The following is a 45,739-nucleotide window of genomic DNA, read 5'->3' on the forward strand; positions in this document are numbered from 1 at the left end:
TTGAGATCGGAATAATTTAATGAAATTATTTTTATTTTTCAGTATTTGCTGTTTTTATCTGTATAGTTACACAGAAATAATTTTTTATCTAGTTAAAAAATTCATTTATGAATAATCCTCAAGAATCAGTTGATCATTCTAAAAGCAATGATTACAGGACAATTGAGCAAACGATGGAAAAGCTTTCAGGCGGGACAAGAAGACTTGCAGCTCAACTTACAACTTCCGCAAGTTTGGACTCTTTGTGGAATGTTTTAACAGACTATGATCGACTAAATCTTTACATACCAAATTTACTTTCAAGCAAAAAAATATATCAAAAGAACAATAATGTTCACCTTAAACAAGTTGGGGCTCAGGATTTTCTTGGGATGAAATTTTCAGCTGAAGTAACTATTGATTTATTTGAAGATAAAGAGCTTGGCCTTTTAAAATTCAATTTGATTAAAGGTGATTTCAGAAAATTTGAAGGAAGTTGGAAAATTCAGAATATTAAAGATACTTCAAAAAATTCATTAATTTACGATCTAACTGTTCAAGGTTTTCAGTGGATGCCTATAGGCATGATAGAGAAGAGGCTAAAAAAAGATCTTTCAGAAAATTTAATAGCTGTCGATAGACAAGCAAAAATCTCAATAAATTAGTTTAAATTTTTAATCGATAGCCCCAAGGGGATTCGAACCCCTGTCGCCTCCGTGAAAGGGAGGTGTCCTAGGCCTCTAGACGATGGGGCCAGGAATTTAGCATAACAGCTTAATTAAAAATTAAGAGTAAGACTAGCCTTTCGTCAAGTATTGTTGCTCTTTGTTTTGTCCTTGCCACACAGGGACGGTGAAATGGAAGCATGAACCTTCGCCTATTTCAGATACAACCCATATTCTTCCTCCATGTACTTGCACTATTCTCCTGCAAACAGATAACCCTATCCCAAATCCTGAAGTTCCTTCAGAAGTCTGTGGGAGCCTAACTCTATCAAGAAAAATTCTTTTTTGTTCACTTAAAGGGATACCAGCGCCTTTGTCACAAATTGTTATTTCTACCCATTGATTAGTTTTGTGTATCATTGTAATTTTTATAGATCCAGAGTCTTCAGAAAATTTAACAGCATTTTCAATTAAATTTAAAAACACTTGCCTCATTCTTCTTTGATCTGCAAATACACTTGGCAAATCAGATGGGATATCAGTATCAATCTGAATATTCCTTAATCTCCAGAATTTTTCTAGTTCGAGTATCACTTCAGCACTAATATTGCCTAAATCGATTTTCTGAGGATTGAATAGAGCTTCCCACTTTGTTGTTCCAACTTCTAAAAGGTCTTGAGATAAGAGTTCAATCTCTTCTAATCGTCTTTTTATCACTTCTTGCAATTTTGAAATATCTATTTGGCCAAGTTTTTGACTTTGAACAGCCAGAGTAGCTGCAGTCAATGGAGTTCTTAATTCATGCGCGACCATTCTTAATAATCTTTCTTGAGATTCTATTCTTTTTGTTAGGGTTTCATTCTCTTGTCTTAAAACAAGAAGTTCGTCTTCTAGAAGAAATTCTTTTTGAGTTCTTATTGAATCGATTTTGGATGGTTGCAAGTTAATGCCTAGATTTTTTGTTAAACCTTCCTGTGTCCATCTTGGTAACCATTTCTGCAGCTGAGAGAAAATATTACTTCCTGCAAATATTTGCTTTGGAGATGGGCAAACCTTTATTAGAGCAGGAATTGCGACTAATCTATGTAATTCCAGTAATTCCGGCTGTTCAGTGGGCTCAGAAATCTGAAGAGATATCTGAAATTTACAATCATCTGACTCTAAATAAGCTATCACCGACTTGATATCACTACTAGAAAGTTGATTTCTAGCTGCCACCAGTATCAGTTTTAACTCTTTTTTATCATTCAAATGATTTGCCCTGAAGTGTTGAAAAGCTGTTAATCCTTATGAACACATTAAGATATTATTTTTTATTCTACTAATAAGCTATGAAATAAATAAGACTTATTTATATATGGTTGTTATTAATCAAAATAAAAATCCAAATTTTGGAGAAAATAATTCTCCAGAAATTTGTTTAAATAGCAATTTAAAAAGATGGTTTTCGAGAAATATTGGTTCGTGGAAATCTAATAGAACTTATTTTCTTGATGAAACACAAAAAACTTATAATTTATGCATGAATATAAATATTCAAGCTCTCGAGAATAGGTCCGAGTGGGAGTCACACTACAAATTCACATGGTACCCAGAAAAAAATTATGAATTTTTCTTGGAAAATCCACAATATAAAGAACGAGGAGAAATGCATGCATTCTTAAGAGGACACCAACTTATGAGGGAAAATTTTTATTTAAGTAATGATGAAGGGATTTCAAATATTAGGCAAGTCGATGAACATGAAATGATTTTTGAATCTTCTTATAAAGATTGGCATATTATTGAACATACAAGACTTGTAGATTTGGACAATTATAGATTTCGGGTAATATATTCATGGAACAAAAATAAGCTTAAAATAGTAGAGAATCATCATGAAATTAAAATTATTAAGTAAGAATTCTTGTAAATTATAAAGTAAAAATAAAAGTGTTATCTTAATTATTAGATTTATATGTTTATGGACACTATTTTTCAATCAAAAAAGTTCTTAAATTTATTAAATATTTCTTTACTTTTTTACCTAGCCATCTGTGAAATAAATATTTTCAACAAAAGATTACATGCAAATACAAAACCTCAAGCTTCTCAGCAAGATGTCTTCTTGTATAAACAAATGGGTGCGTCTTATCTCTGCAAATCTATTAATGACAAAATAGATTTTGACTTCAACAAAGCTCTTGCAGTTTCAACATATACATTCGCAGAAGTTATTTTCTCAAAGCATGGTAATTTAATTCAAGAAGCCGGCAAAGAAAAATTAACTCCGGAAAAAGTACTTTATATCGGGGAGATTGAGATTCTTAACAGCGCAATAAAAATTTGTCCTAAACAAATACCTAATGATGTTAAGAAAAGTTTTCAAGAAACTCTCAAGAAATTAAAAAAACAAACAAATAAAAAGAGATGATTTCAGATAATTATCTAAACATTGAGCTGACTGAACTCTCTTCATGAATTCTCCAAATAGCTTCACCTAACATATTTGCAACTGATAGAACCTTTAACTGAGGAAAACTATCTTTAATTATAACGGGTATACTGTTAGTAACTATTACTTGCTCAAATAAATCTTTAGTACTTAATCTTTCATAAGATGGCGGAGAAAATACAGCATGTGAAGCGCAAGCAAATATTCTTTTAGCACCTTCTTGTTTTAATAGATTCGCTCCAGAACAAATTGTACCTCCAGTATCAATCATATCGTCTATTAGAATAGCTGTCTTACCTTTAACTTCTCCAATTACAGTTAAACTTTCAGCGACATTATGAGCTGCTCTTCTTTTATCAATTATTGCTAAAGGGGCATCTTTCATTTGTTTAGCAAATGCTCTTGCTCTAGCAACTCCCCCAACATCAGGAGAGACAACAACAACTTCCTTTAAATTTAAAGTTTCTAAATAGTCAATCAAAACCGGTGAGCCATAAATATGATCGCATGGAATGTCAAAATAACCTTGTATTTGAGCTGAATGCAAATCCATAGCAAGTACTCTATCGACCCCAGATTTTTCTAGCAAATTAGCAGTAAGTTTTGCAGTTATGGACTCTCTCCCTGAAGTCTTTCTATCTGCCCTTGCATATCCAAAATAAGGGATCACGGCCGTTATTTGCCTAGCAGATGCCCTCTTACAAGCATCAACCATAATCATCAGCTCCATTAAACTATCGTTTACTGGAGCGCATGTAGGCTGTATTAAGAATACATCGCAGCCTCTTATAGATTGCTGAATTTGAACATAAAGTTCTCCATCAGCAAATCTCTTAGATATTAAAGGTACATTTTCAATCCCTAAGTATGATGCAATTTCTTCAGCTAATTTAGGATTCGTTGTTCCGCTTACCAGCCTTAATCTACTATTAGTAAGATTTAAGTTCGATTCTTTATTCTGCACTGCCGTGATAAAACTTGTCACGAAATTAGCACTATAAAACTATATCCTTATCGTAGTCGTTTATGTGAATTTCGCAAAAGATAATGACTAGATCTTTTCAAAATTCACATCTTTTAAACAAAACGTCAAATTTAGTCAATGAACATCAGAATTTTTTTTAAATTCGTCTAAAAAACAATAAAATTATTATTTGTCAATTAATAAAAATTTGTATATGTTTAGATTTGGAGAATTAAAAACAATTTAATTGTAAAGATTCAAAATATAATTTAAACATGTCTCTTCAAAAAGTTCTTCCAAATAAATCATTAGGCGTACTTATGCATCCTTCATGTATACCAGGAGGTAGATTATGTGGCACTTTTGGTAGAGGAGCTAAAGAATGGATAAAAAAGCTTCATAAGCATGGGATCGAATACTGGCAATTTTTACCTCTTACACCAACCGACTCTACAGGCTCTCCATATAGTTCACCTTCAAGTTTTGCATTAAACCCATGGTTTCTCGATATAGATTATTTAATCGATAAAGGTTTTATCTTCATTTCTAATGTAGAAGAATTAGGAAAGACAAATCAGAATGAGAATCATTTTGATTTTGATCTTGCTGATGAATTAACAAACAAATTAGGTCAACTCCTTTTAAAAGGCTGGGGGTCACAATCTGAAGAGAGAAAAATAGATTTTCATAAATGGATTAGAAAGAATTCTTGGGTTGAAGATTATGCAACATTTATTGTTATTAGGGAGGAATTTAATATGTTGCCTTGGTGGCAATGGCCTAAAGAATTTAAAATAAAAAATAAAGAATTTCTAAAATCATGGATTAATACAAAAAGTGAAAAGGTACTTATTAAAAAATTAATACAGTGGCATTTAGATGAGCAATGGAGTGCTATCAAGAAATTTGCAAAATCATATAATGTCAAGTTAATTGGAGATCTGCCCTTTTATGTTTCTAGGGATAGCGCAGATGTATGGAGTAATAAATCACTTTTTTCAATTTTTAAAAATGGAGATTTAATCTTTCAAAGTGGTGTACCTCCTGATTACTTTTCTTCAACAGGACAATTATGGGGAACTCCAACTTACTTTTGGTCTAAACATAAGAGTACTAATTTCGATTGGTGGAGAAAAAGATTTAAGAGGCAATTTGAACTTGTGGACTTGTTGAGATTAGATCATTTCAGAGGTTTAGCTGGATACTGGAGAGTTAATGGCAATTCTAAAACAGCAATTTCGGGTAGATGGATAAACTCCCCAGGAAGAACACTATTAAATAAACTAAAAATTGATTTAGGGACTGACTTCCTACCAATAATCGCGGAGGATCTAGGAGTAATAACACCTGACGTAGAAAAATTAAGGAAGAATTTTGAACTTCCAGGAATGAAAATATTACAGTTCGCTTTTGATGGAAACGAAGATAACCCATATTTACCTAACAATATTGAAGGAGAAAATTGGGTTGTTTATACAGGTACCCATGACAACTCTACTAGTATCACATGGTGGGAATGTTTAGAAAATAACGTCAAACAACGAATAAAAGATGAATATAAATTCTCCGAAAATCCTTCATGGAGTTTAATAAAAATTGGCATGGATACAAAGGCCAATCTCTTTATCGCTCCAATCCAAGATATTTTGTCTCTAGATGACTCAAGTAGATTAAACATTCCAGGGACTACAAAAAATAACTGGAAATGGAAGTTAAATAGACCCCTTGTAGAAATAGAAGACAACATAAAGAGATTTAGTGATCTTGGAAATAGTTTGGGGAGGACTAAGAGATAGGGACTTTTTGAAGTTTATTTATCAATGATTTTGTTTTCAATATTTTGAATCTCTATAACATTTACATTCAAAATAAAATATCTCTTCAATATAAACACAGTTAGAATTAATATAAAAAAATACAAAAGGCTTCCCTGCCAAGTATTTATAATATCAAATTTGTTGAGAATAAAATCATTGTTTTCTTTCTTAGAAGTTTCTCTTTCTCTAATTGCTAATTTTTCTAATGTATTTTTTTTTAATCCTAAGCATTCCTCTAATTTGATTAATATTGATCTTATAAATGGATACTTTGGTCTAATATTTTTTTTATTGTTTTCAATAGAAATTATCGTTTGTTCAGGAATTTTTGAAATATTTGACAATTCTTGAATTGTTATATTTTTTTGAATTCTTGCTTCTTTTACTAATCTTGCGATTTCTCCATACTGATCAACTAATGCATGATTTACTTCGTTATCAATAACAGATTGTTTTTTAAATAAAAAAAGATTTTTAATAATATTCATTCCATATCTCCAATTTCATTAATTATTTGACTAATCACTTTCAAAAGTAAGTAATATATTTAATTTTAATCCTTTTAAATTTATAAGTAAATTTATTGGAAGCGAATAAAAACTAAACTGGAGAAATAATTTTTTGAACTGCACTTTTTGCAATATTCAAAGGGCTAAATGTATCTCTAATTAAACTTAAAAGTTTTTTTGCATCAGTTAATTCAAATTTGTCATCTTTTATAAGGCTTAATAGAAGATTCTTCCGAACTTCTGATCCTTTATTACTGACAATTAACTTTAATCCAGCATTTGCGACCGGGATGAGGTCTGAATTAATATTTTCAGAATCTTTAAATAATATATTTAATAAACTTTTTACCTTTTCTATTTGAATTCGACCTTTTTTATCAAAAACAACTTCTAAAAGAATTTCTAGAATCTCCTCAGAATTATCAGTAAGTAATTTTTTAGCTATATAAGGATATGCAATTTTTAAAATTTTAAATTCAGGATCTAGTCTTAGTGCTAAACCCTCTTGACTAACAACTGCTCTTATTATTAGTGCAAACCTACTAGGCACTCTAAATGGATATGAGTACATAAGTTTTGAAAATTTATCAGTTACATTTTTAAGATTAAAATTTCCGACTTCAGCTCCAAAAGATCCACCTAAAACTTCTTTTAATGGTTCAACAAGTTTTTGAAGATCTTGTTCTTTAGTTAAAAAACCTAATTTCTGAAAATCTTTTGCGAGCAGATAATATTCATCATTTATTATGTGAACAATAGCCTTAATGAGAGTGAGTCTATCCGAATTTGTAATTGTATCCATCATTCCGAAATCTACATAAGCTAAATTTCCATAATCTGCATTTCCACCTTTAAGTGCAAACATATTCCCAGGGTGTGGGTCAGCATGAAAATATCCATATTCAAATAATTGCTGAAGACCACTGATCACACAAGTTTTTATAAAAGATGAAGGTACTAAGTTATTTTCCTCCAATAAAACTCTGTCTCTTAACTTGACTCCATCAATCCAAGAGGTTGTAATAATTCTCTTTGATGAAAACTGTTTTTCTAATTTAGGGATAAACACATTTGGGTTATCTTTGAATAAATTTGCAAACTTTAAAGCATTTTCACCCTCTTTTTCATAGTCAATTTCATCAAAAAGTGCCTTGCCGAATTCATCTATTATTTCTCCAATTCCAACACCAATATTTAATGGTAGAAATGGCGACAAAAAAGTTGTTAAAAACCTCAATATTACAACATCTCTTCTTATAAGAAAGTACAAATTTGGTCTTTGAACTTTTACAGCTACATAAGTATTATTTTTTGTTTTTGTTTTGTAAACCTGACCTAAGCTTGCTGAGGCAATAGGACTCTCAGGAAACTCATCAAATAATTCATTAGGTGGTGCTCCAAGTTCCTCTTCAATAATTTTCAAAGCAATTTTGTGATCAAATGCTGGAAGATTATCCTGTAAGTTGGTAAGTTCTGTCAGCCAATCTTGTCTAAGAAGATCCGGTCTAGTTGAAAGAGCCTGACCTAATTTTATAAAACAAGGTCCTAAATCTGTTATTACATCAAAAAGATATTTTGAGAGATTTTTTTGTACATTTTTATTTTTACTGTTACCTTGAAAAAGTATTCTTAAAAAAAGAAAAACAAAAGTTAAAAGGATATATAAAACTCTTGGGATAAAAATCCATGGTCTCAAAATCAACCAGATTAAGTCACCTTTTGCTGAGTATTGCGAATAAGACCTTGTCATTAAAGTTAAAAAATATCGAAGAAGGGTTCTCAATTAGTCCATTCTATATATGTCAATAATACTTTATGAGCATTTCTTCTTTTCTAACTAAAAAGTTTTTAAAGTCACTTTTCTTTCCCGCTCATAACAGAGGTGCAGCTTTACCCAAGAAATTAGTGAAATTATTAAAAAAACAACCTGGGTATTGGGACTTACCAGAATTACCAGAGATAGGGACACCTCTATCCCAAAGTGGGTTAATTGCCAAAACTCAAAGAGAATTCTCTGAGAAATTTGGTACGAAAGGATGTTTTTTTGGAGTTAATGGAGCGTCTGGGTTAATACAATCAGCTGTAATTGCAATGGCAAATCCTGGTGAAAGTATCCTGATGCCTAGGAATGTCCATATAAGTGTTATAAAAATCTGTGCGATGCAGAACATACAACCAATATTCTTTGACCTAGATTTTTCATCAGAAAACGGCCATTACAAACCAATCACAAAAAGCTGGTTGAAAAATGTATTTAAAAAAGTAAATTTTAATGAAAAAAAAATTGTAGGTGTAATTCTTGTAAGTCCCTCTTATCAGGGCTACGCAGGAAATTTAGGGCCTTTAATAGATCTTTGTCATCAAAAAAATTTACCTGTTTTGGTTGATGAAGCCCATGGTTCTTATTTCCTTTTTTGTCAAGACCTTAACCTCCCGAAATCCGCTTTAATATCAAACGCTGATTTGGTCGTTCACTCATTGCATAAGTCGCTAAATGGTTTAACTCAAACTGCTGCACTCTGGTACAAAGGGAATCTAGTAAATGAGCAAAATTTAATTAAGAGTATAAATTTGCTGCAAACTACTAGTCCAAGCTCCTTATTACTTTCTTCTTGTGAAGAGTCTATTAAAGACTGGCTTGATAAAAAAAGTTTATCAAAATATCAAAAAAGAATTTTAGAGGGAAGAAGAATCTACAAAAAATTAATCCAAAAGAATATTCCTCTCATAGAAACCCAAGACCCCTTAAAAATAGTATTGAATACCTCTAAGGTTGGAATTGATGGTTTCACTGCTGATAAATTTTTTTGTAAAAATGGTCTTATTGCTGAATTACCAGAAATGATGACTCTAACTTTTTGCTTAGGATTTTCGAATCAAAAAGATTTTCTTAAAATATTTGTAAATTTGTGGAATAAATTACTATTAAATACAAAAAAATTAGACACTCTTAAAGTAATCCAATCACCCTTTAATTTAGTTGAAGAACCCGAAATTCAAATTGGAATTGCTTGGAGAAGTGAGACTCGGAGTATTCCTTTTTCGCAATCATTAAATAAAATATCTGGAGATATTATTTGTCCTTATCCTCCTGGAATACCTCTACTAGTTCCTGGAGAAAAAATTGATATCGATAGATTTAATTGGATAAATAATCAAAGTTTATTCAACAACGATCTGTTAAATTTTAATATAAGAGTCATAAAAACATAGAAATTAGATATGAGATTGAGAAGCGGATTACTTATAGGAATATTTGGTTTAATTGTTGTTTTGTTAGGGGGATGGTTTTTTACATTTGCAACAGCATTGCTCACTTATTTAGCATTATTAGAATTTTTCAGGATGGCTGAATTTAAAGGAATAAAACCAGCCACTAAAACCACATTATTTTCATCTTTCGTTATTATAATTTCTACTTATCTTGAAACCATAGGTTTGATTGAAGGAGAAATATCAAATTCAATTTTGCCCATCTGTTCAGTTGCATTATGCACTTGGTTACTTTTGCAACCAAAGCCTGGAACAATTTCAGATATTGCAGCTTCTATTTTTGGTTTATTCTATTTAGGTTTTTTACCTAGTTACTGGATTAAATTAAGGGGATTAGAGTCAGTGATAATAAGTTCAAATCAAGGTTTTATTTCGTTTGAAAACTTATCTAATACTTCAGGTCTTCATTTAACTTTAACCTCTTGTTTTTTAATTGTAGCTAGTGATATTGGATCTTATTTCGTTGGCAAGTCATTTGGTAAAAAATCTCTTTCTCCAATATCCCCGAGCAAAACAATAGAAGGTTTAATTGGAGGAATATCCTGTTCAATTTTATTAGCAATATTTTTCGCATTTTTACTTAATTGGGAATATCCATTATTAGTTGGAATTTTATATGGAGTATTAATTTCTCTTATGGCATTAGTTGGAGATTTAATTGAATCAATGATGAAAAGAGATGCGAAAATTAAAGATTCGGGAACTTTTTTACCAGGTCATGGAGGCATTCTTGACAGAATTGATAGCTACATTTTTACTCCATCTGTTTTGTATTACATCTTCATAATTCTCAAGTATCTAAATTAATTATGAAATTTCTTATTCCAAAAAATAATCTTGAATAATTTTGCTAGATAATGATGGGAAATCTACATGAGGTAGATGACCACAATTTTGCAACCCTATAAAATTTAATTTATCAATATTTCTTATATTTTTAATCTCTTTTTTTCCAAGAATGCGATCATTTTCTCCACATACTGCTTTGATTGGGATGTTTTGAATATATTTCTGTGTTCCAGCGAACCCTCCACTTTTTGCAAATGATGCAAGTGAATTCCTCCATCCTTTACAACCTAAATGAATTGAAGCAATTTGCTCTTCCATTTCACCAACACATTCATCCGGAAAAGCAAATGCTTGCCTACAAAGACTTTTTCTGACCTGCTGCAATCCTAGAAATGATGCTCCTATTTGATTAAGAGGGAAAGGTATACTCTTAGGTTCTCCAAACAATCCGGCGGGAGATAAAAGGATAATTTTATCAACAGAATCAGGGATCTCAAAAGAAAGTTTTAAAGCTGTTGAGCCTCCCATAGAAGCACCAATAATTTTTAGATTCTTTGTTATTTGTAAGGTTTTAAGAAGATCAATTAAATATGAAATAATTTTAGAGGGATTGTATTCATTTGTTGCACACCTAGGACTAAAACCAAACCCTAATAGATCAGGGATTATAACTTGGAAATTTCTTTTTAATGATTGATATATTCTTCTAAACTCTAAAAAACTACTGTCAAAGCCATGAAGGAGAAGTATAGGTTGACCTTTTCCTCCCATAACTACAGGGAATTTCAAAGAGTTCCAGTTCTCATTTAGTTTGATCCACTGAACATCGTTTGCCAAATAAAGACCTAAAGGGTCTAATAAAGAATTTTTGGCACTATCAAAAAAATCAACATTTAAATCACTAAGTTGTTCGAAATGTGTTTTATTCAAAAGAATGATTATATTTTAATTTTTTGTTGTTCAAAATTTACAATGACGTCTACGATATCCTGTTTGTGAATTTCAAAAGGCAAAAAGTGAATCTCAGAATTATCTCGACAAGTAAAATCAGCAATTTTCTCCAAATTATTATTTTCGAAAACATTTATTCCAAGTTGTGCAATAGTAGTTGGCAAATTCAAAGCTTTCATAAGTGACAACAATTGTTTAATTGATTGATCAGCTAATTTATTATTATTTTTCATTTCTTCTAGTCTTAATTGCAATAATAATCCAACCCCAACAATCTCACCATGTAAGAATTTTTTCGGGGTAATTATCTGAGTAATTGCATTGTGAATAGCATGTGCTGCTGCAGTCCTACACTTTTCTCCCCCAATACCACCTACTAATCCTGCTGTAAGGCCACAAGCTTCTACAGTATTTCGCCAAGAAGGATTATTTTCAGATTGACTCTTAAATGCCTTATCTCCTTCTATTAATAGTTGATCTCTTAAAACTCTTGATATCTGAATAGCTTGCTGAACAAGGCCATCATCTATTGTTGAACTTGTTATTGAAGATTCATACCATTTTGCCAAGGCATCTGCTATTCCACTAGCAAGTGTTCTTGGTGGGGCCGTTTGAATAAATCTATGATCGTATACTAGAACTTTTGGACAAGATCTTAATGCAACGTCCTTTATAAATTGGCCATTTTTTGAATAAATATTTGATAAAGCTGTCCAACCTGCGCATGTAGAGGCACTAAGAGGAACTGTAATACAAGGGATTTCGAGACACTCTGCTATATATTTGCCACAATCAAGAACTTTACCCCCTCCAGCTGCAATAACAGAATCGTGATTATTATTTAAGATGATTTTCTTAACTTTTGAAATATCTTCATCACAACAATCAAATTGTAAATTAGCAGAATTAACATTAAGGTTTTGATTTTTTAAATCTCTAAAAATTTTACTTCTTAGATAGTTGGTACAAATGCTTTTACCTAAAACTAAGGGGCTCTTAGTTAACTTAATAATTTGAGGTAAAGCTTTTTCCCAAGCATCATTCCCCCTATAAATAATTTCTGGAGAGATTGATTGCATATTTTAGTTAATTTCTAATAATTAGCACTTGCTAATTCCTGAGGAGATTCTTCAGAAGAAATATTAATAGTAACTTTTTTATTATCATCCACATCCACTAGAGCCTTATCTCCATCTTTTATTCTTCCCGATAGAACCTCCTCCGCCAAACTATCTTCTAATAAACGCATTACAGCTCTTCTAAGGGGTCTTGCCCCATATGCAGGATTATAACCTTCTTCAACAAGTCTCTCTTTGAAAGCATCCGTAACATTTAATTTGATACCTTTATCTTGCAATCGTGCAAACACTTCTTTCAACATAATTTCTGCAATTTCTTTAACCTCATTCTTAGTTAGTTGCCTGAACACAATTATTTCATCAAGTCTATTTAAAAATTCAGGTCTAAAGTATTGTTTTAGTTCTTCATTAACTAAAGATTTGATTCTATTGTACTGACTATCTTCAACAGAATCACCAGAAAATTCAAATCCTAAGCCGCCTCCACCTTTCTCAATCACCTTAGAACCAATATTGGAAGTCATTATCAGCAAAGTATTTTTAAAATCAACGGTTCTACCTTTGGAGTCAGTTAATCTACCGTCCTCAAGAAGTTGCAATAACAAATTGAATACATCTGGATGAGCCTTTTCAACTTCATCAAATAAAACGACTGTATATGGACGTCTTCTAACCGCCTCTGTAAGCTGGCCTCCTTCATTAAAACCAACATACCCAGGAGGAGAACCTATAAGTTTACTTACTGTATGTCTTTCCATAAATTCTGACATATCTAATCTAATCATGGCTTCTTCGCTACCGAAAAAATATGATGCGAGTGATTTAGTTAATTCAGTTTTACCAACACCAGTAGGGCCTGAAAAAATAAAACTTGCTATTGGCCTATTTGGATTTTTTAATCCAACTCTTGCTCTTCTAATAGCTCTAGAAACAGCCTTTACAGCTTCGTCTTGTCCTATAAGTCTTTGGTGAAGAGTTTCTTCCATATTAAGGAGCTTGACTGATTCAGTTTCTGTTAACTTTTGAACAGGTACGCCAGTCCAAGAGGCAACAATATGTGCTACGTCCTCTTCACAAACCAAAGGGTTTTGTAAAAGTTTTGAATCATTTTTAACAGAGTTAGTATCAATATCAGGTTGATCTTCAGCTGTAGATTCTTTTCTATTATCTAGAACCTCCTTTATTTTTGAGGACAATTCCATCTCTTTTTCTCTTAATAAACCTGCTTGATCAAAATTTTGATCTCTTACAGATTCCTCCTTCTGTTTTTGGATTTGTCTTAATTCTTTATCAATTTGTTTAGCTTCAGGAGGAAGTTTAGAATTCATTAAGCGAACTCTACTTCCTGCTTCATCAATAAGATCTATGGCCTTATCTGGTAAGAATCTATCAGATATATAACGATCACCTAAATGAGCTGCAGCCTCAAGTGCGTCATCAGTAATTTTTAGGCGGTGATGTTGTTCATAACGTTCTCTAAGGCCTTTTAAGATTTCGATTGTATCTTCAATAGATGGCTCCCCTACCATTACAGGTTGGAATCTTCTTTCTAGGGCAGCGTCTCTTTCAATATGTTTTCTGTATTCATCGAGAGTCGTTGCTCCGATACATTGAAGTTCTCCTCTGGCTAATGCTGGTTTGAGAATGTTTGCTGCGTCTATAGCACCTTCAGCAGCTCCGGCGCCAATTAAAGTATGTACTTCATCTATAACTAGTATTACGTTACCTGCAGATTTAATTTCCTCCATAATTTTTTTTAATCTTTCTTCAAATTCACCTCTATATTTTGTTCCAGCGACCAAAAGTCCTATGTCCAAAGTTAAAACTCTTTTATCTTCAAGTATGTCTGGGATGTCTCCAGTCTGTATTCTTTGAGCTAAGCCTTCTGCAATAGCTGTTTTACCTACACCAGGTTCACCAATAAGAACAGGATTATTTTTTGTCCTCCTTCCTAATATTTGAACTACGCGATCTATTTCTTCATGGCGACCAACAACTGGATCAAGTTTAGACTCACTTGCAAGCTTTGTTAGATTAGTTCCAAATTCATCAAGAGTAGCAGTTTTCAAATTACCCTTGTTTGGATTTGCACCACTGCCAACTTCAGCTGTTTCACCTAACATTCTTATAACCTGCGTTCTTACTTTGGTGAGGTCAATACTTAGATTTTCAAGAACTCTTGCAGCTACTCCTTCTCCCTCTCGTATTAGACCCAACAATAAATGTTCAGTACCTATATAGTTATGTCCTAATTGGCGAGCTTCTTCAAGAGACAACTCTAAAACTCTTTTAGCTCTTGGAGTGAAAGGTATCTCTACTGCTACAAATCCTGAACCTCTACCAATTATCTTTTCAACTTCAATTCTAGAATCTTTTAAATTTACTCCTAAGGATTTAAGGACTTTAGCTGCGACACCAGTTCCTTCACCAATTAATCCTAATAGAATTTGTTCTGTCCCAACAAAATTATGACCCAGTCTTCTAGCTTCCTCTTGGGCTAGCATTATGACTTTGATTGCCTTTTCTGTGAATCTTTCAAACATTAGAAGACTAAAACCTTACTAATAACCTACCAGTAATATGTCAATTTTGTGTTCAGAATGAGCTTTTATGAAGACCTAAAAGTATATTTTATTGAATAAAAATTTACTTTTTTTGGTGATATAGCAATAAATTATAGTATTTTCAAGCATTCTGGTTATCCGCACAATTAAATTTATAAATTATTTTGTTGTTAATTTTTTTTCTTTTAAAAGTGCATCTGAACCATCTTTATAATAATTTCTTCTTACTCCAACAGTAAAAAAATCAAAGCGATTATAAAATCTTTCAGCAGTAATATTTTTCTTAGAGACTTCCAATAGTAATCTATTTATATTTAATTCTTCACATAATTTTATTAAATAGTTCATTAAAGAAGTACCCAAACCTTTATTCCTAAATTTCTTATTAACTGCAAAATAATTTATTTGAGCCTCATCAAGTACTACTTGAAGAACACATATTCCAATTATTAAATTTTCAAGTGCTAACCCAAAAACTTTTACGCCATCTTTTTTGAATTCGTTGACCCACTGCTCTTTACTCCATAACGAAATCGTATTTGAATCTAATTCACAACATAAATCAATGTCTTTCTCATATATTTGTTTAATGGATATCATTTTATAGTAGCCAATTAATTAAAAGCTATAATTAAAGTCATTATAAAATATGACATCTTTAGCAAAACCCTATTTAGATTTTTCTATGGAAGAAAAAGAATCCTTTTTAAAACAAAAGATTGACGTCAAAAGTCCTAATAGAAATATAATACCGATAACTACATCCTTTGGAAGTGATGGTAAATTATCAGTTGGTGGATGTTCTATTGAAGAATTAGTTAAACAATATGATTCGCCTCTTTATATTTTAGACGAGATCACATTAAGAAATTCTTGTAGAGCTTATAAAAATGCGCTTGAAAAATATTATCCTGGAGAATCGTTACCAATATATGCATCAAAAGCAAATAGTTCTATATTTATGAGTAACCTTGTTGCCTCGGAAGGTTTAGGACTTGATGCGGTTTCGGAAGGTGAACTATTAACTGCTCTTAAAGGTGGAGTCCCAAATGAGAAAATTGTTTTTCACGGAAATAATAAATCAGACAAAGAAATTGAGTTTGCAGTCAAAAACAACATTAAAGTTATTGTAGATAATGATTATGACTTAGAAAGGTTGGAGGAACTTTCAAATTCATTTAATCATGACATAGAAATCATGATTCGCTTTACTCCAGGGATAGAATGCCATACACATGAATACATAAGAACAGGATCATTTGATAGCAAGTTCGGTTTCGGGATTGAATATTTAAGTATTTTATTTGCCAAAATCAGTAATTCCAAACACTTAAAATTAACGGGATTACATGCTCATATTGGTTCGCAAATTTTTGAACTAGACCCTCACAAAGATCTAGGAGAAATAATGGTGAATGTTATAATTGATGCCAAAAAATTTGGCCACGATATTAAAAAATTGAATGTTGGTGGGGGGCTAGGTATTAAATATACAGAAAATGATGATCCACCTTCAATTGATGAATGGGTAAAAACAATTTCCACTTCAGTTGTTAAAGCTTGCAAAAAAAATAATTTAGATTTACCTACATTAATGTGCGAACCTGGACGGTCTATTGTATCTACAGCGGGAATAACAATTTATAAAATTGGGGCGTTTAAAGAAATTCCTGGGATCAGAACATATTTATCTGTTGATGGCGGGATGAGTGACAATCCAAGACCAATAACATATCAATCAAATTATTCTGCATGTTTGGTACATAATCCGTTTAATTTAAATTCAAAAAATAAATATACTATTGCTGGTAAGCACTGCGAATCAGGAGATGTATTATTTAAGGAGATAGAACTAGCAGATTGCAAAACAGGAGATTTAATATGTGTTTTTGGTACAGGGGCATACAATAACTCGATGAGTTCGAACTACAACAGAATTCCAAGGCCGGCTGCTCTCTTAGTTTCTGAAGGTGAAGCAGAGATTATTCAAAAAAGAGAAAGTTCATTTGACCTTTTAAAATATGATGTTTTACCTGATCGCTTTATTAAACAAAATTAGGTACATTTAAATTAATTTTGTTTTTGATGTGAATTTTTGGGGGATTATAAATTTAAAACTTTTATTAGATGTCTTATTTGCTATTGGTTTCGGACTTTTATTATTTTCTAGAGTAAAAGAACAGAGGACATTATGGCTTTTAAGAGGATATTTGTTTTTAGTATCATCAGCATGGTTTATTCAAAGATATGCATATCTCCCGTTAACATCAAAATTAATTGATGCTGTAGTCCTAGCTTGCTCTCTATCCTTAGCGATCCTTTGGCAAGGAGAGCTAAGAAGACTAATGGAATTATTAGGTACTGGTAGGCTAGCTGTAATTCTCGGAAATCCGCCAAAGGAATTTAGAGCAACTTCAACTACTATTACGCAGTTAGTTGATACTGCAGGTAAACTCTCCCAAAACAGGAGAGGAGCACTAATAGTGGTCGATATAGGAAGTGATTTAAGGCCTGAGGACTTTTTATATTCAGGAACAAATATTGAAGCACAATTGTCGACTGAACTTTTAATAAATCTTTTTGCAACAGATACACCGTTACATGATGGAGCTGTTCTTGTTAAAGGCAACAAAATAATATCTGCTGGAGTAATACTTCCTCTCTCGAGGCAAGGAATTAGCAGATACGGTACAAGGCATTTAGCTGCATTAGGAATTACAGAAAGATTTGATAGGTGTATTTGTATCGTTGTTTCTGAGGAGACAGGCACTTTATCATTAGCAAACCAAGGAAAACTTGAAAGACCAATTACAAGCAGTAGATTACAAGAACTTCTAGTTAATTTGATAGGAAATCAAAGCTCTATGGGAACAAGTAAATCACCTTTAAGTAAAAATGCCATATCCCAAAAGACAAACTCGAGTGATATTATTAGCAGTGATATTAATGAAAAAGAGACCAATAAATCTGAAAGTTTTACAAACATAAAGGAATAACAAATGAGTTTAGAAAAAATAATTTACAAGAAAAATAATGACTTATCTAAGAAAATAGATAAGCAAAAAGTTCCAGAACATGTAGCAATAATTATGGACGGGAATGGGAGATGGGCTACTAAAAAAGGGTTACCGCGATCATTTGGTCATAACAAGGGGGTTAGTGTATTAAAAGAAATTATAAAAGTATCAAAAAAATTAGGTTGTAAAGTTCTTACTGTTTATGCATTCTCAACTGAAAATTGGACAAGACCAACAAAAGAAGTTGATTTCCTTATAAATCTCTTTACCGAAGTTTTGAAAAACGAAATTGAAGAGATTCATCAAGAATTAATTAAAATAAAATTTATCGGAGATTTAACACCTTTTCCAGAGAATTTAAAAAAAATAATCTTTAGTTCAGAATCTCTAACTAAAAACAACAAAAATTTCTTATTAAATATTTGTGTCAACTACGGAGGTAGGCAAGAAATAGTAAAAGTTGCACAAAAGTTAGCACTTAAATCCATTTCTGGAGAAATAAAGCCTAGCGAAGTGAACGAGGAGTTATTTAACTCAGAGCTCCTTACCCAGGGGATCAATGATCCTGAATTATTAATTAGAACTAGTGGTGAAAAAAGGATTAGTAATTTTCTTTTATGGCAATTAGCATATTCTGAAATTTATATATCCGAAGTACTATGGCCTGATTTTAATGAGAATGAATTTCTTAAAGCAATAATTGATTACCAATCAAGAAATAGACGTTTCGGCGGTATAGAATCATTACCAAATCAATCTTTTAAAGATTCTTACTTTTCTCCATAAATTAATATGATTAAATCGTACAGCGATATATCAGGCGAAATAAGATTTGATTGGCAAAGAGAAGAAATTTCTGAAATTTTAAATATGCCCTTAATCGATTTAATGTGGAAATCACAGATAATTCACAGAAAATTTAATGCATACAGAGTACAACTAGCATCGCTCTACAGCGTAAAAACTGGCGGTTGCCAAGAAGATTGTTCATATTGCAGCCAATCAATATATAGTTCTAGCGAGATTAAAAGTCATCCACAATATGAAGTTAAAGAAGTTTTAGAAAGAGCTCAAATCGCGAAGAAGGAAGGTGCGGAAAGATTCTGCATGGGATGGGCTTGGAGAGAAATTAGAGACGGTAAATCTTTTAACTCAATGCTTGAAATGGTCAAGGGTGTAAGGAAACTAGGGATGGAGGCATGCGTAACTGCAGGAATGCTTACTGAAGAACAAGCATCTAGACTTGCCGAAGCTGGTTTAACCGCATACAATCACAACCTTGATACGAGTCCCGAGCATTATAAAAATATTATTACCACTAGAACTTATCAAGACAGACTAGATACTATTAAAAGAGTAAGAGATGCAGGAATAAATGTTTGCTGTGGAGGGATAATAGGTTTGGGTGAAACTAATGGCGATAGAGCATCTCTTTTGGAAGTTCTTTCAAACATGAATCCGCACCCTGAAAGTGTTCCTATAAATTCATTAGTTGCTATTGAAGGTACTGGTTTAGAAGATAATCAAGAAATTGATTCTATTGAAATGATAAGGATGATAGCTACAGCAAGAATTCTTATGCCTAAAAGTAAAATCAGATTAAGTGCAGGAAGAGAAAAACTTTCAAAAGAAGCCCAAATTTTATGTTTTCAATGTGGGGCAAATTCAATTTTTTATGGAGATGAGTTACTCACAACTTCAAATCCATCTTTTCAATCAGATAGAAAACTTCTTAAAGAGGTTGGAGTATCATTTAACAAAGATTTTGAAAATTGTATAAAAACATTATCTTCTTTATGAAAGGCAAAGATTATAAAATAGTTTCTCTTTATTCTTTCTTCCAATTTCAAGAAAACTTAATTCTTGATCTCAAAAATAAATTATTAGAAATCGAAAATAAAAACGATCTTACAGGTTTATTGATTTTTGCAAGTGAAGGTATTAATGGAACTATTTGTGCTGAGAAAGATGTAATTGATATTGTTATCGATTTACTTAACAAATATACAGATCATAGAAGTTTGAATATGAAGGTAAACTTTTCAAAAAAGAAAGTCTTCAAAAAATTAAAAATAAAAATCAAGAAAGAAATTGTAACCATGGGCATTAATGGAATAAACCCTTCGCAAGATAATGGGACTTATATTGAATCAGCTGATTGGAATAAATTAATTAAAAATCAAAATACAATAGTCATTGATACTAGAAATCATTATGAGGTCTCTATAGGAACATTTCAGAATTCTATAAACCCAAATACGAGAAACTTTAGCGAATTCCCCAGGTGGGTAGATGATCATTTAGATAGTCATTTAGAAAATAAAGAATCTACAAATATAGCAATGTTTTGTACCGGCGGTATCAGATGTGAGAAAGCTACTAGTTTGCTGAGAAAGAAAGGTTATAAAAATATTTATCATCTACAAGGGGGTATCCTTCAATATCTTGATGATATACCAAAAGAAGAAAACTTATTTGAAGGTGAATGTTATGTTTTTGATAAAAGAGTTGCTTTAGATCAAGAATTAGAAAAAGGCTCCTACTCGATTTGTCATGCATGTGGAATGCCAATTTCAATTCAAGATCAAAAAAGAAAAGAATATAGAAAGGGTATCCAATGTCATTTCTGCATAGATCAATTCAGTGATTATGACAGAAAAAGGTTTGAAGAAAGACAAAAACAGATCGATAGATTAAAAATTGAGAATCATAAAATTTATCAGAACTAATTTTCCAAAATTATGAAAGTTGAAGAATTAGAAAAATTAGCAGGTAACATTGGATTATTAATTAAAATTCAAGTTAGAGAAACTCTCGGATTATGTTTCTTTAGAATCGTTATAGCAGAACAGAAAGATAACATCATTAAGATTTGGGCCGAGATGAAAGGTTGGACTTATTTGAATAAACAAGGTATTCAGCTTGATACATTAAGAATCCTTAGTAAAGCTCCTGCTTTTGTTTCGGAATTAATATGGGCAACAACTATGGCTTGGGCTATTGAAAAAAAATCAAGCAACAAAGCAAGACTTTTAGCTATTTTTGATAGTGAAGGATACAGTAAAAAACTTGTGAGATATTTCAAGTTAATAGGCTTCAAAATTGTTAAAGAAGTTGGTTCTAGCCCAGTAGATCTTTTATTAAGATTGGTTTGGGGAGGTGCAGGTACACTTATGAGTGGGGAATGTATTTCCATATTGAAAAAACTTGAAAAGAAACTTTCTTTAATTGAAGAAAATTAACCCGCATGATAACTACTTCTAACTAAGGGGCCAGAAGATACTTTCTTGAATCCTAATTCCTTAGAGAAGCGATATAAATATTCAAATTCTGATGGATCCCAATATTTTTTAACTGCCAAATGATTGAATGAGGGTCTTAAATATTGGCCAATTGTAATTTGATCACAATCTATTTTTTTAAGATCACAAATTGTATTTTTTATTTCATCCAACGTTTCTCCAAGGCCTAACATAATGCCTGATTTAGTTTGAATATGAGGAGCAAAATCTTTTGACTTTTTTAGTAAACTAAGGGATTTTTTGTAATTTGCACCTCTCCTAACTTCTTTTTGCAGTCTTTCAACAGTTTCAAGGTTATGATTAAAGCATATTGGATCTTTTTCTAAAATCATCTTCAATCTCTCAGTCTGAAGGTTATTAGTTTCTTCAAAATTTTTGCCCCCACCCCATAAATCAGGAGTTAAAACTTCTATTTTTATTGTTGAATCAATTTTTCTAATCTCATCAATTGTAGAAGTAAACAAATTTGCACCATGATCAGGGAGATCGTCTCTAGCTACAGATGTCAAAACAACATATTTCAAATCTAGTACTTTTACTGCTTCAGCAACTTGAGTACATTCATCAATATTGATAGAACTAGGTCTACCTTTATTCACCTGACAAAAAGCACAAGAACGAGAACATATAGATCCACCCAGTAAGAAGGTAGCTGTTCCTGAGGCATAACATTCTGCTCTATTGGGACATCTCGCTTCTTCACAAATAGTATGAATATTTGATTTTTTGATGAGTGCTTGTATTTTTTCAAACTCAGAAGCTTTACTAATAGGAAATTTTATCCAGGAGGGAAGTCTTAAGATTGTTTCTTTCTTGATTAGATTATTGTTTCTCATTGTCTAATTTAGTTTTGTTCTTCCTTCTAAGGCTCTGGCAAGGGTAACTTCATCCACATATTCAAGTTCACTGCCCATTGGGAGGCCATATGCAATTCTCGTAACTTTTGTAAAAGGTGCTAACAATTTTCCAATATAAAGACTTGTTGTATCTCCCTCAACACTGGGAGTTAATGCCAATATAATTTCATCTATTTCAGACTTACTAACTCGTTCTACTAAGCTCCTTATTTCTAAGAGTTCAGGGCCAACAGAATCCATTGGAGATATTAAACCACCAATAACATGGTAGACACCTTTAAATTCTCGAGCACGTTCCAAAGCAAGCAAATCTTTGGTTTCTGCTACTACGCAGATTAGTTTTTGATTTCTTTCAGTATTTCTACAAATTTCGCATTCATCTTCTGAAGTCAAATTGAAGCATTTTTTACAACGACCAACATTACTATGAGCTTCTAACAGAGCCTTTGAAAAATCCCTTATTGTGCTTTCAGGTTGTTTTAAAATAAACAAAGCTAACCTTTGAGCTGTTCTAGGACCAATCCCTGGGAATTTCTCAAAATGACCAATTAATTTTGAAAGCGGTTTGGTATAAGTAATCAAAATTAAACTATTTCTAGAAATAATTTAGACGCAAAATCCTGAATTGCCATAATTGTTTGCTTTTAATGTCTTATTATGTTTTTAGTTAGTAATTTCAAACAAAATGAAAAATATTAAATTTAACCCTTTCAAATATTTATTTTTGATTTTTTTGTGTTTAACATTGAGTTCTTGTAGTGGCGGACTAAATGCAGGATTAGAAGCTTATCAAAGTCCAGATGGAAGATATGCCTTTTTGTATCCAACAGGATGGACTAGAGTAAAAGTCGATGGAGGTCCTGAAATTATTTATCATGATCTAATAAATAGCAATGAGACCTTAAGTTTAGTTATTTCTGATGTAAATAAAGAAGTCCAATTAGAGCAATTAGGAAGCCCGAGTGAAGTAGGTCAAACATTAATTGATAAAGTCATTGCTCCCGAAGGTTCGGGTAGAGAGGTAAAACTTATAAATACCAATAAGAGGGAGGCATCCAATCATATTTTCTATGATTTAGAGTATGAATTAAATTTAAATGAACAGGCCAGACACGAATTAGCTACCGTCGTAATTGATAGAGGAACACTTTACACTTTCGCTGTAGGAACAAATGAAGAGAGATGGAGTAAAGTTGACGGTATGTTTAGTAATGTAATTGAATCATTTAACTTTTTAATATAGTTTAGAAATTCTATACTAGATTCCTACTTGAACATTCCATAAATCAGCATATATTTTGTTCTGATCTAATAGTCTTTCATGTTTTCCGCTCTCAACTATTTTACCTTTATCAATAACAACAATATTATCCGCATTTTTTATAGTGCTTAATCTATGAGCTATTACTATAGTAGTTCTTTCTTTTGTAATCTTAGATATTGATTTTTGAATTAAAGCCTCTGTTTCATTATCAACTGAGGCTGTAGCTTCATCTAAAATTAATATTGGTGCATCCTTTAAAACAGCTCTCGCCAAGGCGATTCTTTGACGTTGTCCGCCTGAGAGCCTTTGGCCCCTTTCCCCCACTATAGTTTTATAACCATATGGTAATTGTTCAATAAATTTATGAGCTTCTGCAATCTTTGAAGCTTGGATGATATCTTTAAGACTTGGGTTGACTGAGCCATAAGCAATATTTTCTTGTACACTTCCATGAAATAAATAGGTTTCTTGACTTACTAAAGAAATACACTTTCTTAAATCCCTCAAATTTATTTCTTTAATAGAAATGCCATCCAAGGTTATTGACCCATTATTACTATCATAAATCCTAAGAAGTAATTTTATTATTGTACTTTTCCCAGAACCTGTTAAACCAACAATTCCTAATGTTGAGTTATTTTCAATTTTGAAATTTATATTTTTTAAAGTTAAATCTCTTCCAGGATAATTAAAATTTACATTATTAAAAATAATTTCTCCTTTGATATCTTTAGATTCAATTTTTATTTTCCCATCTTTTATTTTTATAGGCGTATCTATGAGATCAATTACTCTATCTATTGAAGCCATAGATCTCTGAAAATCATCTAAAACATGACCCAAAGTAGTTAAAGGCCATAATAGTCTTTGTGTTATAAACACTAAAAAACTATAAGTTCCTACATCAAGGGTCTTATTCCAAGTTTGGAAACCTCCAATTAATAGAATTGCTATAAAAGCAAATAAGATTGCAAATCTTATAAGAGGGATGAAAGCAGAGGATAATTTTATTGCAGCCTTATTACTTCTTTGATAATCGAGACTTTCTTTATTTATTCTCTTTAGTTCCCATTTTTCTTTAGTAAAACTTTTTATGGTTAGAATTCCGCTTAAATTATTATTAAGTCTTGATGCCAATAGTCCAGCTTTATTTCTGACATCTCTATATTTTGGAGCAAGCTTCCTTTGAAATTTAATTGATCCTAATAATATAATTGGAATAGGGAAAAAAGCAAATAAAGCGATTTTTGGAGCGACAAAAATCATAGTGGCCCCAATTATTAAGACAGTTATAAATAACTGAATAATCTGATTAGCCCCTTGGTCTAGAAATCTCTCGAGTTGATTTATATCATCGTTCAAAATAGATAATAGCCTTCCAGTATTATCATTCTCAAAAAAATCCATATCTAATTCCTGGATATGCTCATAAGCTTTTATTCTTAGTTTATGTTGCGATAGCTGAGCCAAATTTCTCCATAAAATCGAATATAAATATTCAAAGGAGGATTCACCAGACCAAACTATTCCTGAAGCAAATGCAAGAAAAATCAATTGTGCAGGAACTTCTTTTATTCCAAAACCAGCAATCCATGAATTCTGTTCCTTAACAACGATATCCACCGCAAGACCAATTATTACGGGGGGAGCTAAGTCTAATATTTTATTAATTATGGAACTAAGAAAAGCAAAAAATAGTAACCTTCTTTCTTCAATCAGATTTAAATAAAGTCTAATTATTGGATTTTGATTATTCTTAGACCTCATAAAAATAATAATTAAATTTTTCTATTATGATTTAAATTTTCTTTAGTTTCTAATTTACATTTTGTTTTTGAATCTAGATGACTTGCAGTTTTCATAAATTCTTCGTAGTAACAGTCACAAGTTTCATTCGCAATTTCTTCACTATATATCATTTTTGCTTTCATCATTTCCTCTTTGACACTCTGAAGACAAAATAATTTTATGATTGAATTTTGTTTCGTTTGAGCTAAATAATAACTATTTAAAGAGTTGAATAGTATTATCAGATTCACAAAAATAAAGAATTTATATTTGCTGGTTTTCATTCTCTATCCCTAGTTTCTGACTTTAATTTTTTTTAATTTATTTTTAGTTTCTCTATGCAGATCTCTGGGTAAATCTACCAAACTGTAATCATTAAAAATCTGTATCTTTCCTATAGATCTACCATTTATATTAGTTGAATTACAGATTGAGGATATAATATTTGCGACTCTAACCCCATCAAATTTACCAAAGTTAAATTTGTAGGTTTCAAAAGAATCATTTTGATAATTATTTCTTCTATTTGAATTTCTCATACGATTATTAATATTTCTATTTGATCTATTTCGATCAGTATTATTTTGTTTATTAATCCAAGAATCATCTTCATTAACAAAAAATGATTTATTACCTATTACTAAATTAATCGCCGCCATTGCAATATTTGAGTCATCCATGGAGTATTTTTCTTTTAAATTATCTAGTACATCAATAATCAAAGCTTTATTTTCTTCATTTTCATCTTTAGCTAAAGAACTCTCATTAACATTATCTATAAGTTTCTCCATCCTTTTTTCATTAATTATTTTATTACTTGGTATATTAATTTCTTCAATCTTGGTTCTTGTTGAGTTTTCTAAGTTTCTTAGAAAATGTTTTTCTCTTTGATTAACAAATAAAATTGCTTCTCCTGATCTACCTGCCCTTCCAGTTCTTCCAATTCTATGAGTATATGTTTCCTTGTCAAAAGGGAAATCGTAATTAACAACAAGTTTTATCCTCTCAACATCTAATCCTCTAGCTGCGACATCAGTTGCAACAAGGATATTAATAAATCCTTTTTTTAATCTATCTACAGTATTTTCTCTTTGATTTTGAGGTATATCTCCATTAAGTACTGCGACAGTATGACCTGAATTCTCTAAAGCTTCAGCTATTGAAGTAGTAAGTAGTTTTGTTCTCACAAAAATAATTACTCCCTCGTTATTAAGTTCTAATATTCTTTTTAAAGCATCTAACTTATGATGCCTTTGTACATATAGAAATTTTTGCGAAATTAATTGAGTTTCTTTTTTGACACTTTTGATTAATATTTCGGCGGGATTATTTAGATATTTTTTTGCTATATTTCTTATCTCACTAGGCATTGTTGCTGAAAACAATACCATCTGCTTATTTTCCGGAAGTTGATCTATTATCCATTCAATATCTTCAAGAAAACCCATATTTAACATTTCATCTGCCTCATCTAAAACAAGGCAATTTATTTCTTTAATTTTAAAAGTACCCTGCCTTATATGATCCATTATTCGGCCTGGGGTCCCAACTACTACGTCAACTTTTCTTTTTAATGCAGAAATTTGGTTTCGATAGTCGGTACCTCCATATATTGCAACCGTCTTGAAATTACTAGATTCAGAACTATAACTTTTAAAAGATTCTGCCACTTGAGTTGCTAATTCTCTTGTAGGAGTCATAACTAAAACCTTGGCATTTAATTCTTTATTATCTGCAAGTTTTTCTATTAATGGTAATGCGAAAGCTGCAGTCTTTCCTGTTCCTGTTTGTGCTTGGCCTAGTAAATCCCTGCCCAACATTAGTTCTGGAATTGCAGCTTTTTGGATGGGAGTTGGATTTTTATATCCTTTATTTCTTAACGAATTTAAGATCGATTGATTAAACCCAAAATCGAGAAATCCATTCTCATCATCATTTCCTTTCGATACTTCCAATGGTTGAGATTCAATTTCTTTTTTGTTCTCTAAGTTCTTGAAATCAATTAGGGAAGAATCTTCATTCTGTGATTTATCCTGCTCACTATCAATAGAGTTACTATCTTTTTTTGAAGCCATTTTAAATGCCTAATAATCTTCTGATTAGGCATTCAACAAATATCTAAATTGACTTAAATTGTTGATTAGCCTTACAGAGCCGGATTATTAATCTAACATCTTGGGGTTAAGATATTACTAATTTCTCAAAAATAAAATTTAATTTAAATAATATATATCTAGAAATTTTTTCGCTCTTGTAACAGCAGTATAAAATAACCTTCTTTCAAAATTATCTCTGCAAAAGATATTTTGATTATCTTTTTTTTCTTTTACAGCATATTGATTTCTTTTATACTTTTGGGACCACAAAATGCTTACTTTTTCAGATTCACTTCCTTGAGATTTATGAATAGTAATTGCTATTGCTGGGACAACATTTTCTAAATTAGATGGATCAATTAATGAGACAATTTCTTCGTTATTATCATTAAATTTTCTAAAAAGATATTTTCTATTATTTTTTAAACCTATAAGTACTCCGATATCCCCATTTGACAATCCAAGTTCATTATTATTTTTTGTACACATGATCGGAACACCCTCTTTAAGAGTTTTAAGGTCATAGGGTTTTTTTTGACCAAAAACAATTTCATTCAAATACTCAACACTCCATATTCCGGAATTTTTTTCGCATAAAATCAAGTGACTTTGTAAATCCAGAAATATCTTATCTACTAAATCTTTTTCATTGAGCAATAAATTATCAATACTCTCATCAAATATATATTTTTTTTTACTTAAATTTGAAGTTGAAAGATTTAACTGTTTTAGATGACTTGAAATCGAAAAAAATAGATCTTTTGGAATATCTTTTTCTCTACTTTTTGAAATAGTAATTTCTTTTGAATAATTATCTTTTTCTAATTCTTTTATCTTTTGATTAAGTAAACAAAAATCATTATTAAATATTAAACTACTAATTAATGCTATATCTCCAATATTTCTATAAGTTTTTTCTAAATTTACTACACAAGATTTAATTGAATTATTATCACCATATTCAAACAAATAATTCCAGATAGAACAGTTATTTACTGGAGATAATTGATTTTTATCTCCAACTAAAATAATTTTACAGTCCTTTGCTAGCAAATTTAATACTGATTCAATCAAATCGATATTAACCATTGACATTTCATCAATTATGAAAATATCAAGCTCTTTTAGTTTAAATTTCAACTTAAGAGATTTATTTTGAGAATTTAAAATCCATCTATGTAAAGTTTGAAATTCTATTTGGTTTAGAAATTTGCTAAAGGAAATATTTTTCTTATCATTAAGTGCTTCTTTTAGACGAGCAGTAGCTTTACCCGTTGGAGCAGACAAACCAATATTTAAAAAGTTATCAGTTAGAAGGAGTTCTAGAATTAACTTTATTATTAAAGTGGTTTTACCTGTGCCTGGTCCTCCTTGAAGAAAAACTAAATTTGAATATTTAAATATATTTTTAATTTGATCAATTTTATTATCATCTTTATAAATTATCGAGTTCATTAAATTATCGGTATCAATTTTTTTTAGAAATGAATTAATAACTCTTTCTATCTTCTTTGACCATTTTGATAGGGATAGTTTTCTATTTACTAATACGAATGGAGAATTAAGTGAACCTATCAAACCTATATTTTTTAGAACATCTATATGTTTATTGGGCCAGCCATCTTCTAATAATTCAAAGATTATTAAACTATTATCAACATCAATAATAGTTTCACCATTTTTTTCAAACTCTAATAAAATTCTTATTGCATCTTTTACAAAATTTCCATGTTTTTTTTCATTAAATTTGAAAATATCTAAGATTAAATTAAATATATGATCATATTGGAACTTTTCAATATGAGTAGTAGTTTTAGTCATTCTAAAAAAGGTTATCTAAATAATTAATTCTTTTTAAAGGTGCTTTGCCAATAAAAATACCTGGAGATATATCTTTCGACTTAGAATTTTCAAATAATTCAAAATCTGGCAATCCCTTTAAAAACAAATAAATATATCCTCCTAGATGTTTATGTGGTTGATAATTTTTAAGTCGCCACTTTAATAATCTATGCAATGCTAATAAATATAGATGAGATTGCAATGGATAATGATGTTTAATCATTTCATTTCTCATATTTTCATAGTTATAGTTTATTGGTAAACAATCACTATTATCACTACCAGAAATCAAATTACTTTTCCAATCAATTACCCACCATTTACTATCTTCTAATTTATTACCTACAGGGAAAACACAATCAATACATCCTGAATGAAAGCCTTTATTCATAATTTGAAGATCATTTATTTTGTTTGCATATTCTTCACCAAATTCATATTCCTGATCTAAAAAAAAGCATTTTGATATATCATTAGCATTAATATTTTTACCTTCATAAGAAAGGGTTAAATCATATTTAAGTTCCTTAATTAAGTATTCATTTGGGATATCAACTAGTTTCTTATTTTGTAATTCGCTTCCTAAAGATATATTTATAATTCTTATAATCGCATCTTTTACTTTAAAAGCCAAAGAAGTATCGATTTGATGAAAGTTCAATTCCTCAATAATTAAATCAATTAATTCTTGATTATTATCGTTTCTAAATTCAAATCTTTCTATTATTTTGTGAAGGCAAGTCCCAGCAATAGTTCCTTTTGGGAATTCACTTAAGGGATTAGGATAAGAAAAATAATTAGGATAATTCTTTGATTTCCTAATGATAGACTCTTTGATAATTGATATATTATCTTCATAATCCTGATATTGATTAATGACTGCATCAATATTTTTATCTTTACGTATCCAAGAAGAATAACTTGAATAAGAAATAAATTGATCAGAATTAAATTCATTAGATATTTTTTTATTAACATGATCGATTTTCCAAAGATTATTATTCAATCGGTTTGTTTGGAACTTAGAAAAAATTTCTTTTATTTTCTCTTTTTCTATCCTGACTTCAAAAGTAGACTTATATATATTGATATTTTCCAAATTACTAAGTAAATCATTATTTAAAATATTATTTCTATCTTCTAGATCATTAAAAACAATAAGTTTATATTTGCTCCTTGTAAGTGCTACATAAATTAATCTCTCACTCTCTTTAAATAAATCTTCTTCTTCTGTTAATTTAAATTTTTCAACCTTCGAGTAATTATTAGAAATATTTATGTATATGTTTCTATCAATAGTTGATTTCCAAAGAGGTCCTTTAATATTATTTGACTTATTTGAGATAATTGAGAGATAAGGACATAGGACAATTTCAAATTCGAGGCCCTTACTACTATGAATGGTAGAAAGATTTATTCCATTTTGAGGATTATAATCTTTCGCCAAAAAATCTTCTCCAGTAGAAATTCTTAAAATATGATCTAACTGATTTTTATACCAGTTGAAGACTATATTGAGATTAAAATCATTATTCATTAATTCTTTTTCAACAATTTCTGAAAGTTGAAATAAATTTGAATTTAAATCTGAATCTTGAATAATCGAGGATGACTTGTAATTTATAAGGATTTCATTAACAATGTTTAAAAAACCTTTTTCTCTTAGTTCTTTGGACCAAGTAATGCATTTATTAATTAAGATTTCTAAATTATTACTAATTCCATCATCAAGTAAATCTTCTAATTTTATTTCTATAAACTTTGAAGTGGCAAGCAAAGTTATATTTTTAAAAGACCTCGGATTTAATAAACATTCAATGAATAAAAATACTAGAGAACTTGCTTCCGTATCAAAAATATTTTGTTTATTTTGAATTTTGCATGGGAGGTTAAAGTGATTTAATTTTTTTTTTAAATCTAAGCATTGCGAATTGTTTAATGTAAGAATCGCAATTTTATTAATATCAATTTCTTTATTATTTAAAATAAAGTTAACTATGTAATGAGTTACAAGATCCTCTATATCAGTCTCTTTTTTTGAAAATTCTACAATTTCAAACACATCTTTAAACTTAAATTCAGAATTAAAAGTTTCATTAATTCTAGAGGTTAATTTCCTATAGTTTAGTTTTGATTGTTTAATTCCATTCTTATAAAGTTTATTAAGAACATCGAGTAACTTTTTTGAGGATCTATAGTTATCTGTAAGACTAAAAACTTCGATTGCATTAGATCTTGCATCTAAGTAAGTTTCAATATCTCCACCTCTAAATTTGTAGATCGCTTGTTTTGGATCACCTACGCAAAGTAAAAAATGATTTTTTGTATTAAAGAACTTTTGTATTAAATTCCACTGAGTAATATCTGTATCTTGAAACTCATCTACTAAGACACATTTAAATCTATTTTGAATACTAGATAGAGTATTACTATTACTAATTTCTGAATCTAGAAATGTATTTTCTACAGTCTTTATAAGATCATTAAAGTTGAAAATAGAAAAACTTTTCTTTAATTCAATTAATTTTATATAAGCTAATTGGGTAAATATTCTTACAAATTCAGTATAGAAACCCTCTTTTATTTTATAAATTTTGTCCTGTAATTCATTAAATTTAGTAAAATCTAATTTCAGATTATGTTTATTAATTTCTTTAGATATATTTTCATTGTAAAAATATTTAGATAAAAGATCATCTTTAGAAATATCATATATAAAATCAATCACATTTTTAGAATTAAGACTTTTGTTAATCTCTTCAATCCAACAAATTATTTGATTAAACTTATCATTTCTTGGCTTTGCTGCATATATTTGACTTTTTCCACCACTCTCCTTAATTAATTTTCCCAACTCTATGAGTTGTAAAAATAATTCCTTTCCTTTCTTATTCCATTCAACACAAAATTCGTTCCAATTTAAATAAAAAAATTCATTAAAATAATTATTTAAATCAATAATCTTATATTTGTTATTTATTTGAAATTTACAGATATTTTCTTGATCTATATTTTTTAAAATTTCTACAAAAAATGACTTATTGATCCTACTTCCAAATCTAGAACTTATTTTTTTTTTGTTGACTGCTGAAATAAGCTCATGATTAAGATTCAGAAAATCATCAATCCACAAATCATCTATTACATCTTTATACAAATTATCAATATTATTCTCAATATATGGATCTTGAGTTACACCTATTTCAATACTATATTCATCAATAATATTATTACAAAAAGCATGGAATGTAGTTACTTTTAACTTATAGAATTCATTTATAAAATTATCAATTTCGGAAATTATTTTTTCCTTAGATTTGCCTTTATCCTTAAAATTTAGATACCAATCCTTAAGAGTATTATCTACCTTACTTTGATTATGATTTTGCAAATAAAATTTTAAATTCTGAAATCTCGAAAGTATTTTATCTCGTAATTCAGAACAAGTGTTTTTTGTAAAACTTAGCAAGAGTATCTCATCTGGTTTGACTTTTTTCTCCAAAACATTTCTTAGAACTATGTGAGCTAAAGTAAAACTTTTACCAGTTCCTGCACTTGCTTCTACTAATTTAAACTTATTATCTAATTTAATTTGATTAATATCCATATCTTTATTAAATTAAACTTTGACCTCATTTTTATATATTAAGTAATTCTTAAATTTATTCACTAAATATTTCTCTTCCAAGGCAATCTTAAATTTAATTAATAAAGCTAGACTTATTGTCAAAATTAGATAATAAATAGATAATTTAATTATAAAAACTCCAATGGAAATAAATATTAAAGAATAGTACATAGGATGACGAGTAAATCGATAAATACCTGTAGTAACAAGATTGCTATTGTTAATAGGTCTTGGGAAAGGGGATAAATTTCTACCTAAGTCTTTAATTGAAACTAACATTATTATGAAAGCGATTATGATAATTAAAATACCCATGAGATAAGAAAAAAGACTTGCTTGAATTATTTGTTTTTGAGGAAGAAATCCCCATTTAAAAAAATGGAGACTAATAATAAAGAACTGTAAAAAAACAAGCATTAGATCATAAGCAGCTTTAAAAAAATTTTTCAACTGAAATTTAGACATTATTTATTTCGTTAATGCTTCAATTAGAGGACCATATAATCTGTATGATAATTGATCAAAATTATTATTTCCAAGAAAGAAATCTGCTTCTTTTTCATTACCAAAACACATTTTCATTTCGATATTATCTCTTTCTCCTTTAGAAAAATTTTTAATTCCAATCCATTTATCTTTAAAAGCTTTATTTTCATTTTTTGATTTTATTTTTGCTTCTATATATTTATAAGTGCTTTCTGGTGGGAGAGGTAAACATTTTTCAGAATAATTTTTAAAAATATTTATGTATTCCTCCAAAATTAGATTTGATTCTTTAGCTCCTGGTGATTGAATAATTTGCGATTTATAATTATTTTCTGTTCTAAAAATTACTTTAGTCCTTTTTATATTCTTCTTTAAAGAAGAAATAAAGAGTAATTTTATCCAAGCCTCAGTCAAACGACTTAAACTTAATTTCGCATTAATTAATTCAATTACGGTGTCATCAGCGATTAAATATTCTTCTTTATTCGCTTTTGATTTAACATAGATTTTATTAATATTATTATGTTGACTCAAACTTGCAGATAGACTGCTTAATAATTCTTTGATTTCTTTTTCTTTTGTAAAAATACTATTTTTGGGCATAATAATACGATTTTCAGCCAATTGATCTTTAATATTTAATTCATTTAATTGATCAATAATATTATGATTATCAATCTCTATTTGTTGGATTATTTTTGTAATTAGTTGCGACTTTTCCAGATTGCTTACATACTCCTCGTCTGGATGATGAATAAATATTTCCTTGGGAGAAATATTGTTTTTATTAAGCCAATATTTTTGTGGAGTCTTGAACCAATAAATCAATTCTGATAATTTGTAATTTTTAATATCAGATTTTTTTTCATTCCAATTTATATCTTCTATTAAAGAATAATTACTTTTAATAATCTTTGATTTATCAAGATCAATTATTTCATTTTTATTTAAATCAGAATCTTTAATTATTAGTTCTCTATGGCATTGGTTTAAAAAACTATCAAAAAAAGAAATTAACTCTTTTATAGGAAAAGAAACATCTAATTTTTTATTGTCTTTATCATTTTTTACCCAAGTAACTATAAATTTTTCTCTACAGGCAATTAATAACTCTAGAAATGCATATTTCTCTCTTTCAAAAACAGATGGATCTCCAAGGTTATATTTATTATTTAATAAATTAATATTTTCATTCTTTGGTAATTTTGGATAATAATCACTATTCATGTCTATTAGGAAGATAACCTTATGTGGAATATGCCTTGAATTCTCAATATCACTTACTAGGATCTTGTTGAGCCGTGATTTGCTTTGATATTTAGCTTTATTTATGCAAGAAATTAATATTTCTCTAAAAACTTTTAACAATATAAGATCATCGGGTATTAAAGTTATTGCGTGATTATCAAGAATTCTATTTATTTCACTAATTTCTAAATTCAAATTATAATTTGAATCAGCAATATTTTTTAATATAAACTTTATCTTTTCAACCCAACTTAAATAGGAAAAGGACCCCCTTAGTAAATTAATATATTTTTTTAAATGAAGTAATATTTTAACCCATTTATTCAAATCCAAACTTATATTTTTATAGCTAAATGGTTTCAAATTAAGATTACTTAAATTGACTTCTTTGTCATAAATTAAGCCTAAAGTAATTCTATTTATGCACCAATCTAGGGTATTTTTCTCTTCACCAAATTTTTCATTATCATCTAATCCCCAATGAAAACCGGCTTTGGTAAGTAAGAAAATAATTTCATCCTTCTCAGTAATATTAAAATCAAAAATGTTTTGAGTTACTTTTTTCGAAAGAATATAATCTATTTTTTCAAGTGTAATTTTTTCACTTGCTAATTCAGTGATGTCAATTAGAAATTCATAAATGCCTGAAGAGTCATGATTATCCTCATCAATAAAAAAATAAGGTATCTTTTCACCATTAATTAACTCATTATTAAAGATGTACCTTAGATAAGGTTTAATTAGATTAGTTTGTGGAGATAAAACAGCAATATCACTATATTTAATATTCTCACAAGAATTTATTATTTCTATAATTTTATTTCTTAAATATTCAAATTGACTATTCTGATTAGAATGCTCATAAAGTAATATTGAATCATCGGTTTTATCTACTATAAAATCATTGTTATTATTATCAATTAGTCTTTTTTGAATTTGATTAAGAAGAGGAATATATTTCTTCTCAGAGAAATTAGTTGTTGGATCAATATAAATTAGATTATTTTTTAAATTTATACCTTCCGTATCAATATTTTCATCAATTAATTTTTGAAAGTTGGCTCCAAATTTACCAAATATTTTTTCAATATTTGTATTATTTAAATTATTTCTGCTTTTTAAATTATCAAATTCCAGCTCCCCCTCAAGACAATTTATTCTATTCCATAAATCTTCCCCAGCAGATAATAAATATAAATTTACATTAGTAAATTTTGAAAGTTCTGAATAAAAGTTAATATGTAGTTTAGATAAGTTATTATCGGAAAAAATATAAATTTGATTTGGCACTTTAAGTGGAAAGTTTTTAATTTTTCTTAAATTCTTTATCACTTCAATCATGTATAGACATGAAGGTTTTTCTGATATCTTTTTCTCTAATAATTTATATAAAATAGGTTGCCAAAATTGATCTGAATTTAAATTCTTAAATAGACTAGGTGAATTAATTTCATATTTATTCCATTGATCAATCATTTCAGGTCTAAAAATTAGATAATCAATAAAATTATTCGTAATCTTTTTTGTCAGATTATATATATCTCCATCAATTGTCTTTTTATTATCCAAATATTTATCAATCCAAATTCTAAGAGGAAGTGATTCTTTAAAGCTATTTAATTCTTCCAAGGAATCAATAATGCTCCATTTAATTGACTCAAAATTCCATAAGCCCGTATCATTCTGTGGAAAAAAATTTGTTAATAATGCATCGGTATAACTTGATATTGTCTTTAATTCATAAAGAGCGCTTATTTTATTTTTTATAGTTATTTGTTCACGTAACCACATCCCCAATAAATAATTGGGAACAGCTATTTCTAATCTCTCAGTTATAAAAGGAGGACAGACTTTAAGTTCCTCTGCTAAAAGCTCACTAATAACTTCAATTTTGTTTGTCTTATAAAGATTGAGCAATTTATCAGTTATATTTTACTCAACTTTATATGGATCAGTTATTTCTGCACTAGGACATTCGAATTCACCCACAGCAACAAACTCTAAACGAAGCTTCAAGAAAGTTATAAATTTTTTATCCTTCGACAAAACAGCAGCTGGAGGTGATGGGATTTTTGACTTCAGATCAATAAATTGAGTTGTTTGCAAAAAAGATGGATTTTTTAAAAGCCAAAAATCTATTTCTTTTTTGTTTTCTTTATAGTTTCTCTCCCTCTCTTTCAAAATCTCTTCAAGTGGTTCTTCAACAGTTAAAAACTTTTCACTTGCCGCGACGAAAAAATATGTTGTCATTTTGAAATTTAATTTGATGTAATAAGTGACTTCATTTCACGAACAGATCTCTCTAATCCTACCGCTAAAGCCCTTGCAACAATACTATGTCCTATGTTTAGCTCGTTTATATTGTTAATTGATGCAATTTTTTTTACATTATTGTAGTTAAGCCCATGTCCAGCATTAACGATTAATCCAAGGTCATTTGCGTTATGTGCAGACTCTATAATTCTTTGTAACTCAATATATTGATCGTGACCGGTTAATTCAGCATACTTACCAGTGTGTAATTCTATATATTTAAAACCTATTTCTTTAGAATAATTAATCTGCTCATGAACAGGATCAATAAAAGCACTTACTTCAATATTTGAATCTTTTAAACTTTCAACAATATTATTCAGATATCTAGTATTGATTTTTAAATCCAAGCCGCCTTCCGTGGTTACTTCCTCTCTTTTTTCAGGTACAAGTGTTACTAAATCTGGAAGAAGCTTTTTGGCAATTTCTAACATTTCTTCTGTAGCAGCCATTTCTAAATTGAGTTTTGTCTTTATTGTTTCTTTCAAAAGAAATACATCTCTATCCTGTATGTGCCTTCTATCCTCTCTTAAGTGAACTGTTATTGAATCTGCACCCCCTAATTCAGCTAAAAAGGCAAATTGTACAGGATCTGGTTCTACAGTTCTCCTAGCCTCCCTGACATTAGCTATATGGTCAATGTTTACTCCTAAAGTGGTCATAATTTAATAATCTTAGTTTCTAGACAATCTAGTAACCGCCCAATAATAGCTAATAAAAAATAACAAACACTTAAATTATTAATATATAAATAATTGAATTTGAAAAAAAATTCCGTTAAAAATAAATATAAAATAAACCCCGTATTGGGATTTATAGCAATGTTCGTTACTCAAGATATTATTCTAAGATTTTTTTTTAGTAAAAAGAAAATAATTAATAATTGTTTTTCAATTCCCAATAATTCCTCTATTATTTTAGCCCCAACCCATAGATCAAGATGGGACGGTTTAGTTCTCACTATGGCAATGGGTAGAAGGATAACCAACAAGGATTGTAGATTTATGGTTACTAAATCCGAAATGAAAGGAATGCAAGGTTGGTTCTTAAAAAGGCTTGGATGTTTTTCGATAAACCAATTATCTCCATCTCTTTCAACGTTAAGATTCGCTATCGATCTTGTAGAAAAGGGAGAACAACTAGTTGTTTTCCCAGAAGGAAAAATCAATAAATATGGCAGAAAATTAGTTCTCAGAGAAGGACTATATAGATTAGCGCGACTAGCATCAAAAAAGACAGACTCCATAATTATAATTCCAATCGGAATTGCCTACAGTGAAGTATCTCCGAAATTTAGGAGCGAGTTTTGTTTATCCTTTGGAAAACCTATAGCAATGACTGATTATTTAAACACTACTATCAAAGAATTTAATAAGTTTCTAAATCAAAACATGATGAAAGAAGAAGAAATAGCATTAAAAAATGTCGGTAGATGAATCCTCAATAAGTTAGTATTGGTTTTAATAATTTAATGAGAATATGAAATTCTTGAAATTAATCCCAATCATATTTATGGTATTTGGAACTTTTCCTTATAAAAATTTAGTTCATGCAGAAATTAAAAGTCCAAAAGACTATAAAGTTCTCTCAAATGAGAATAAAAAGCTCTCTATCTCAAACGTAGAATATTTCATAGAGCGCGGCGATAAATTTATAAAAAATGAAGATTTTGATAAAGCTAAATCTTCCTACCTTGATGCAAGAAAATTAGCACAGCAACTTGCAAAGTTTTATGCCGATCTAAATACTTCCTTCAAAGGAGTTGATGCAAGGATACCAAAAGAAATGCAAAGAAAAGGTAAGGAAACATTGAAAGCTTTAGCAAAAACAAATGAGAGACTATCCTTTTTGTATTTAAAAACTAAAAAACCTGAGGTTGCTGTCCCCTTACTTATCGAAACAATTAGAATAATGTCTCCTAATAGCCCGGAAGGTAAAGAAGCTTATAAAAGATTGATCCAGTTGGGATTTGTTGATACTCAATATAAAGGTTAATTAAAATTAATTATGATTACAAAAACCGAAGTTATTAAATTAATAACTAAAAAATTGCCAAGTTCCCAAATTTTTGTTGAAAACATCAAAGGAAATGATCATTTACAAGTAACTGTAATTGCATCCGAATTCAATGGATTATCATTAGTTAAACAGCACCAATTAGTCTATTCTGCATTAAAGGAAGAATTGGCTTCAGAAGCTATCCATGCACTGGCATTAAAAACAGAAACACCAAACTGAATTATGGAAAACTCAATAAAAGAAAAAATACAAAAACTAATCGATTCTAACCCCATAATGGTTTTCATGAAAGGGACTAAATTAATGCCTCAATGCGGTTTTTCCAACAATGTAGTTCAAATCCTAAATTCCTTAGGCGTTGAATTTAATACCTTTGATGTTTTAAGCGATTTCGAGGTCAGAGAAGGAATCAAAGAATATTCGGATTGGCCAACGATTCCTCAAGTTTATTTAAAGGGAGAATTTCTAGGTGGTTCAGATATTCTTATCGAAATGTATAATTCAGGATCCCTAAAAGAAAAAATAGAAATTGAATTAGCGTCTTAAGACAATAAGTAAGTATAAATACTGATTTAGTTAATAAAAATTAATATTTTAAATCCTTTTTTTATCAAAAAAACCTTTATTCTGGCCCCCCTCAGGCTCAATAAAACTTGATGGATCCAAAATCCATCTTTCAATTAATCTTTCTAGTTTCTCTTGATCTCTTTGCTCTAAAGTACTGCAATTCCTTAAGGCTTGGAGATAACCATCACTATATAATTTAAGGTCTGATGGACTATGAAAACGAGTAACCAAGTCTTGGCAACTATCGCAGATTGATTGAAAATGACGAATTGCCTTAGGATTTTCAAATGATGTCATAATTCGATAGATTCTGATTTTTATTTAGCATTTGTTATACCTTATTAAGGACGATTAAAAATTGCCTGGCCCAATAGTAATTAAGAATGCAATCAACTGAGCAAATCTTAGCTTCAACCCCTGGTAGTTCACAATTGCCTTCGAGCTCTCAGACTCCATCAAGAGTTCTTGTTGTTGAACCTCACCCCACACTTAGGACGGTCCTTGTACAAAGACTTCGCCAAGATGGACATCTTGCTGCTGCTGTTGGATCAGCTATGGAAGCTATTGACCTATGTAGAGAACAGTCACCTGACCTTTTGGTAAGTGCAGAAATCCTTGAACAAAATACAGCAATGAGACTTGCCCAACAATTGGGGTGTTCAGTTATTGTTCTTACGGCAAGATCAGGCGTTGAAGCTTTAGTAAATCTCCTAGATGAAGGAGCTGATGATGTACTTAGAAAGCCATTTGGACTTGAAGAGCTGGCCGCAAGATGTAGAACCTTACTAAAGAGAGGAAGAATAGGTTTACAAGAAAAAGTTGAAGTTGGTCCTTTAGAAGTTCATCTTTTGTTAAGGCAGGTTACTCTTAGCGAAAAGCCCGTAGAACTTAGCCCAAGAGAGTTTGCACTGCTTTGTGCTCTTCTTATGCCTCCTGGTATGGTAAGAAGTAGACAGGAGCTTCTTAGGATGGCTTGGCCCCCATTCAGTGGAGGGCCCAGATCTGTAGATACTCAAGTCCTAACATTGAGAAGAAAATTGGAGCAGGCAGGCTTAGGAGAAGGTGGTGGGATAACCACTGTTAGACAACAAGGTTATCGATTCAGTATTGACAATATTTAATTTAAAAAAGCAAAAATTTCACCAATAACCATCAAAACTGAGAGTAAAGTCAATAATCTATAAGTCCAAAGAGGTGATATATAAGAAATTTCAGTGATATTGATGCCTGTATTTTTAGAAACAATTGTTAAAAACTTTTCGAAATTCTCCAACCTTTGTGGGATAAGAAAATTATCACCTTTATTTGTATTAAAGTAATAAACCTTACTACCCTGACTAGTGGGTAAAGTTTTAATTAATTTAATATCTTTCCAAGAAATCTCCCAATTTTTTTTCCCTAAGAATTTAGAAATAAAGCTACTTTTATATGAAATTTTATTACTGCAAGTTTCTACATAATCGCTAGTGATATTGATTATCAAATAAAGTCCTAGGGCAAAAATTATAATAGAGGGGATTTTTAATTCTTCGATTGAAATAAATGGTAAAGGAATTGTAAGCGCTAAATAAAGAGAAATTAACGAGCTTTTCACAAAAATAAGAGTTTTAAATTTTTCTATCATTTCAAAAGGATCCTTTTAATCGGGCAATTTAAAACTGTTTATGTTTAACTTTGCACCTATTTTGTGAGCGCATGCGTATCCACTAAAAGCAACTGCATTTAGGCCTTGGCCAGGGAAGCATGAATCCCCTACACAATAAAGGTTTTGAATTTTTGTAGTGTTGAAAGGCATTGGCAAAAGTCCAAGCAACTTTTTACTGGGAATTGGCCCATAACTACCTTCATGTCTTCCAAGAAACTTTTTATGAGTTTTGGGAGTACCAATTTCTTTGTGATCAATATTTTGTTCAAGATTAGGAAGAATAGTTGATATTTTTTCAAGAAGAAAAGAAAAATATTTTTCTTTCTTTTGTAAATATTCTTTCCTTGATAGGCCTTCCCATTCACTCATCGATGAAGGAGTAAACGCATGTACGATATGTTTACCTTCTGGAGCCAAAGAAGAGTCAAGCAAAGTAGGTATAGAAACAAAAATAACTCCCTTTTCGCTTTCTAATTCATCCCAATTTTCAACGATTATATGATGGCAATTAAAATTATCGGATATTAGATTTTTCTCTACTCCAAGATGAATCGACACAAAAGAAGGTGAGGGTTTATAAGTTTCTGACCACCTATATTCACTTTTTGGCACGTTTTTACTAGAAATTAATCCTTTAGTATTATCTTTTAATCCAAAGGTATCCCATCTAGTGGAGTTGGATACAATAATATTTGAATATATCTCTTCCCCATTTGAGAGTTTAACTCCTACCGCTTTCTCATCCTTTAAGAGGATTTCAGTCACATTGGCTTTATATCTAACTTTTCCTCCTAATTTTTCAATACCAGAAACAAACTTCTCTGCTATGGTTCCAACTCCCCCTTTTGGATAATTTATCCCCCCAGCATGCCTATCTGTAAATACCATACCCGCATTAATCATAGGGGTTTTTAGAGCTGGCATTACAGACCAACAAAAACATTCGATATCGATAAATTTTAAAAGTTCAGGATCTTTTATAAACTTTCTCGCAACATCTCCTGCATTTGCAGGTAACCATCTAGCTAACCCTAAACAGGATAATGGAGATTTAAAGAAAACTTTAAAAAGATAACTTGGATCCTCTATTGATAAAAGAGGCATTGAATCTAAACATTTAAATACACTTGCACAAGTATCATAGAATTTCTTGATACCTTTTTTTTCCTTGGGGAAACTAGCTGATAATTTGCTTATAAATTGATCATAATTTTTATCTACAGAAATATTAAAATTATGTGGTAAGTGATATTCCAGTTGAACAGGATCGGGAATGGTTTCGCATTTTTCATTCACATCTTTCAAAGCACGAGTTAATAAATTGGTATAACCTTTATCTCCAAATCCAAAAATCATTGAAGCACCTACATCAAAGGTATAGCCTTTTCTCTTAAAAGAGCCTCCACTCCCGCCTGGAATAATATATTTTTCAAGAACTAATACTTGAGCTCCTTTCGCCGCCAATTGTGAAGCAGTTACTAACCCTCCTATTCCTGAGCCAATAATAATTGCATCGAAGTTTACCTTATTTAATTCCATTTTTTGATCTTTGATAATTAATCTTAGTAAATTTTGCTAAGTAAGTGTTCTTTATCAAAACAAGAATTTAGTTTATTTTTAAAATCATTCAAGGCTTCTGTAGATCTTTCTTGATAAGCTTTATACCTTAATCTTTTATCTTTTATTCTTTTAGTTAGTTCTGGAACTAAACCAAATGAAGCAGGCATTGGTTGGAATTTATTCTTTTTCTGATTAGATAATATTTGATTTTTGTTACTGATAAAATTCATTAGAGAACCAATCATTGATTGATCAGGAAAACTTACTGGTTTTTTACCCTTAGCTAATAAGGATGCATTTATTCCTGCAAGCAAGCCCCCTGCTGCTGCTGCTGCATAACCTTCAGTCCCCGTTATTTGACCCGCAGCAAAAAGGTTTTCTCTTTTCATAAATTGCAATGTCGGTAAAAGTAATTTTGGAGATTCTAAAAAAGTATTTCTATGCATCACTCCAAAACGTACAAACTCAGCCTTTTCTAAACCAGGAATCAACCTAAATATTCTTTTTTGCTCAGACCATTTGAGGTTAGTTTGAAAACCTACCATATTAAGCAATTTTCCTTCTAAATCTTCTTTCCTTAATTGGACAACAGCATGAGGTCGCTTTTTCAATCTATTTTCTCTGTCAAATAAATCTCCCCATTTTGGATCCCACAAACCAATAGATTTCAAGGGTCCGTATCTCATTGTATCGACACCTCTTCTTGCTATTTCTTCAATTGGTAAGCAAGCCTCAAAGAAATTAGCCGATTCTTTTTCAAAGTTTTTTAAATTAGCTTGTTCACCTTCTATTAGTTGATTTCTGAAATTGATATAATCAGTTTTGCCCATAGGGCAATTAAGATATGCTGGATCACCTTTATCGTATCTACTAGCTTTAAATACAATCTCTTTATCAATACTATCTCCAAAAATAATTGGACTAGCAGCATCAAAAAAATGACACGCATCAATACCTGTAAAAGCTTGAATTTCATAGGACAACGCATCTGCAGTTAATGGACCAGTTGCGAGAATAGTTATATTTTCTTCGTTTGGGAGATCCAATTGTTCAAATCTCTCAATTTCAATTAAAGGATGATTAGATAAAGCTTCAGTCAAAGCGATACTAAATTTAGATCTATCAACTGCTAAAGCGCCTCCAGCTGGGACAGCAAATTTATCTGCTGTATTTACTATTAATGAATCAAAAATTCTAAGTTCTTTTTGCAATAAACCTGCTGCTCTATCAGAACTTAAAGCACCGAAACTGTTACTACAAACCAATTCTCCAAACTCACCCGTATGATGAGCTGGGGTTGATTTGATAGGTCTCATTTCAACTAATTTGACTGGCGTCCCAGAATTAGCTACTTGCCAAGCAGCTTCTGATCCTGCAAGCCCAGCTCCAATAACTATTACTTTTTTATCTATCAAATTGGATTAATCCTTCCCCAAAAAGTCTCTGTTGAACTGCTCTCTTGCTGGTTTTTGTATATTAAATACTACCCAAGCTAAAGCAGCGATAATTGGAGCAAAAACTACGATTGTTCTGAGCATTTTTGAAATAACATTATTTATTAGATTATTTTAACTTTTAACTGTAAATTTAGAGAGAAATTTTAATTTTTTATTTTATAAGTTAAGAATTGTTTTTCTATTGTTCAACTTGAGATAAAAAGTTGTTTTTTTTACCTTAAAAAGGGATAATTTCATATGTACTCAATTTTACAAAATGGGTCGCTAGCTCAGCGGTAGAGCATCCGGCTTTTAACCGGCTGGTCCTGAGTTCGAATCTCAGGCGACCCACATTCCATAAATTGAGTTTTTTTTTAAAATTTTTAGTAAAGTCAGTCTCGAACAAAAAAATTTCAAAATTTTCAACTTTATAGCCTTAGTTTATAGGATTCAAATGATTAGTTACTTTAATTAATAAATCCTGTGAAAACTATAAATTTTAATAATTATTTTGAAGCCTCTGAATAATTTTTTTTTGCAATGTTAATTATGCAATTAAGAAAATTTGAATTTCTAGATAAGCGCAGAGAGGAAAAAGTCGAAAACATTACATTTAATATCAAACTAGCTTTAAAAAATGAAGAACTACAAATTCTTTCTTCATAAAAGTTTTAAAGGCTTACAAGAAAATACATAATACATTTTTGTCACATTTTTGCTAAATAAATCACTAAAGAGAGCAAAAATTTGATTTAGACAAATTTCTGAAGAAATACTTTACAAAGCTTCACAAAACCTGTTACAATCATTTACATAAATTCATTTTTTTATCATGACTCCTGAAGCAGAACGTTTTAATGGTTGGGCAGCAATGTTAGGTTTCGTTGCAGCTGTTGGTGCTTACGTCACAACTGGCCAAATAATTCCTGGTTGGTTCTAAATCATTATTATTAATTAAATTTAAGGGGAACTTTTTTATGAAAAAAGAGCCTCGAGAATTATTGAAAATTTTTAAAGTCAACAAATTTTGTTGGCTTTTTTTTTTGTAACTATTCAAACTAAAATATTGGCTTTTTGCTGAAAAAAATAACATTAGGTTCGCGAAGATTGCTTAGTTATTAGTTCTAATTAGTAATTACTCTTTATTTTGATGAGATATTACCCGATATATTTTTTATATAGAATTGATTTTAGAGTTATTTTCTTGAAGATGTTTTTTCGTCAATATTATCTAAGCATGTTGAACATAATAAATGACCCTTTTTATTCCAAAAAGTTTTTGTTGAACGCTCAATATCTTTTCTACAAATCAAACATTTAAAAATTGGGGACATTTTTAATTGAAGTACGTTAGTGAGAAAAAATGTAAATTTTAAATTTTTTTGAAAAAATTAGCTGATTATTTACCTAGTTAAATTATAGTTTCAATTTCAACTCTCACATAATTTTATAAATAAGAATAACTAACAATAATCTCAATAAGGGGAAATTTAAAAACACTAAACGTATTTAATGTAAATAAACAAAAAAGGCCTGCGTTTAGCAGGCCTTTTTGTGCGTAAGAGATTTTCTAAACTAAATTAATAAATTTAGAAGGAGAATGATGTTCTAACCATTACACCAGTTGTATCATCTGTGTTAACAGCT

General features: G+C 30.2%; 44 protein-coding genes and 2 tRNA genes. 20 read left to right on the forward strand and 26 right to left on the reverse strand.

Annotated elements, in window-relative coordinates; genetic code table 11:
* Window positions 1-107: 107 nt before the first annotated feature.
* Window positions 108-644 carry an SRPBCC family protein gene (locus tag HA144_RS05920; RefSeq protein ID WP_209043185.1) on the forward strand — a complete coding sequence of 179 codons (537 nt, stop codon included), beginning with the start codon at window positions 108-110 and terminating at the stop codon, window positions 642-644.
* A 17-nt stretch (window positions 645-661) separates the two neighbouring features.
* Here the strand turns inward: HA144_RS05920 and HA144_RS05925 are convergent.
* Together HA144_RS05925 and HA144_RS05930 are read right to left on the reverse strand one after the other, a co-directional pair.
* A tRNA-Glu gene (locus tag HA144_RS05925) sits at window positions 662-734 on the reverse strand.
* 42 nt (window positions 735-776) lie between these two features.
* Window positions 777-1,895, reverse strand: a complete 1,119-nt coding sequence (locus HA144_RS05930; protein WP_209043186.1) for a histidine kinase — start codon at window positions 1,893-1,895, stop codon at window positions 777-779.
* A gap of 106 nt (window positions 1,896-2,001) precedes the next feature.
* On the opposite strand from HA144_RS05930, the gene HA144_RS05935 reads away from it, so the two are divergent.
* Window positions 2,002-2,544, forward strand: a complete 543-nt coding sequence (locus HA144_RS05935; protein WP_209043187.1) for a hypothetical protein — start codon at window positions 2,002-2,004, stop codon at window positions 2,542-2,544.
* 63 nt (window positions 2,545-2,607) lie between these two features.
* On the forward strand, window positions 2,608-3,057 hold the full coding sequence (locus tag HA144_RS05940) for a Villin headpiece domain-containing protein (RefSeq protein ID WP_209043188.1): 450 nt from the start codon (window positions 2,608-2,610) through the stop codon (window positions 3,055-3,057).
* A gap of 10 nt (window positions 3,058-3,067) precedes the next feature.
* On the opposite strand, the gene HA144_RS05945 is transcribed toward HA144_RS05940, so the two are convergent.
* Window positions 3,068-4,063 (reverse strand): ribose-phosphate pyrophosphokinase, encoded by a 996-nt coding sequence (locus tag HA144_RS05945; protein WP_209043189.1) that lies wholly within the window; start codon window positions 4,061-4,063, stop codon window positions 3,068-3,070.
* 254 nt (window positions 4,064-4,317) lie between these two features.
* On the opposite strand from HA144_RS05945, the gene malQ reads away from it, so the two are divergent.
* Window positions 4,318-5,838, forward strand: a complete 1,521-nt coding sequence (gene malQ / locus HA144_RS05950) for a 4-alpha-glucanotransferase (protein ID WP_209043190.1) — start codon at window positions 4,318-4,320, stop codon at window positions 5,836-5,838.
* Window positions 5,839-5,852: 14 nt separating this feature from the next.
* Here the strand turns inward: malQ and HA144_RS05955 are convergent, their stop codons facing one another.
* Both HA144_RS05955 and HA144_RS05960 read right to left on the reverse strand, forming a co-directional pair.
* The gene (locus tag HA144_RS05955; RefSeq protein WP_209043191.1) at window positions 5,853-6,347 is read right to left on the reverse strand and encodes a helix-turn-helix domain-containing protein; all 495 of its coding nucleotides are present in this window, start codon (window positions 6,345-6,347) and stop codon (window positions 5,853-5,855) included.
* 112 nt (window positions 6,348-6,459) lie between these two features.
* A complete protein-coding gene (locus HA144_RS05960; protein WP_209043192.1) occupies window positions 6,460-8,118 on the reverse strand; it encodes an ABC1 kinase family protein in 1,659 nt (552 codons plus the stop codon).
* Between the two features lie 65 nt (window positions 8,119-8,183).
* On the opposite strand from HA144_RS05960, the gene HA144_RS05965 reads away from it, so the two are divergent.
* Entirely contained in the window at window positions 8,184-9,581 is a 1,398-nt protein-coding gene (locus tag HA144_RS05965) for an aminotransferase class I/II-fold pyridoxal phosphate-dependent enzyme (protein ID WP_209043193.1), read from the forward strand.
* Window positions 9,582-9,590: 9 nt separating this feature from the next.
* A complete protein-coding gene (locus tag HA144_RS05970) occupies window positions 9,591-10,448 on the forward strand; it encodes a phosphatidate cytidylyltransferase (protein ID WP_209043194.1) in 858 nt (285 codons plus the stop codon).
* A 12-nt stretch (window positions 10,449-10,460) separates the two neighbouring features.
* On the opposite strand, the gene HA144_RS05975 is transcribed toward HA144_RS05970, so the two are convergent.
* From HA144_RS05975 to rimI, 4 genes are all read right to left on the reverse strand, one after another.
* Window positions 10,461-11,360 (reverse strand): alpha/beta fold hydrolase, encoded by a 900-nt coding sequence (locus tag HA144_RS05975; RefSeq protein WP_209043195.1) that lies wholly within the window; start codon window positions 11,358-11,360, stop codon window positions 10,461-10,463.
* 8 nt (window positions 11,361-11,368) lie between these two features.
* Complete coding sequence (locus HA144_RS05980; RefSeq protein ID WP_209043196.1) at window positions 11,369-12,460, reverse strand: iron-containing alcohol dehydrogenase; 1,092 nt, start codon at window positions 12,458-12,460, stop codon at window positions 11,369-11,371.
* A gap of 14 nt (window positions 12,461-12,474) precedes the next feature.
* Complete coding sequence (locus tag HA144_RS05985; RefSeq protein WP_209043197.1) at window positions 12,475-15,003, reverse strand: ATP-dependent Clp protease ATP-binding subunit; 2,529 nt, start codon at window positions 15,001-15,003, stop codon at window positions 12,475-12,477.
* Window positions 15,004-15,183: 180 nt separating this feature from the next.
* Entirely contained in the window at window positions 15,184-15,624 is a 441-nt protein-coding gene (gene rimI, locus HA144_RS05990; RefSeq protein WP_209043198.1) for a ribosomal protein S18-alanine N-acetyltransferase, read from the reverse strand.
* An 85-nt stretch (window positions 15,625-15,709) separates the two neighbouring features.
* Here rimI and lysA point away from each other — a divergent pair, with 85 nt between their 5' ends.
* The 6 genes from lysA to HA144_RS06020 are packed head-to-tail and all read left to right on the forward strand — an operon-like array spanning window position 15,710 to window position 21,283.
* Window positions 15,710-17,083: a diaminopimelate decarboxylase gene (gene lysA, locus HA144_RS05995; protein WP_209043236.1), complete on the forward strand. Its 1,374-nt coding sequence runs from the start codon at window positions 15,710-15,712 to the stop codon at window positions 17,081-17,083.
* A 28-nt stretch (window positions 17,084-17,111) separates the two neighbouring features.
* A complete protein-coding gene (gene cdaA, locus HA144_RS06000) occupies window positions 17,112-18,020 on the forward strand; it encodes a diadenylate cyclase CdaA (protein WP_209043199.1) in 909 nt (302 codons plus the stop codon).
* Between the two features lie 3 nt (window positions 18,021-18,023).
* Window positions 18,024-18,827 (forward strand): isoprenyl transferase, encoded by an 804-nt coding sequence (locus tag HA144_RS06005; RefSeq protein WP_209043200.1) that lies wholly within the window; start codon window positions 18,024-18,026, stop codon window positions 18,825-18,827.
* Window positions 18,828-18,833: 6 nt separating this feature from the next.
* Entirely contained in the window at window positions 18,834-19,841 is a 1,008-nt protein-coding gene (gene bioB / locus HA144_RS06010) for a biotin synthase BioB (protein WP_209043201.1), read from the forward strand.
* Window positions 19,838-20,770 carry a rhodanese-related sulfurtransferase gene (locus HA144_RS06015; protein WP_209043202.1) on the forward strand — a complete coding sequence of 311 codons (933 nt, stop codon included), beginning with the start codon at window positions 19,838-19,840 and terminating at the stop codon, window positions 20,768-20,770. The genes bioB and HA144_RS06015 overlap by 4 nt, the downstream gene beginning before the upstream one ends.
* Before the next feature lie 12 nt (window positions 20,771-20,782).
* Window positions 20,783-21,283, forward strand: coding sequence for a hypothetical protein (locus HA144_RS06020; protein ID WP_209043203.1), 501 nt, complete (start codon window positions 20,783-20,785; stop codon window positions 21,281-21,283).
* On the opposite strand, the gene lipA is transcribed toward HA144_RS06020, so the two are convergent.
* Window positions 21,280-22,179, reverse strand: a complete 900-nt coding sequence (lipA, locus tag HA144_RS06025; RefSeq protein ID WP_209043204.1) for a lipoyl synthase — start codon at window positions 22,177-22,179, stop codon at window positions 21,280-21,282. The two genes, HA144_RS06020 and lipA, sit on opposite strands and share 4 nt — an antisense overlap.
* 3 nt (window positions 22,180-22,182) lie before the next feature.
* The gene (recR, locus tag HA144_RS06030; protein WP_032524580.1) at window positions 22,183-22,782 is read right to left on the reverse strand and encodes a recombination mediator RecR; all 600 of its coding nucleotides are present in this window, start codon (window positions 22,780-22,782) and stop codon (window positions 22,183-22,185) included.
* A gap of 103 nt (window positions 22,783-22,885) precedes the next feature.
* Between recR and psbP the strand changes: the two genes are divergently transcribed.
* Window positions 22,886-23,443: a photosystem II reaction center PsbP gene (gene psbP, locus HA144_RS06035; RefSeq protein ID WP_209043205.1), complete on the forward strand. Its 558-nt coding sequence runs from the start codon at window positions 22,886-22,888 to the stop codon at window positions 23,441-23,443.
* Between the two features lie 15 nt (window positions 23,444-23,458).
* Here the strand turns inward: psbP and HA144_RS06040 are convergent, their stop codons facing one another.
* The 9 genes from HA144_RS06040 to HA144_RS06080 all read right to left on the reverse strand — a co-directional run bounded on the left by HA144_RS06040 (window position 23,459) and on the right by HA144_RS06080 (window position 37,527).
* Window positions 23,459-25,231, reverse strand: a complete 1,773-nt coding sequence (locus HA144_RS06040) for an ABC transporter ATP-binding protein (protein ID WP_209043206.1) — start codon at window positions 25,229-25,231, stop codon at window positions 23,459-23,461.
* 11 nt (window positions 25,232-25,242) lie between these two features.
* Complete coding sequence (locus HA144_RS06045; protein ID WP_209043207.1) at window positions 25,243-25,536, reverse strand: hypothetical protein; 294 nt, start codon at window positions 25,534-25,536, stop codon at window positions 25,243-25,245.
* 9 nt (window positions 25,537-25,545) lie between these two features.
* Window positions 25,546-27,327, reverse strand: a complete 1,782-nt coding sequence (locus HA144_RS06050) for a DEAD/DEAH box helicase (RefSeq protein WP_209043208.1) — start codon at window positions 27,325-27,327, stop codon at window positions 25,546-25,548.
* Between the two features lie 138 nt (window positions 27,328-27,465).
* Window positions 27,466-29,169: an AAA family ATPase gene (locus HA144_RS06055; RefSeq protein ID WP_209043209.1), complete on the reverse strand. Its 1,704-nt coding sequence runs from the start codon at window positions 29,167-29,169 to the stop codon at window positions 27,466-27,468.
* A gap of 1 nt (window position 29,170) precedes the next feature.
* A complete protein-coding gene (locus HA144_RS06060) occupies window positions 29,171-32,797 on the reverse strand; it encodes a UvrD-helicase domain-containing protein (RefSeq protein ID WP_209043210.1) in 3,627 nt (1,208 codons plus the stop codon).
* Window positions 32,798-32,809: 12 nt separating this feature from the next.
* Complete coding sequence (locus tag HA144_RS06065; protein ID WP_209043211.1) at window positions 32,810-33,283, reverse strand: methyltransferase family protein; 474 nt, start codon at window positions 33,281-33,283, stop codon at window positions 32,810-32,812.
* Window positions 33,284-33,286: 3 nt separating this feature from the next.
* The gene (locus tag HA144_RS06070) at window positions 33,287-36,469 is read right to left on the reverse strand and encodes an exodeoxyribonuclease V subunit gamma (protein WP_209043212.1); all 3,183 of its coding nucleotides are present in this window, start codon (window positions 36,467-36,469) and stop codon (window positions 33,287-33,289) included.
* A 15-nt stretch (window positions 36,470-36,484) separates the two neighbouring features.
* Window positions 36,485-36,802: an MgPME-cyclase complex family protein gene (locus HA144_RS06075; protein WP_209043213.1), complete on the reverse strand. Its 318-nt coding sequence runs from the start codon at window positions 36,800-36,802 to the stop codon at window positions 36,485-36,487.
* 8 nt (window positions 36,803-36,810) lie between these two features.
* Window positions 36,811-37,527: a pyridoxine 5'-phosphate synthase gene (locus HA144_RS06080; RefSeq protein ID WP_209043214.1), complete on the reverse strand. Its 717-nt coding sequence runs from the start codon at window positions 37,525-37,527 to the stop codon at window positions 36,811-36,813.
* A gap of 159 nt (window positions 37,528-37,686) precedes the next feature.
* On the opposite strand from HA144_RS06080, the gene HA144_RS06085 reads away from it, so the two are divergent.
* From HA144_RS06085 to grxD, 4 genes are read left to right on the forward strand one after another with little or no spacing between them, the layout of a single operon-like run.
* Window positions 37,687-38,301 (forward strand): lysophospholipid acyltransferase family protein, encoded by a 615-nt coding sequence (locus tag HA144_RS06085; RefSeq protein ID WP_209043237.1) that lies wholly within the window; start codon window positions 37,687-37,689, stop codon window positions 38,299-38,301.
* 43 nt (window positions 38,302-38,344) lie between these two features.
* Window positions 38,345-38,860, forward strand: coding sequence for a hypothetical protein (locus HA144_RS06090; protein ID WP_209043215.1), 516 nt, complete (start codon window positions 38,345-38,347; stop codon window positions 38,858-38,860).
* Window positions 38,861-38,872: 12 nt separating this feature from the next.
* Window positions 38,873-39,103: a BolA/IbaG family iron-sulfur metabolism protein gene (locus tag HA144_RS06095; RefSeq protein ID WP_209043216.1), complete on the forward strand. Its 231-nt coding sequence runs from the start codon at window positions 38,873-38,875 to the stop codon at window positions 39,101-39,103.
* 3 nt (window positions 39,104-39,106) lie between these two features.
* On the forward strand, window positions 39,107-39,430 hold the full coding sequence (gene grxD, locus HA144_RS06100) for a Grx4 family monothiol glutaredoxin (RefSeq protein WP_209043217.1): 324 nt from the start codon (window positions 39,107-39,109) through the stop codon (window positions 39,428-39,430).
* A gap of 48 nt (window positions 39,431-39,478) precedes the next feature.
* Here the strand turns inward: grxD and HA144_RS06105 are convergent, their stop codons facing one another.
* A complete protein-coding gene (locus HA144_RS06105; protein WP_209043218.1) occupies window positions 39,479-39,748 on the reverse strand; it encodes a DUF6761 family protein in 270 nt (89 codons plus the stop codon).
* Window positions 39,749-39,834: 86 nt separating this feature from the next.
* Here HA144_RS06105 and HA144_RS06110 point away from each other — a divergent pair, with 86 nt between their 5' ends.
* Window positions 39,835-40,572, forward strand: coding sequence for a response regulator transcription factor (locus HA144_RS06110; protein ID WP_209043219.1), 738 nt, complete (start codon window positions 39,835-39,837; stop codon window positions 40,570-40,572).
* On the opposite strand, the gene HA144_RS06115 is transcribed toward HA144_RS06110, so the two are convergent.
* Genes HA144_RS06115 through HA144_RS06130 form a run of 4 tightly spaced genes read right to left on the reverse strand, consistent with a single transcriptional unit; the run spans window position 40,569 to window position 44,194 of the window.
* A complete protein-coding gene (locus HA144_RS06115; protein ID WP_209043220.1) occupies window positions 40,569-41,075 on the reverse strand; it encodes a hypothetical protein in 507 nt (168 codons plus the stop codon). The two genes, HA144_RS06110 and HA144_RS06115, sit on opposite strands and share 4 nt — an antisense overlap.
* 15 nt (window positions 41,076-41,090) lie before the next feature.
* Window positions 41,091-42,635 (reverse strand): carotenoid isomerase, encoded by a 1,545-nt coding sequence (gene crtH, locus HA144_RS06120; RefSeq protein WP_209043221.1) that lies wholly within the window; start codon window positions 42,633-42,635, stop codon window positions 41,091-41,093.
* 23 nt (window positions 42,636-42,658) lie between these two features.
* Window positions 42,659-44,071 (reverse strand): FADH(2)-oxidizing methylenetetrahydrofolate--tRNA-(uracil(54)-C(5))-methyltransferase TrmFO, encoded by a 1,413-nt coding sequence (gene trmFO, locus HA144_RS06125; protein ID WP_209043222.1) that lies wholly within the window; start codon window positions 44,069-44,071, stop codon window positions 42,659-42,661.
* Window positions 44,072-44,077: 6 nt separating this feature from the next.
* Window positions 44,078-44,194, reverse strand: a complete 117-nt coding sequence (locus HA144_RS06130; RefSeq protein ID WP_002807463.1) for a photosystem II protein Y — start codon at window positions 44,192-44,194, stop codon at window positions 44,078-44,080.
* A 177-nt stretch (window positions 44,195-44,371) separates the two neighbouring features.
* Between HA144_RS06130 and HA144_RS06135 the strand changes: the two genes are divergently transcribed.
* A tRNA-Lys gene (locus HA144_RS06135) sits at window positions 44,372-44,443 on the forward strand.
* A 481-nt stretch (window positions 44,444-44,924) separates the two neighbouring features.
* The gene (locus HA144_RS06140) at window positions 44,925-45,032 is read left to right on the forward strand and encodes a high light inducible protein (protein ID WP_011132751.1); all 108 of its coding nucleotides are present in this window, start codon (window positions 44,925-44,927) and stop codon (window positions 45,030-45,032) included.
* Window positions 45,033-45,288: 256 nt separating this feature from the next.
* Here HA144_RS06140 and HA144_RS06145 read toward each other — a convergent pair whose 3' ends face one another.
* Complete coding sequence (locus HA144_RS06145; RefSeq protein ID WP_209043223.1) at window positions 45,289-45,426, reverse strand: hypothetical protein; 138 nt, start codon at window positions 45,424-45,426, stop codon at window positions 45,289-45,291.
* Window positions 45,427-45,739: the final 313 nt, after the last annotated feature.

The organism is Prochlorococcus marinus XMU1404, assembly GCF_017696175.1.
In the GTDB taxonomy this organism is placed as follows: Bacteria; Cyanobacteriota; Cyanobacteriia; order PCC-6307; family Cyanobiaceae; genus Prochlorococcus_A; species Prochlorococcus_A marinus_X.

Bases quoted from the DNA above. Each gene is read 5' to 3' on its own strand.
- HA144_RS05985 (WP_209043197.1), bottom strand. From the start codon at position 15,003: ATGTTTGAAAGATTCACAGAAAAGGCAATCAAAGTCATAATGCTAGCC.
- rimI (WP_209043198.1), bottom strand. From the start codon at position 15,624: ATGATATCCATTAAACAAATATATGAGAAAGACATTGATTTATGTTGT.
- HA144_RS06065 (WP_209043211.1), bottom strand. From the start codon at position 33,283: ATGTCTAAATTTCAGTTGAAAAATTTTTTTAAAGCTGCTTATGATCTA.
- crtH (WP_209043221.1), bottom strand. From the start codon at position 42,635: ATGGAATTAAATAAGGTAAACTTCGATGCAATTATTATTGGCTCAGGA.
- HA144_RS06090 (WP_209043215.1), top strand. From the start codon at position 38,345: ATGAAATTCTTGAAATTAATCCCAATCATATTTATGGTATTTGGAACT.
- HA144_RS06085 (WP_209043237.1), top strand. From the start codon at position 37,687: ATGTTCGTTACTCAAGATATTATTCTAAGATTTTTTTTTAGTAAAAAG.
- malQ (WP_209043190.1), top strand. From the start codon at position 4,318: ATGTCTCTTCAAAAAGTTCTTCCAAATAAATCATTAGGCGTACTTATG.
- grxD (WP_209043217.1), top strand. From the start codon at position 39,107: ATGGAAAACTCAATAAAAGAAAAAATACAAAAACTAATCGATTCTAAC.
- HA144_RS05955 (WP_209043191.1), bottom strand. From the start codon at position 6,347: ATGAATATTATTAAAAATCTTTTTTTATTTAAAAAACAATCTGTTATT.
- HA144_RS06060 (WP_209043210.1), bottom strand. From the start codon at position 32,797: ATGGATATTAATCAAATTAAATTAGATAATAAGTTTAAATTAGTAGAA.
- HA144_RS06095 (WP_209043216.1), top strand. From the start codon at position 38,873: ATGATTACAAAAACCGAAGTTATTAAATTAATAACTAAAAAATTGCCA.
- HA144_RS05970 (WP_209043194.1), top strand. From the start codon at position 9,591: ATGAGATTGAGAAGCGGATTACTTATAGGAATATTTGGTTTAATTGTT.
- lysA (WP_209043236.1), top strand. From the start codon at position 15,710: ATGGAAGAAAAAGAATCCTTTTTAAAACAAAAGATTGACGTCAAAAGT.
- HA144_RS06015 (WP_209043202.1), top strand. From the start codon at position 19,838: ATGAAAGGCAAAGATTATAAAATAGTTTCTCTTTATTCTTTCTTCCAA.
- HA144_RS06140 (WP_011132751.1), top strand. From the start codon at position 44,925: ATGACTCCTGAAGCAGAACGTTTTAATGGTTGGGCAGCAATGTTAGGT.
- HA144_RS05940 (WP_209043188.1), top strand. From the start codon at position 2,608: ATGGACACTATTTTTCAATCAAAAAAGTTCTTAAATTTATTAAATATT.
- HA144_RS05965 (WP_209043193.1), top strand. From the start codon at position 8,184: ATGAGCATTTCTTCTTTTCTAACTAAAAAGTTTTTAAAGTCACTTTTC.
- HA144_RS06005 (WP_209043200.1), top strand. From the start codon at position 18,024: ATGAGTTTAGAAAAAATAATTTACAAGAAAAATAATGACTTATCTAAG.
- HA144_RS06115 (WP_209043220.1), bottom strand. From the start codon at position 41,075: ATGATAGAAAAATTTAAAACTCTTATTTTTGTGAAAAGCTCGTTAATT.
- HA144_RS06075 (WP_209043213.1), bottom strand. From the start codon at position 36,802: ATGACAACATATTTTTTCGTCGCGGCAAGTGAAAAGTTTTTAACTGTT.
- HA144_RS06045 (WP_209043207.1), bottom strand. From the start codon at position 25,536: ATGAAAACCAGCAAATATAAATTCTTTATTTTTGTGAATCTGATAATA.
- HA144_RS06055 (WP_209043209.1), bottom strand. From the start codon at position 29,169: ATGACTAAAACTACTACTCATATTGAAAAGTTCCAATATGATCATATA.
- HA144_RS05935 (WP_209043187.1), top strand. From the start codon at position 2,002: ATGGTTGTTATTAATCAAAATAAAAATCCAAATTTTGGAGAAAATAAT.
- lipA (WP_209043204.1), bottom strand. From the start codon at position 22,179: ATGAGAAACAATAATCTAATCAAGAAAGAAACAATCTTAAGACTTCCC.
- HA144_RS05920 (WP_209043185.1), top strand. From the start codon at position 108: ATGAATAATCCTCAAGAATCAGTTGATCATTCTAAAAGCAATGATTAC.
- HA144_RS06105 (WP_209043218.1), bottom strand. From the start codon at position 39,748: ATGACATCATTTGAAAATCCTAAGGCAATTCGTCATTTTCAATCAATC.
- HA144_RS05980 (WP_209043196.1), bottom strand. From the start codon at position 12,460: ATGCAATCAATCTCTCCAGAAATTATTTATAGGGGGAATGATGCTTGG.
- bioB (WP_209043201.1), top strand. From the start codon at position 18,834: ATGATTAAATCGTACAGCGATATATCAGGCGAAATAAGATTTGATTGG.
- HA144_RS06050 (WP_209043208.1), bottom strand. From the start codon at position 27,327: ATGGCTTCAAAAAAAGATAGTAACTCTATTGATAGTGAGCAGGATAAA.
- HA144_RS06040 (WP_209043206.1), bottom strand. From the start codon at position 25,231: ATGAGGTCTAAGAATAATCAAAATCCAATAATTAGACTTTATTTAAAT.
- psbP (WP_209043205.1), top strand. From the start codon at position 22,886: ATGAAAAATATTAAATTTAACCCTTTCAAATATTTATTTTTGATTTTT.
- HA144_RS06130 (WP_002807463.1), bottom strand. From the start codon at position 44,194: ATGCTCAGAACAATCGTAGTTTTTGCTCCAATTATCGCTGCTTTAGCT.
- HA144_RS06080 (WP_209043214.1), bottom strand. From the start codon at position 37,527: ATGACCACTTTAGGAGTAAACATTGACCATATAGCTAATGTCAGGGAG.
- HA144_RS06020 (WP_209043203.1), top strand. From the start codon at position 20,783: ATGAAAGTTGAAGAATTAGAAAAATTAGCAGGTAACATTGGATTATTA.
- HA144_RS06145 (WP_209043223.1), bottom strand. From the start codon at position 45,426: ATGTCCCCAATTTTTAAATGTTTGATTTGTAGAAAAGATATTGAGCGT.
- HA144_RS06110 (WP_209043219.1), top strand. From the start codon at position 39,835: ATGCAATCAACTGAGCAAATCTTAGCTTCAACCCCTGGTAGTTCACAA.
- HA144_RS05960 (WP_209043192.1), bottom strand. From the start codon at position 8,118: ATGACAAGGTCTTATTCGCAATACTCAGCAAAAGGTGACTTAATCTGG.